56 protein-coding genes and 1 pseudogene (1 of these 57 running past the window's edge) are annotated in these 57671 nt (G+C 44.9%); 26 read left to right on the top strand and 31 right to left on the bottom strand.

The window, feature by feature from the left end; translation table 11 throughout:
• On the top strand, positions 1-420 hold the final stretch of the coding sequence (locus tag EHO57_RS03120) for a hypothetical protein (protein ID WP_135642799.1). The gene continues 729 nt to the left of window position 1, outside the view; the window shows 420 of its 1149 coding nt (coding positions 730-1149); its start codon lies beyond the left edge, outside the window; the stop codon is at positions 418-420.
• On the opposite strand, the gene EHO57_RS03115 is transcribed toward EHO57_RS03120, so the two are convergent.
• Both EHO57_RS03115 and EHO57_RS03110 read right to left on the bottom strand, forming a co-directional pair.
• Positions 318-1454 (bottom strand): aminotransferase class I/II-fold pyridoxal phosphate-dependent enzyme, encoded by a 1137-nt coding sequence (locus EHO57_RS03115; RefSeq protein ID WP_135642797.1) that lies wholly within the window; start codon positions 1452-1454, stop codon positions 318-320. The two genes, EHO57_RS03120 and EHO57_RS03115, sit on opposite strands and share 103 nt — an antisense overlap.
• 24 nt (positions 1455-1478) lie before the next feature.
• Positions 1479-1844, bottom strand: a complete 366-nt coding sequence (locus EHO57_RS03110) for a hypothetical protein (protein ID WP_135642795.1) — start codon at positions 1842-1844, stop codon at positions 1479-1481.
• Positions 1845-1926: 82 nt separating this feature from the next.
• On the opposite strand from EHO57_RS03110, the gene EHO57_RS03105 reads away from it, so the two are divergent.
• Genes EHO57_RS03105 through EHO57_RS03090 form a run of 4 tightly spaced genes read left to right on the top strand, consistent with a single transcriptional unit; the run spans position 1927 to position 6449 of the window.
• Complete coding sequence (locus EHO57_RS03105; RefSeq protein WP_135642793.1) at positions 1927-3696, top strand: phospho-sugar mutase; 1770 nt, start codon at positions 1927-1929, stop codon at positions 3694-3696.
• Positions 3693-4913, top strand: coding sequence for an acetylornithine transaminase (locus tag EHO57_RS03100; protein WP_135642791.1), 1221 nt, complete (start codon positions 3693-3695; stop codon positions 4911-4913). Before EHO57_RS03105 ends, EHO57_RS03100 begins: the two co-directional genes overlap by 4 nt.
• 21 nt (positions 4914-4934) lie before the next feature.
• Entirely contained in the window at positions 4935-6011 is a 1077-nt protein-coding gene (gene leuB, locus EHO57_RS03095; protein ID WP_135642789.1) for a 3-isopropylmalate dehydrogenase, read from the top strand.
• Positions 6012-6041: 30 nt separating this feature from the next.
• On the top strand, positions 6042-6449 hold the full coding sequence (locus EHO57_RS03090; protein ID WP_135642786.1) for a response regulator: 408 nt from the start codon (positions 6042-6044) through the stop codon (positions 6447-6449).
• Positions 6450-6473: 24 nt separating this feature from the next.
• On the opposite strand, the gene EHO57_RS03085 is transcribed toward EHO57_RS03090, so the two are convergent.
• Complete coding sequence (locus EHO57_RS03085; RefSeq protein WP_135642784.1) at positions 6474-7169, bottom strand: purine nucleoside phosphorylase YfiH/LACC1 family protein; 696 nt, start codon at positions 7167-7169, stop codon at positions 6474-6476.
• Positions 7170-7214: 45 nt separating this feature from the next.
• On the opposite strand from EHO57_RS03085, the gene EHO57_RS03080 reads away from it, so the two are divergent.
• Both EHO57_RS03080 and mutS read left to right on the top strand, forming a co-directional pair.
• The gene (locus tag EHO57_RS03080; protein WP_135642783.1) at positions 7215-7877 is read left to right on the top strand and encodes a phosphoribosylanthranilate isomerase; all 663 of its coding nucleotides are present in this window, start codon (positions 7215-7217) and stop codon (positions 7875-7877) included.
• A complete protein-coding gene (gene mutS / locus EHO57_RS03075; protein ID WP_135642781.1) occupies positions 7846-10407 on the top strand; it encodes a DNA mismatch repair protein MutS in 2562 nt (853 codons plus the stop codon). The genes EHO57_RS03080 and mutS overlap by 32 nt, the downstream gene beginning before the upstream one ends.
• A 109-nt stretch (positions 10408-10516) precedes the next feature.
• On the opposite strand, the gene serB is transcribed toward mutS, so the two are convergent.
• From serB to EHO57_RS03035, 8 genes are all read right to left on the bottom strand, one after another.
• Positions 10517-11380: a phosphoserine phosphatase SerB gene (gene serB, locus EHO57_RS03070; protein ID WP_135642779.1), complete on the bottom strand. Its 864-nt coding sequence runs from the start codon at positions 11378-11380 to the stop codon at positions 10517-10519.
• A 5-nt stretch (positions 11381-11385) separates the two neighbouring features.
• Positions 11386-12129, bottom strand: coding sequence for a GDSL-type esterase/lipase family protein (locus tag EHO57_RS03065; protein ID WP_135642777.1), 744 nt, complete (start codon positions 12127-12129; stop codon positions 11386-11388).
• Positions 12130-12467: 338 nt separating this feature from the next.
• Entirely contained in the window at positions 12468-13562 is a 1095-nt protein-coding gene (gene bioB / locus EHO57_RS03060; protein ID WP_135642775.1) for a biotin synthase BioB, read from the bottom strand.
• Between the two features lie 68 nt (positions 13563-13630).
• A complete protein-coding gene (gene bioA / locus EHO57_RS03055) occupies positions 13631-14935 on the bottom strand; it encodes an adenosylmethionine--8-amino-7-oxononanoate transaminase (protein WP_135642773.1) in 1305 nt (434 codons plus the stop codon).
• Positions 14932-15597, bottom strand: a complete 666-nt coding sequence (gene bioD / locus EHO57_RS03050) for a dethiobiotin synthase (RefSeq protein ID WP_135642771.1) — start codon at positions 15595-15597, stop codon at positions 14932-14934. Before bioD ends, bioA begins: the two co-directional genes overlap by 4 nt.
• Position 15598: 1 nt before the next feature.
• Positions 15599-16648, bottom strand: a complete 1050-nt coding sequence (locus EHO57_RS03045) for an aminotransferase class I/II-fold pyridoxal phosphate-dependent enzyme (RefSeq protein ID WP_246050516.1) — start codon at positions 16646-16648, stop codon at positions 15599-15601.
• A gap of 105 nt (positions 16649-16753) precedes the next feature.
• Positions 16754-17734 (bottom strand): malate dehydrogenase, encoded by a 981-nt coding sequence (locus EHO57_RS03040; protein WP_135642767.1) that lies wholly within the window; start codon positions 17732-17734, stop codon positions 16754-16756.
• 41 nt (positions 17735-17775) lie between these two features.
• Positions 17776-18837, bottom strand: coding sequence for a DsbA family protein (locus EHO57_RS03035; RefSeq protein ID WP_135642765.1), 1062 nt, complete (start codon positions 18835-18837; stop codon positions 17776-17778).
• 305 nt (positions 18838-19142) lie between these two features.
• Between EHO57_RS03035 and EHO57_RS03030 the strand changes: the two genes are divergently transcribed.
• Together EHO57_RS03030 and EHO57_RS03025 are read left to right on the top strand one after the other, a co-directional pair.
• The gene (locus tag EHO57_RS03030) at positions 19143-19466 is read left to right on the top strand and encodes a hypothetical protein (RefSeq protein WP_135642763.1); all 324 of its coding nucleotides are present in this window, start codon (positions 19143-19145) and stop codon (positions 19464-19466) included.
• A gap of 3 nt (positions 19467-19469) precedes the next feature.
• On the top strand, positions 19470-20123 hold the full coding sequence (locus EHO57_RS03025; protein ID WP_135642761.1) for a hypothetical protein: 654 nt from the start codon (positions 19470-19472) through the stop codon (positions 20121-20123).
• Positions 20124-20129: 6 nt separating this feature from the next.
• Here EHO57_RS03025 and thrB read toward each other — a convergent pair whose 3' ends face one another.
• Entirely contained in the window at positions 20130-21113 is a 984-nt protein-coding gene (gene thrB, locus EHO57_RS03020; RefSeq protein ID WP_135643326.1) for a homoserine kinase, read from the bottom strand.
• A 152-nt stretch (positions 21114-21265) separates the two neighbouring features.
• Between thrB and EHO57_RS03015 the strand changes: the two genes are divergently transcribed.
• Positions 21266-22714 carry a sodium:solute symporter family transporter gene (locus tag EHO57_RS03015; RefSeq protein WP_135642759.1) on the top strand — a complete coding sequence of 483 codons (1449 nt, stop codon included), beginning with the start codon at positions 21266-21268 and terminating at the stop codon, positions 22712-22714.
• On the opposite strand, the gene EHO57_RS03010 is transcribed toward EHO57_RS03015, so the two are convergent.
• From EHO57_RS03010 to EHO57_RS02990, 5 genes are all read right to left on the bottom strand, one after another.
• Positions 22704-23507, bottom strand: coding sequence for an alpha/beta fold hydrolase (locus tag EHO57_RS03010; RefSeq protein ID WP_135642757.1), 804 nt, complete (start codon positions 23505-23507; stop codon positions 22704-22706). The two genes, EHO57_RS03015 and EHO57_RS03010, sit on opposite strands and share 11 nt — an antisense overlap.
• On the bottom strand, positions 23492-24481 hold the full coding sequence (locus EHO57_RS03005) for an SH3 domain-containing protein (protein WP_135642755.1): 990 nt from the start codon (positions 24479-24481) through the stop codon (positions 23492-23494). Before EHO57_RS03005 ends, EHO57_RS03010 begins: the two co-directional genes overlap by 16 nt.
• 5 nt (positions 24482-24486) lie before the next feature.
• Complete coding sequence (locus tag EHO57_RS03000; RefSeq protein ID WP_135642754.1) at positions 24487-25704, bottom strand: pyridoxal phosphate-dependent aminotransferase; 1218 nt, start codon at positions 25702-25704, stop codon at positions 24487-24489.
• Positions 25705-25718: 14 nt separating this feature from the next.
• A complete protein-coding gene (locus EHO57_RS02995) occupies positions 25719-27416 on the bottom strand; it encodes a DNA repair helicase XPB (RefSeq protein WP_135642752.1) in 1698 nt (565 codons plus the stop codon).
• 78 nt (positions 27417-27494) lie between these two features.
• The gene (locus tag EHO57_RS02990; protein ID WP_135642750.1) at positions 27495-28400 is read right to left on the bottom strand and encodes an aldose epimerase family protein; all 906 of its coding nucleotides are present in this window, start codon (positions 28398-28400) and stop codon (positions 27495-27497) included.
• A 135-nt stretch (positions 28401-28535) separates the two neighbouring features.
• Between EHO57_RS02990 and sppA the strand changes: the two genes are divergently transcribed.
• The 6 genes from sppA to EHO57_RS02960 are packed head-to-tail and all read left to right on the top strand — an operon-like array spanning position 28536 to position 34361.
• On the top strand, positions 28536-29528 hold the full coding sequence (gene sppA / locus EHO57_RS02985) for a signal peptide peptidase SppA (protein ID WP_135642748.1): 993 nt from the start codon (positions 28536-28538) through the stop codon (positions 29526-29528).
• Between the two features lie 30 nt (positions 29529-29558).
• Entirely contained in the window at positions 29559-30974 is a 1416-nt protein-coding gene (locus tag EHO57_RS02980) for an MBOAT family O-acyltransferase (protein ID WP_135642746.1), read from the top strand.
• A 50-nt stretch (positions 30975-31024) separates the two neighbouring features.
• On the top strand, positions 31025-31702 hold the full coding sequence (locus tag EHO57_RS02975; RefSeq protein ID WP_246050497.1) for a hypothetical protein: 678 nt from the start codon (positions 31025-31027) through the stop codon (positions 31700-31702).
• Positions 31699-32679: a PP2C family protein-serine/threonine phosphatase gene (locus EHO57_RS02970; RefSeq protein ID WP_135642744.1), complete on the top strand. Its 981-nt coding sequence runs from the start codon at positions 31699-31701 to the stop codon at positions 32677-32679. The genes EHO57_RS02975 and EHO57_RS02970 overlap by 4 nt, the downstream gene beginning before the upstream one ends.
• Before the next feature lie 49 nt (positions 32680-32728).
• Positions 32729-33022: a hypothetical protein gene (locus EHO57_RS02965; RefSeq protein ID WP_135642742.1), complete on the top strand. Its 294-nt coding sequence runs from the start codon at positions 32729-32731 to the stop codon at positions 33020-33022.
• Between the two features lie 52 nt (positions 33023-33074).
• Positions 33075-34361, top strand: a complete 1287-nt coding sequence (locus tag EHO57_RS02960) for a hypothetical protein (protein WP_135642740.1) — start codon at positions 33075-33077, stop codon at positions 34359-34361.
• Here EHO57_RS02960 and glpK read toward each other — a convergent pair.
• Together glpK and EHO57_RS02950 are read right to left on the bottom strand one after the other, a co-directional pair.
• A complete protein-coding gene (gene glpK, locus EHO57_RS02955) occupies positions 34358-35851 on the bottom strand; it encodes a glycerol kinase GlpK (protein WP_135642738.1) in 1494 nt (497 codons plus the stop codon). The two genes, EHO57_RS02960 and glpK, sit on opposite strands and share 4 nt — an antisense overlap.
• A 29-nt stretch (positions 35852-35880) precedes the next feature.
• Positions 35881-36837, bottom strand: coding sequence for an MBL fold metallo-hydrolase (locus tag EHO57_RS02950; protein WP_135642736.1), 957 nt, complete (start codon positions 36835-36837; stop codon positions 35881-35883).
• 280 nt (positions 36838-37117) lie between these two features.
• Here EHO57_RS02950 and EHO57_RS02945 point away from each other — a divergent pair, with 280 nt between their 5' ends.
• The 9 genes from EHO57_RS02945 (at position 37118) to EHO57_RS02905 (ending at position 42581) form a co-directional block, all read left to right on the top strand.
• The gene (locus tag EHO57_RS02945; RefSeq protein ID WP_135589355.1) at positions 37118-37432 is read left to right on the top strand and encodes an STAS domain-containing protein; all 315 of its coding nucleotides are present in this window, start codon (positions 37118-37120) and stop codon (positions 37430-37432) included.
• Between the two features lie 32 nt (positions 37433-37464).
• Positions 37465-38280 carry a hydroxyacylglutathione hydrolase family protein gene (locus tag EHO57_RS02940; RefSeq protein WP_135642734.1) on the top strand — a complete coding sequence of 272 codons (816 nt, stop codon included), beginning with the start codon at positions 37465-37467 and terminating at the stop codon, positions 38278-38280.
• 6 nt (positions 38281-38286) lie between these two features.
• Positions 38287-39663: a dihydrolipoyl dehydrogenase gene (locus EHO57_RS02935; protein WP_135642732.1), complete on the top strand. Its 1377-nt coding sequence runs from the start codon at positions 38287-38289 to the stop codon at positions 39661-39663.
• A gap of 73 nt (positions 39664-39736) precedes the next feature.
• Entirely contained in the window at positions 39737-40654 is a 918-nt protein-coding gene (locus EHO57_RS02930) for an ABC transporter ATP-binding protein (RefSeq protein WP_135642730.1), read from the top strand.
• On the top strand, positions 40651-41424 hold the full coding sequence (locus EHO57_RS02925; RefSeq protein WP_135642728.1) for an ABC transporter permease: 774 nt from the start codon (positions 40651-40653) through the stop codon (positions 41422-41424). The genes EHO57_RS02930 and EHO57_RS02925 overlap by 4 nt, the downstream gene beginning before the upstream one ends.
• A complete protein-coding gene (locus tag EHO57_RS02920; RefSeq protein WP_135643322.1) occupies positions 41424-41696 on the top strand; it encodes a BolA family protein in 273 nt (90 codons plus the stop codon). The genes EHO57_RS02925 and EHO57_RS02920 overlap by 1 nt, the downstream gene beginning before the upstream one ends.
• Before the next feature lie 71 nt (positions 41697-41767).
• A complete protein-coding gene (locus EHO57_RS02915; protein WP_135642726.1) occupies positions 41768-41992 on the top strand; it encodes a BolA/IbaG family iron-sulfur metabolism protein in 225 nt (74 codons plus the stop codon).
• 21 nt (positions 41993-42013) lie between these two features.
• Entirely contained in the window at positions 42014-42325 is a 312-nt protein-coding gene (gene grxD, locus EHO57_RS02910; RefSeq protein WP_135642724.1) for a Grx4 family monothiol glutaredoxin, read from the top strand.
• A 4-nt stretch (positions 42326-42329) separates the two neighbouring features.
• A complete protein-coding gene (locus EHO57_RS02905) occupies positions 42330-42581 on the top strand; it encodes a glutathione S-transferase N-terminal domain-containing protein (RefSeq protein WP_210410008.1) in 252 nt (83 codons plus the stop codon).
• Here EHO57_RS02905 and gshAB read toward each other — a convergent pair.
• Genes gshAB through EHO57_RS02870 form a run of 7 tightly spaced genes read right to left on the bottom strand, consistent with a single transcriptional unit; the run spans position 42578 to position 51279 of the window.
• A complete protein-coding gene (gene gshAB, locus EHO57_RS02900; RefSeq protein ID WP_167882244.1) occupies positions 42578-43612 on the bottom strand; it encodes a bifunctional glutamate--cysteine ligase GshA/glutathione synthetase GshB in 1035 nt (344 codons plus the stop codon). The two genes, EHO57_RS02905 and gshAB, sit on opposite strands and share 4 nt — an antisense overlap.
• Positions 43600-45141 carry a glutamate--cysteine ligase gene (gshA, locus tag EHO57_RS02895; RefSeq protein ID WP_135642718.1) on the bottom strand — a complete coding sequence of 514 codons (1542 nt, stop codon included), beginning with the start codon at positions 45139-45141 and terminating at the stop codon, positions 43600-43602. Before gshA ends, gshAB begins: the two co-directional genes overlap by 13 nt.
• 33 nt (positions 45142-45174) lie before the next feature.
• Positions 45175-46905, bottom strand: coding sequence for a gamma-glutamyltransferase (gene ggt, locus EHO57_RS02890; protein ID WP_425460767.1), 1731 nt, complete (start codon positions 46903-46905; stop codon positions 45175-45177).
• A 56-nt stretch (positions 46906-46961) separates the two neighbouring features.
• Positions 46962-49199: an ATP-dependent Clp protease ATP-binding subunit ClpA gene (gene clpA / locus EHO57_RS02885; protein WP_135642714.1), complete on the bottom strand. Its 2238-nt coding sequence runs from the start codon at positions 49197-49199 to the stop codon at positions 46962-46964.
• The gene (clpS, locus tag EHO57_RS02880) at positions 49196-49522 is read right to left on the bottom strand and encodes an ATP-dependent Clp protease adapter ClpS (protein ID WP_135642712.1); all 327 of its coding nucleotides are present in this window, start codon (positions 49520-49522) and stop codon (positions 49196-49198) included. Before clpS ends, clpA begins: the two co-directional genes overlap by 4 nt.
• A complete protein-coding gene (locus tag EHO57_RS02875) occupies positions 49519-50688 on the bottom strand; it encodes a GNAT family N-acetyltransferase (RefSeq protein WP_135642710.1) in 1170 nt (389 codons plus the stop codon). Before EHO57_RS02875 ends, clpS begins: the two co-directional genes overlap by 4 nt.
• Before the next feature lie 3 nt (positions 50689-50691).
• On the bottom strand, positions 50692-51279 hold the full coding sequence (locus EHO57_RS02870) for an RNA polymerase sigma factor (RefSeq protein WP_135642707.1): 588 nt from the start codon (positions 51277-51279) through the stop codon (positions 50692-50694).
• A gap of 123 nt (positions 51280-51402) precedes the next feature.
• Between EHO57_RS02870 and EHO57_RS02865 the strand changes: the two genes are divergently transcribed.
• The gene (locus EHO57_RS02865; RefSeq protein WP_167882234.1) at positions 51403-52029 is read left to right on the top strand and encodes a DUF1109 domain-containing protein; all 627 of its coding nucleotides are present in this window, start codon (positions 51403-51405) and stop codon (positions 52027-52029) included.
• A gap of 85 nt (positions 52030-52114) precedes the next feature.
• Here the strand turns inward: EHO57_RS02865 and EHO57_RS02860 are convergent, their stop codons facing one another.
• The 5 genes and pseudogenes from EHO57_RS02860 to EHO57_RS02840 all read right to left on the bottom strand — a co-directional run.
• Positions 52115-53995 carry an AAA domain-containing protein gene (locus tag EHO57_RS02860; protein ID WP_135642705.1) on the bottom strand — a complete coding sequence of 627 codons (1881 nt, stop codon included), beginning with the start codon at positions 53993-53995 and terminating at the stop codon, positions 52115-52117.
• Positions 53996-54001: 6 nt separating this feature from the next.
• Positions 54002-55003: a PLP-dependent cysteine synthase family protein gene (locus tag EHO57_RS02855; RefSeq protein WP_135642703.1), complete on the bottom strand. Its 1002-nt coding sequence runs from the start codon at positions 55001-55003 to the stop codon at positions 54002-54004.
• A 32-nt stretch (positions 55004-55035) separates the two neighbouring features.
• Positions 55036-55662, bottom strand: coding sequence for a 3-isopropylmalate dehydratase small subunit (leuD, locus tag EHO57_RS02850; RefSeq protein ID WP_135642701.1), 627 nt, complete (start codon positions 55660-55662; stop codon positions 55036-55038).
• 14 nt (positions 55663-55676) lie between these two features.
• Positions 55677-57074, bottom strand: coding sequence for a 3-isopropylmalate dehydratase large subunit (leuC, locus tag EHO57_RS02845; RefSeq protein WP_135642699.1), 1398 nt, complete (start codon positions 57072-57074; stop codon positions 55677-55679).
• 164 nt (positions 57075-57238) lie between these two features.
• A pseudogene (locus EHO57_RS02840) lies at positions 57239-57604 on the bottom strand (FHA domain-containing protein); the annotation flags it as partial.
• Positions 57605-57671: the final 67 nt, after the last annotated feature.

Here is a 57671-nt window from a genome sequence, read left to right as displayed (position 1 = left end):
GTATACGGTCACAGAAAAGAAGAAGAGATCGATCCGGAGAATCCTCTGTTGTTTCCCTTGGGAGTTTGGATCTCCCCTGAATTCCTCCAAGAAGAAGGGCCCAGACTCAGATGTGGACTTCCCTTTCGTTCCGGAGAAACCGACTGGAAGATAGAAGGAGAAAGGTTAAGTATTCGCATCCGAGGGAAGGAATGGAATTGGGAACCTGCCAAAGAGAATTCCCAATTTCTACAAGCTTTAGAAAGTCCGCATGTGTTTCTAGGAAAATCCTATTATACTTTGCAATCCACTCACTTCGCCCAGGACAGGCAGATCGCTTACTTGTTCAAGAGGGCCATTATCTCGGATCCGATCTTACTCCAACGTTCTAGACCCAAAGAAAAACGTTCCGGAGTCTCTCCGAAGCCGACTCGAATATAACCTTCTACTTCGAAGTCATCCGAAGGAAGAACGAATACTCCCGCTTTTTCGTAGAGAATGTCCGCAAACTTTCTCGCGTCCAAGCCTTCTTGCAGTTTAGGAAATCCGACGACCCCACCTTTTGGTGCATGGAAAAAAGAGATCCCAGGAAGACTTCTCCAAGTACTCTCAAAAAGAGCTATATTCCTCTCTAGATTCTTCTTTATTTGAGCCTGGAGTATTTTCCGTTTCTTTAATAGTTCTAAGGTTAAAAACTCCGAGATTGGTGAGACAGTGTGAGTGAGATAGTCCTTCATGCTTCTTGCTTGCAAAAGAAAATCCTTAGGTCCAACTAACCAGCCGATCCGGAGTCCCATGACGCCGAAGCATTTCGTGATAGAACCAGTAGCGATCGATCTCTCAGAAACCCCGAAACCGCTCCAACCCAGATCTTCTTCTTCCGAAAGAAAACGATAATGCTCGTCGAATAGGATCCAACTGCGGAAATTCCGCCGTTGGGAAAGAATAGAGGTCCGATCTGATGCTTCTGCGATCATCCCTGTAGGATTGTGAGGATGATTGCAAATGATTAACTGAGGATTATTTGCAAATAGAGATCGTATATTTTCATTTCCGAACCCAGGACTTCCCGAAAGAAGTCTAGGCAACAGATCCACTTTTTGGATCCTGGCTCCGATCGATCTAGGAACCTCATACAATGCTTGGAAAGAAGGCCAGAACAGAGAGATGATGTCTTCTGCTTTCAGTAAACTATGAAATGCAATGAATAGAGCCTCTCCCGTTCCTGTTGTGATCAGAACTTCTTCCGGAGAAACATTCGGATAGAGAGAGGCAATCTCTTCTCTCAGATCCATTCTACCTGAATTGGGAGAATCTGCTAGAGATAGTTTTCCAAGTTCTCTTAGATCCAGGTCCAGAGAATCGGCAAGTTCTGCAAGAGTCAGATTTCGGATCCCGCTTTCTCCCAGATTACAAGGAGCGAGGGTCCTAAACCTCTCTAGTCTATCTTCTATAAAAAACTCTCTTAGGCTCACACCAAAGAGTCAGACTTCTTCCGATCAAGAAAGAAGCAAGGCGAAAGCGCCGAAAAAAGAAAGTAAGAACAGACCGAGTAGCACATAGGAGATCCAACTTAAGAAATATCGTAGGTCCTTCAAAGCATATAGGAACTGCTCCGGATCCCGATCGTCCAAGGCCAAGGACTTACGAAAGGAGATAGAGGCCCCATATCCTAGGATCCCCAAAATAAAGAACAAGAGTGCAGAGAGGGAGAAAAGGAGGATCTTCCCCGGATTCTCTCTAAAAAACGCTCCGAAGGCGAGAAGCCCAGAAAGTAAAAAGAGAAGAAAGGAAATATTTCTCAAAACGGCTCGAAGAGAGTCCAGTTCTCTATGTTGTTCGCGAGAAAGTTCGTTAGATTCCATACTTCTAGAATCGGCGAAAAAACGTCTTGAACCAGGAAGAACTAGAATTTTTATTCCAAGTAAGGGCGAACTAGAGAAACATATGGCTACAGAATCCAAATTAATCGAATCCTGGACTAAGGCCCCTTTCCCTCCGAAGGTGCAAGAAGAAGCGAAGTCCATCCTTGGCCGTTTTCAAAAGGGAGAAGTCTCCGGTTTGGAGATCGAGGCCTATACCGTTCCCTTAGAATTCGGGACCGGAGGAATGAGGGGAAGGATCGGAAATGGCATCGGTAGAATGAATGAATTCACCGTTGGCAAAGCTGCCTTAGGCTTTTCTCGGTATTTGGTAAAGAAATCCAAGAAACCCATCCTAGTCATTGCTTATGATTCCAGAAGAAGGTCCAAAGAATTTGCAGAGGTCACTGCGGGTGTTGCGGCGGCCCATGGGATCAAGGTCATCTTATTTTCAGAAGTAGCGCCCACTCCTCTACTCTCTTATGCAGTTCGTTATTATAAGGCAACCGGAGGAGTGGTCCTTACCGCTTCTCATAATCCTCCCGAGTACAATGGGTTCAAAGCCTATCTTGCAAAAGGAGAACAGCTTGCTCCTCCGGACGACAAGAAGATCATTTCACTCATCGAAAAGATCCAAGACTGGAATGAGATCCAATTCCTTTCTCCCAAGGAAGCGGCTTACAAAAAGCTAGTCGCAAAAGCGGGAGCCGATTGCTTTGCAAGTTATCTCAAGGATCTGAAGAAATCCGGGATCGTATCCGCCAAGGTTACAGCAAAAGAAAGATCCCAAATTCGTTTGGTATATTCCCCTCTACACGGTACAGGCGGATACTATATGAAGAAATTATTAAATGATTTCGGATATAAGAACGTAACACTCGTGCCGGAGCAAAAAGATCCGGACGGAGAATTCCCAACCGTAAAATTCCCGAATCCGGAAGAGCCAGAAGCCCTCGCTCTCAGCCAAAAGCTTTCCGAAAAGATCGGAGCGGACGCATTTATAGCCACCGATCCGGATGCGGACAGACTCGGAATTGGGGTAAAGAACAAGGAAGGTGGATACACTCTTCTGAACGGGAACCAGATCGGTTCCATTCTGGCAGCATATTTGGCTGAGAAGGTCTCAGCCAAACCTAAGAAGGGAAAAAAACCTGTATTAGTAAAGACAGTGGTCACCACGGATCTGCAAGCCGAGATCGCAAAGAAGAATAAACTGGCACTCAAGAATGTTCTGACCGGATTCAAGTTCATCGCAGAGGTAATGGGAAAACTCGACAAGAGTAAGACCCAGTATTTCCTATTCGGCGGGGAAGAATCCTATGGATACCTTCCTGTAAACTTCGTGAGAGATAAGGATAGCCTTTCTTCCGCGCTTCTACTCGTAGAAGTATTGGCGGAGAAAAAGGATCTTGTTTCGTATATGAACGAGATCTATCTGAAATATGGTCTCTACCAAGAAGGACTCAAGTCATTGACCCTAGAAGGTCTCGCAGGCAAGAAGAAGATCCAAGACTCCCTGCAATCCCTAAGAGAGAACGATCTGATAGGAAAGACATTAGGAAAACGAAAAGTCATCGGATTCTTGGATTTCAAGAGTAAGACCGTAAAAGGAAGCGCATCCAAATCCGCATTCTCCGGTCTTCCTGCTTCCGATGTGATCCAGCTGGAATTAGAAGGCTCTGCGAAACTTACCATTCGTCCCTCCGGGACGGAACCTAAGATCAAGATCTATTCTTCTTTCAAGAGTGGGAAATCTCCCAAGAAAGAATCGGAAATTCCAGAACTCACAAAAGAGTTATTAGAGGAATTGAAGGAAACAGAAACATTATTTTTACAATTGGCAGGTCTAAAATGAACGATACAGCTAGCGAATTCCAAGCAACCAAAGAACTTACAGACAAATACCTTTTAGATCTGTTCAATCGATATCCCGTGGCCTTCCGCTACGGAGTGAACGAATTACTATTCGATCAGAACAATAAGCAATACATCGATTTTCTATGCGGAGTTGCGGTAACCAATCTAGGTCATAGCGATCCGGATATTATTGAGGCCATCCGCACACAGATCGATAAACTCATGCATACTTCCAATTGGTTCTATTCGGAAGAAGCATCCAAACTTGCAGAACTTCTCATCCTGAATACATTTCCGGGAAAGGTATTCCTATGCAATTCCGGAACGGAGGCAACCGAGGCTGCATTCAAACTAGCAAGGGCGTATGCGGAACAAAAACAGATCCATGATCCGGTCATCCTCTCCTTGCACAAAAGCTTTCATGGAAGGTCGGTATCCGGGATCAGTTTGACCGGTCAAAAGAAATTGCATACAGGTTTCGGAAAGCTTCTAGACGGGATCGAATTCGTAACGGCAAACGACGAAGAAGAACTAGTCGCCGCATTCGAAAGATTTGCAGGAAGAGTGGTTGCATTTGTTGCGGAGCCTATCTTAGGAGAGAGCGGGATCATTCCGTTGACTCACGGCTACATGAACCTTGCAAGAGAGTTAACTCTAGAGAACGAAGCACTCCTTATTCTAGACGAGATACAAACAGGCTTCGGCAGAACAGGAACCATGTTCGCATTCGAAACATTTGGATTTTCTCCGGACGTGATGATGCTTGCGAAGGGTCTTGGGTCCGGATTTCCGATCGGAGCACTTATCATCGCCGAAAAATACCAAAGCGTTCTCGCAAAAGGAACTCATGGAACTACCTTCGGAGGAAATCATCTAGGAGCGGCAATCGCGTATGAAACCATTCGTATTATTCAGACGAGAGACGTTCTAGCGAATGTAAACTCCTGCTCCGAAATCGCATTCAGCCGTCTGCATCAGATCAAGGACAAACTAAAGATCGTAAAAGAGATCAGAGGAAAAGGACTGCATATAGGTGTGGAACTTAGCATTCCTTCTCGCCCCGTAGCCGAGCTTTGCCTAGAAAAAGGTCTGATCGTAAACGCAACTGGAGATACCGTCATTCGTATCATGCCTGCACTTACGATCTCCACTCAGTATTTAAACGAAGGACTGGATATCTTGGAATCCGTCCTAACCCATTTTCAAAACCAATAGAAAAACAAAGGAATCAACTCTATGAAAAAAGTAGCCGTATTAGCGGGAGACGGGATCGGACCGGAAGTCATGAAGGTGGCTTTATCCGTTCTTAAAAAAGCCCTCGGCTCAAAGGTCTCCGAGTTCCAATTTACGGAAAGCTTCGTAGGCGGGATCGCGATAGACAAAACAGGAGGACCGCTCCCTCCGGAAACACTCAAACTTTGCGAAGAATCGGATGCCATTCTATTCGGAAGTGTGGGAGGTCCTAAATGGGAATCCCTTCCTCCGGAAAAGCAACCCGAAAGAGGAGCCCTTCTTCCTTTAAGAAAACATTTCGATCTATTTGCGAATCTACGTCCTGCGATCATTTATCCGGAGCTTAGAAACGCTTCCCCTATCAAGGGAGAGATCATAGGAGAAGGATTAGATATTCTTATCCTGAGAGAACTAACCTCTGGGATCTATTTCGGTCAGCCAAAAGGCAGAGAGGGAAACGGCGCAGAAGAATTCGCATTCGATACCATGAGATATTCCCGCAGAGAGATAGAAAGAGCGGCAAGAGTAGCCTTCGAAGCGGCAAGAAAAAGAAACAATAAGGTCACAAGTATAGATAAGGCGAACGTATTAACCACTTCCGTTTTTTGGAAAGAAGTGGTGATCGATCTGCACAAACGTGAATTTTCCGACGTCCAATTATCCCATCTATATGTGGATAATGCTGCAATGCAATTGATCGTGAATCCGAAACAATTCGATGTGATCCTTTGTGAAAACATGTTCGGAGATATTCTTTCCGACGAAGCATCCATTATCACGGGTTCCATAGGAATGCTTCCTTCTGCGTCCCTTTCCGAATCCGGTTTCGGTCTGTATGAGCCTTCCGGCGGTTCCGCTCCCGACATCGCAGGAAAAGGGATAGCAAATCCGATCGCTCAGATCCTAAGTGCTGCGCTCATGCTACGTTATTCTTTCTCTATGGAAGAAGAAGCAGTCAAAATAGAAAGCGCAGTTAGAAAAGTGATTTCCGAAGGGAAACGGACCAGGGACATCGCCGAGAAAGGTGCTCAAATTTTGGGAACCGAAGAAATCGGAATAGAAATAGAAAAGGTTTTGTAAATTTCTTGAATAAACGGGGATGGTGACTAGATGAAAGGCGGAGTAGCTCCTTCCGGAAGACCGTATCAGGTAATCATTGCGGAAAATTCCAAATTCCAAGCCAAGCAATTGGCGCAGATCTTGGAATCCGAAGGTTACGAAGTAGTCGGATTTGCCGAAACTGGTAAAGAACTTCTGAACATGTATAAGGACAATCGCAAGGTAGATCTGATTACCTTGGATCTTCATCTTCCTGTCCTAGACGGATTTGCTGCATTCTATGAAATGAAGGATATGGGAGTTCTTCCAAGAGTGATCGTGATCACTGACGAGAACACTCCTGCAGTGATCAAGAACCTGACCGACGGTGGAGTCATGGATTATATCGTGAAGCCCATCAAACGAGAGAAGGTTTTAGAAAAAGCAAACGCTACCGTTCGCAAGGCAATTAAGGTATAAAACTCTTTGAGGTTGGGGTAGATATTACTCCAGCCAAATGCAATTCAGGTTTCGATTCGTATCCCCTCTTCTATGACTGAAGTAACCCGAATTCGCATTCATTGTACAAACCCCCGCCGTTTCCAAAAAAGGCTGTACTCCCAAACTTTTGATCCTATGGGTCAGAAATATTTTTTGTTCCAATAAGAACTTTCCGGGCTCGGTCGCCAGCTTCAGAGAATTAGGGACTTCTTTTCTAAAGAGAGAAGCAACATCTTCCCCTACTTCATAATTTTTTCCTGTGGCATACGGTCCCAAATAGAAATGCACGAGTTCCAGATCAATCCCATACTTTTTCTGTACGACGCCCAAGGTCTTTTCAGTAATCCCGGCAAGAGTCCCCTTCCACCCGGAATGAATGACCCCAACCACTGCCGGTCTTCCTGTCCAAAAGAAAATAGGAAGGCAATCTGCAGTCTTTACGACTAGGATCTTTTTGGGCTGGGTCGTGAATAAAGCATCTCCCGTAGGAACTCCGTCGGCAGTCCCCTCCGCTTCGATCACAGTAGTCCCATGTTCCTGGCCGATGAGAAAGATCTCACTTCCTGGGATTTGGGTCGCCTGAGAGACCTTGGATCGGATATATTCTGGATCCGTGGAATCACCTGAGATTTCTCGACTCCCTAAAACCAGGAGCCGGAGGCTTCTTTTATCTTCTAGAAAAAAGCGATGGGTGATCATACTTGACTTGAGGAAGTCCTGGTCTTGTATAGAAAATAGAACTGCATGTCCCAACTCCCGAAAGTAAAAATCTGCGGATTACGCCAAGTAGACGATCTCAAAGTTAGCATAGAAGAAGGAGCCGATCTCATCGGTCTCAACTTCGTGTCTTCCAGCCCCAGACTAGTCTCCCCGAAAGAAGCGGAAATTCTGGTAACTTACTTATATACATCGGTTCCGTCTTTTTTGCGACCTAAAATCGTATTCCTATTTTATAAATCGTCCGGTTCCTTCATAGAATCCATATTAAAAAATCTAGAGTACGATTATGTTCAATACGTTAGCGATGATTGTTTGGCGCCCGGAAATACTTCTCCATTGTACCAAGAGAGAGACGCCAGGATCATTTCTTATAGAGTAAAGGGTCCCGTAAGTGATGATTCCCTTTCTTTTTTAGATTCGAATTTATTAATACTAGATAGCTTTAATCCTGCGGCGGGAGGAGGAACCGGCGAACGCTTTCCTTGGGAATATGTAAGCGAGGTCAAACGTCCCTACTTGCTTGCAGGAGGCCTCAATCCTGAGAACGTTTCCGAGGCTCTAGCGCAGACGGGAGCGTACGGAGTTGACGTAGCAAGCGGAGTGGAATCTTCTCCTGGGGTCAAGGACCCAAATCTTATTCGGAAATTCATTCAAAATGCCAAAAGAAGCGCAAACAACGGAAAATAATACCCCGGATCTAACAGAGGCCTTGGATACTCCCATGATGCGTCAGTATCTGGAGATCAAGGCCAAGTTTCCGGATTCCATTCTATTCTTTCGGATGGGTGACTTTTACGAGATGTTCTTAGAAGACGCTAAGATCGCTTCTTCTATTCTGGACATTGCACTTACCAAGCGCCAGAACTCCGTGCCCATGTGCGGCATTCCATTTCATAGCAAGGACGGATATATCTCCAAACTTCTTTCTGCAGGAAAAAAGATAGCGGTTTGCGAACAGTCCAGACCGGAAGACGGAAATACGAAACTCATGACTAGAGATGTTGTGAGGATCATCACTCCCGGAACAGTGATCGAAGAACACTTACTCTCCGGCTTTCAGAACAATTATCTCTGTGCGATCGTTCCTAAGGCCGCTCTTATCTTCGTGGGAATGGCGGACGTTTCCACAGGAGAGGCTCTTCATTTCGCGGTTCCCATCTCCAAAACGGAGGTATTGGAAAGTGAATTAGTAAAATTTAGACCAAGCGAGATCTGCGTCTTTTCCAAGGACCTGGAAAAGATCCGTTCTTGGCAGAATTTCGGTGAGCGACCCCTTACCGTTCTAGACGAGGCCAAGCTGAATACGGATCAGGCAAAGGATCCCTTCCAGATCGTAACGAAATGTCTGGAATATTATATTAGAGAGAATTATAGGGACGGAACCCTAACACTTCGAGAACCTCGCATCTTGCAGACAGGTTCTTATTTAGAGATGGACAGAGAGACCATTCTAAATCTGGAACTGATCGAGAACGAGAAAGACGATAAGGGTCATACTCTATTCTCTGTTTTGAATTTCTGTAGTACCGCCAAAGGCAAACGAGTACTCAAACAAAGGATCCTATTTCCGGAAACCGATCCTGCGATCTTAAGATCCAGATGGGAAAAGCAAGATATTATCAAGAAGATCCCTCTTGTCCAATTAACCCAAGTGCTTCGGGACCTAGGAGATCTGGAAAGGATCCTGGGAAGATTCAGAGGGAATAAACCTTATCCGAGAGACTTCAAAACCATCCTCTCTTCTATAGAGACCTTGGATTCCCTGCAGTCTACACTTTCCCCATTAGGATATCCGATTACTAAACCAGAAAAACTGGATTCTCTAAAAGATTATATTGAAAGCAGGATCCATACGGACGAACTGCCTGTAATCCTCGGAAATGGAAAATTTTTGAAGGATGGGTTCGATCCTTCTTTGGATAAGGCAAGAGAAGCTGGCACCAAGGGAACAGATTGGATCTTGGAATTAGAAACGGAAGAGAAGAAGAAAACAGGACTCTCTACTCTCAAGATCAAATACAACAAGATCGTAGGTTATTTCATAGAGATCTCCCGAGTCCAAGCAGAACAAGCCCCTAAAGAATATCTTAAAAAACAAACCCTGGTTACTTCCGAAAGATTCACTACGAGTCGCTTAGAAGAGATCGAAAGAACCATCTTAGAAGCGGACGAGATCATCCAAAAAGTGGAACGGATCGAATTCGAGAAGATGGTCCAAACAGTTTTGGAATATTCTTCGGAACTGCTTTTGGTCTCAGAAGAATTCGGCGACCTAGACTTTCAGATCTCTCTATTGAAGGCAGAAGAGAACTTCGGCTGGATCCGAGCAGAGCTCAGCGATGATTCCTCTTTAGAAATGAGGTCTTCTCGTCATCCCGTCGTAGAAGCGAGTCTTCCGGTAGGAGCCAAGTTCACTCCCAATGATGTGACCTTGGACAGTCAGGAAAATGCAGTGGCCATCCTCACTGGACCGAATATGGCGGGTAAGTCCACGTTCATGAGACAGATCGCTTTAAACCAGATCCTTTTCCAGATCGGAGCGAGTGTAGCCGCCGAGAAAGCAAGACTTCCTATTTTGGATCGACTGTTCACAAGGATCGGTGCAGGAGATAATCTGAACGCGGGAGAATCCACCTTCTATGTGGAAATGAAAGAGACCGCGAATATACTCAAGAATTGCACTCCTCAGTCCCTTCTTCTTTTTGATGAAGTGGGAAGAGGGACATCCACATACGACGGAATGAGTATAGCCTGGGCCATCTTGGAGTGCCTTTCCGAAATGCATCCAAGGCCAAAGACAGTCTTTGCAACTCACTATCATGAATTGACGGAGCTCTCTCGCCTTCCTGGAGTATGGAATATCCATATGGAAACAGTGGAGAAGGATGATAAGGTCATTTTCCTCCGAAGAGTGAAACCGGGTAAGGCAAAGAAATCCTTCGGGATTTATGTGGCGCAGCTCGCCGGAGTTCCTGATTCTGTAGTAAAGCGCGCCTCCGAGATCCTAGTAGACATGGAATCCAGAAAGAAGGAGATCCGCATCCAAACTAGGGAACCTTCCCTTTTCCAAGATCTTCCTGCTCCGGGTTCGGAAGGTCAATTCTGGCAGGACTTTAAGAAAGAGATCGCAGATCTTCCGATCGAGTCCATGACCCCACTGGAAGCTTTACGTTTATTGGATGATTGGAAGAAGAGGATTTCTGCCAGAGGGAACTGAAACGCTTTTGTTCCTGCGAATCGCTTCATTCGAAGGAAAGTAAAAAGACCAATCAGGTTTTGGGATTCGTGGTCCACACAGTGATTACAACTATCTAAAGAAAGCGATCTCAATCGAATAAATAAAGTAATACGTCCATAGGAGCGAAATCGATCCAATTGCTGATCTTGGACTTCAGTCCCTCTTTTGCGTGAAAGCCAATCCCAAGGCCAGCCTCTTCTAACATAAGCTGATCGTTTGCGCCGTCACCGACTGCAACAATATTCGATTTTGGGATCTTGAATTCGGACCCTAATTCCAGAAGAGAATCCCTCTTCACATTCTTATCGACCACTCTTCCGGAAACAGTGCCGACGAGCTTCCCGTCTTTTCGATCCAGATAGTTAGCTCGGATCTCATCGATTCCATATTTAGATTTAAATTTCTCTAATATATCCGTAAAGCCGCCGCTAAACACAGCAGTCTTGGAATTCCTTTCCTTTAGGCCTATAAGTAATTCGGGCACTCCATGATTTACTCTGATCTTGGAATACAGATCGTCGAAAACGCTCAAAGGGAGATCTTTCAAATAGGTGCAACGTTTTCGCAGAGCCTCTATAAAATTCAGATTCCCTTCCATTGCCTCTTTTGTGACGGATGCCACCTCATCGTAGACTCCTGCGAATCGAGCAAGCTCGTCTATGACTTCCTCTTGGATCAGAGTAGAATCCATATCGAAGCAGAATAGAGTGCGTCCTTGGAGAAACTGGGGGATCTGTATCAGGTCTATCTGTCCTGATTTATGCAGCTCTTGTCTGAGATCGACCAACTCCTCTCTAGAAAGAGAGAGATCTGTTCTCCAAACATCGCATACATACTCTTGGGAGACTTGCTTCCTTCTTTCTAAAAGGACAGGCTGCTTCCTTTGATGGGAAAGTTGATTGGATAGATTTTCGGGATCCGAATCGTTTTTAGGTCTGAAGAATAAGATCACTAGGATTATCGAACGATGGATTTCATTTTACGAAGCCAGATAATATAGGCGTCCCTATTGATATGGATCGGGTCCTTTTTGCCGTTATAAGAAAGAGCCAATTCCTCTCGAATGAAAGGGATCTCTTTTTGTCTGAACTCTGGCCAGATATCCAAGAACTGAACGTTTTGGTTCTCGTTTGCGATCCGCAAAAGCCATGCGTTTACGATCGGAGAAATAGAATTCACATTTCGACTTAGGACCGGAGGGATTCCCAGGATCAAGATCTTGGTATTCGGAAGCCCTTTCCGGATCTTTTGGATCAACTTTCTATGGATCCCTTCAATATAGTCCAAGCATTTTCCGTCTCGGATATCGTTTCCGCCGATCTCTAGAATAACTGTGGAAGGTTTTAGATTGAGTACGGTCGTATCGAGGCGGTCCAGGAGTAGTTCCGTCATATCTCCCGCGATCCCACGGTTCACGGCACCAGGAAAATTCGCCTGAGTCAGATCCGCAGGAATACCTGCAATCAGGCTATTTCCAACGAAGACTATATTCGCTTTTTTTAATTTTTCGTTCTCTTTAGTATATGCGAGAACCGCTGCCAGATACAATTTTTGGTAGGCTTCCCATTCTTCTGAATCTCGAATACCTACCTTATCCACACATTTGAAAGCCGGGTTATAATAGTCGTATACTGTCCTGGGTTGAAAAACAGAACAAGATATTAGGGAAAGAAGAAAAAAACAAATCCCTAACGCTTTCATTTGATCTTTAGTCCCTTTAAGATTCTTAGTTCTCAGATTCTTTCATATGGAATCTTTTATGCCAGTCGGCAATCTGAGCCTGTAAGTATTCCTCAGTGTCGCAAATTCTAAATTCAATTGGGTTATTGGAAACTGTATCGATCAATTTGGCTTCAATATAGCCATTTTTTAGTTTATTGATCTCTATTTTGTATTTCATCCGACAATCTCCGATATATCCAGGATTTTCATCCCTACTAGAGTTTCAATCCAAACGCTACCTTAGGATCGGAAAACCCTAGAAACGTAAACTCCCGTCGTGTAAGAAACGCTAAACGATATCGATTCGCAACCCAAAACTAATTCTTAGATTTTTTATATTTATAGAGGCCTGGAAAATTCTCGGGAGCATAGGGATGATCTTTTCCCAGGGCAGATTCCCAATCGATTTCCTCTCCCAGTCCGGAAGAAAATTCAGGATAGAATCCTGCATCCAATATAGTTCGAATTGTTTCCGCAGCATCCGAACCTTTCACGTTCAAGTATCCGCTCGCAAACAAGGAATTGGCGGCATACAATGCCATGCCTTGTAGCCCTCTCAAATGGCCCTCTCTCCCTGCAGCGATCCTTACTTCAGAATCAGGATTCACCAGACGGAATGCGATCAGGGTTCTTAAACAAAATTCGGGGCTTAAGGCTTGAGGATTTTTGATTGCATGCCCAGCGATAGGCAGGAAGAAATTGACCGGAATGGAGATCACTCTCAGATTCTTGATCTCAAAAATTACATCGACTAGATCGTGAAGGGATTCTCCCATTCCTACGATCACTCCGGAACACATTCCCACTCCTGCTTTCATCAAGTGGGTAATGGTCTCCACCCTTTGTTCGTAAGTATGAGTATCGCAGATCTCCGGATAATGTGCCTTGGAAGTGTTTAGGTTATGATTGTATCGGTCCAGACCCGCAGCCCTTAAACGCTCCGCCTTTTCTTGGTCCAAAAGTCCGGCAGAAAGGCATACTTTCAGTCCTAATTCCTTGCTGATCTTTTCGATAGTCAGTGCGAGCTTTTCAGTCGTAGGAGCGTTCGGTCCGGTCCCTGCAGTCACCATACAGAAACGATAGGCTCCATTTTCTTTTGCCTGTACAGCATCCTCGAAGATCTCTTCCGGGCTTTTTATGGAGTATTCTTGGATACCTGAGCTTGCATTCTTTCTTTGTGCACAGTATCCGCAGTCTTCTGGGCAATGCCCATTCTTAATATTATCTAATACGTGAATTCGAACCGTTTTACCGAAGTATTTTTCCCGAACCTTGTACGCCATATCCAGAGCCGTAGTCAGAGGAGTCTCTCCGCTTAGGATAGCATACGCTTCTTCTCTAGTGATTACGCTAGGAACCTCGGATAGGCTTTTCTCTTCCGAGGAGATCGGGGTTTCGAGAGTCGATTTCATTCTGCCGTTATTATTCGCGGCCCTAGGCTCTTTGGCAATCGTTAATTCAGGTAAAAAACAGCCGTTCTTTAATTCGGGACTTTGTAGTAAGCAAGCGCTTCTCGGATCGCCATGAAAACTTTCTGTAAGGAGGCCTTAGAGATATTATAGGGAGGCGTGATATAAATCACATTCCCAAGCGGTCTTAAGACTACTCCCTTATCCAAACAAAGTCTTCTGAATTCCCTTGCAAAAGTATTAATATACCCAGGCTCTTCTTTTCCTGTGTATAGTTCCCCTACTCCTACGGCACCTAACACTCTTACGTTCTTGATCTTGTCCGGAAATTCAGACCTGAGCTTCGCCCAACCTTCTTCCATATAGGATTCGAGGTTCTTTACGTCTCTCAGTCTGTTTTCGTCCTTGAATATTCGCAAAGATGCAAGTGCTGCCGCACATCCGCCCGGATAACCTGTCATGGTATGTCCGTGAAAGAATGCCTTCAAAGGATCGGCGGATACAAATTCTCGATAGATCTCTTCTCTCACTAATGTGGCGGCAAGAGGAAGAGCTCCTGCAGTTAGTCCCTTTGCCAAAGCGATCATATCGGGCTGAATGCCGGCGGACTGGAATGCAAAATTATAACCGGTTCTCCCGAAACCGGTAAATACCTCGTCCAAAAGAAGAAGCACCCCATAACGTTTCGTGATCTCTCTTAACCGAGTAAGTACAGACGGCTTGTGGAAAAGCATTCCTCCTGCACCGGCGATGAGAGGCTCCAAGACCACGGCTACGACCTCTTCGGAATGACCGGAGAGATAGGCTTCTATTTCATCCAAACAATCTTCCATGCAAGAATGAGGGATCTTTCCGACTGGGCATTCATGGCAGGCAGGAGAAGGAAAATGACGGGTCGGGAACAGTAAGGATTGGAAGACCCGATTGAAAACGGATTCTCCGCCCACACTCATGGCCCCTATGGTATCCCCATGGTAGGAGCCGGAGAAGGTTAAGAATGTCTTCTTCTTTTCCAATCCTTGGTTCCTAAAGAATTGCAGCGCGATCTTGAGCATGATCTCTAAGGCGGTGGAACCGTTATCCGAATAGACCACCTTATGGAAATTCCAGCCCGCAAACTCTAGTAGCTCATGCGCTAGCTCCAGAGCGGGGGGATGAGTGAACCCGGCAAGAAGCACATGGTCCAAGATTTGAGCCTGCTCTTGGACAGCGGCCACCATCTGAGGATGGTTGTGACCGTGAATGCTCACCCACCAAGAAGAGATCGCATCAATGTATTCCTTTCCATTCTCATCGTACAAGAATTCTTCCTTCGCAGAAACAATCTTTAAAGGAGGGTCGGAATCTAGCTGGACTGTATAAGGATGCCAAATCAAGGGAAAAGAATATCCGGTAGAATTCTGTCTGGATCGAACTCTTCTACAACCTTATCTAAGAATTCCTGTCTAGACAACTTTCTTTCTTCCAAGAGAAAGGTCCCAAGTAGCCCGATCTCGGCGGCTTCTATGATGGTACGAATATTATCCGAACGTAAAGGATTTTCGGGTCCGATGAAATAAACTCCGAGCAAGCGAATATCCCTCTTTCGGATCGCTTCGATCGACAATAAGGTATGATTGATTGTGCCTAATTCTGTGGAAGCCACAAGTACCAGCGGAAGCTTGGATTGTTCCACGAGATCCATTGTGAAGAAGTAGCGATTGAGAGGCACATAGACTCCTCCTGCTCCTTCTACCAGGATCTTCTCTCCCTTGATGCTGAATAGATGCCTGGACAATTCACCCGTGTCCACAGTCAGGTTTTCCATTTCGGATGCCAGATGAGGAGAAGCAGGAAGTTCGAATGTATAATAATTCTTTAGAAAATGAGATTCGTTCAGACCGGTTAAATTCATAACCTTGACACGATCCGAATCGGACCCGGTCTGGATGGGTTTGAAATATTTCAAGCCTAGGGATTTTGCATACTTGGCCATGACCAAAGAACAAAATAAGGTCTTACCTACATCAGTACCGGTCCCTGAAACGAATACGGACAAATTAATTCTCCTGAATAATGCGGATGAACCGATCCAAGTCATTTTTCTCGACCTTGGCGTTGATCGAGACCCGGATCCTAGATACATCCACCGTAGGCGGACGTATCGCCTTGGCCTGGAAACCTTCTCCAGCTAATTTATCAGCCAGATCCAAGGCATGTGCTTCCGAACCAAGTAATATAGGAACGATCTGAGAAGAAGAATTGCCTGTATCCTTTCCGATCGCTTGCAGAGAAGAACGCAGATGCTCAGCAAGAGCTAGGACCTTCTTTCTTTCCTCATTCATTTCTTGTACGAGTTGCACGGAGGTCAGTCCAGCATGAGCGATCGCAGGCATAGGAGCGGTAGAGAATACGAAGGTCCTTGCAGAATGGAGCAAGTATTTTCTTGCATCCGCAGAAGTAGAGACCATCGCTCCTTCCAGACCCAATGCCTTTCCAAAAGAAGACATCCTAAAATCGATATTCGAAATTTCCGAAGGGACCTGCGCAGAAGAAAGTCCCGCTCCCTTCTCCCCGAAAACTCCTATAGAATGAGCCTCGTCCAGATAGAGGAGACATCCGTATTTTTCCTTCAAGGAAAGAAGAGCGGGAAGATCGCTCGCATCCCCATCCATACTGAAGATAGATTCTGTAACGATCATCTTATTCGCATGACCGGAATACTTTTTAAGCAGATCTTCCAGATGCTCCATATCGCAATGTCTATAATAGATCTTCTTTCCGCCGGAAAGTCTTACCCCATCCATCAAAGAAGCATGGTTCTTCCGATCGCAAAAGATCATATAAGAAGGATCTGCCACGCAGGAAATCGTCCCTACATTCGCGGCATACCCATTCGCGAGAAAAAGAGAAGATTCGGAATGAACCCAATTCGAGAACTCAGATTCAAGTTCTTCGAAAACAGTACGATGTCCTCGGACCAGACGACTTGCAGTAGAACCTGCGCCGTAGAGATCGATCCCTTCTTTTAAAGCTTCTTGTAATTTAAGATTTTGTGATAGGCCCAGGTAATCGTTGGAACAAAGGTCCAGGCCGGAAGGAGGGTCCAGGGAGCGGACCCTCTTTTGAGATTCTAACCTAGAGAAATAGGCAGGAAGCTCCGAAAAGAAAGGAAGATTCTTTGGTTTCGTTTCCTGCACTTTTCTCAATGGGAATTAGAGCATCCCTTTGACTTCGTCCCTTTCTGCTTTCAGTTCGTCGTGAGTGATATTGAACTTCTCTTTTGCAAAGTCGTTCAATTCCAGACCTTTGATGATCTCTACCTTGTTTCCGTCGGATTTGACTGGGTATCCGAAGATGAGTCCCTTGTCCGCACCATAAGAACCGTCGGAAGTCACCGCAACGCTGAACCAGTCTCCAGTAGGAGTAGGAGTAATGATCTGACGAACAGTATCCACTACACCGTTTGCAGCGGACGCAGCAGAAGAAGCTCCTCTCGCCTTGATGATCTCCGCTCCTCTTTGCTGAACGTTCTTAATGAAATCCCCTTTCAACCAATCATGGTCTTTGACCACATCGGTTGCAGGTTTTCCGCCGATCTTAGCGTTATAGAAGTCAGGATATTGAGTAGAAGAATGGTTTCCCCAGATGGCAACATTGGTTACATCTTTCACCAAAGCACCGCCTTTGATCGCTAATTGGGATTTAGCACGGTTCTCATCTAGTTTAGTCATCGCAAACCAACGATCCGTAGGAACTCCTTTCGCGTTATTCATTGCGATGAGGCAATTTGTATTGCATGGGTTTCCTACAACCAGGACCCTTACGTCGGAAGAAGCGTTCTTCTCGATCGCCTTTCCTTGGTTCACGAAGATCCCTCCGTTGATTTTAAGAAGGTCGCTTCTTTCCATTCCTGCTTTTCTAGGAACGGAACCTACTAGGAGCGCCCAGTTGATATCTTTGAATGCGGTGTCTAAGTCGGCGGAGACTGTAACCTTTTGCAAAAGTGGAAAAGCGCAGTCTTCCAATTCCATAATAACGCCTTTAGCAGCCGGTAATGCGGCTTCTAATTCCAACATTTGGATCTCGACAGGGGTATCCGCACCGAACATTTGCCCGGAAGCGATCCTAAACAGAAGGGAATACCCGATTTGTCCTGCGGCGCCTGTGACTGCAACCTTAACCGTTTTTGCCATTTGATTTGTAACTCCTAACTCAGTAAGTATATATTGATCGACTAGTTCTTCTTCAGTTCTTCATCGATGATCTTTGTAAAATTTTGGATCGGCATATTGCCTTCCACTAAGATACCGTTGATGAAGAAAGCGGGTGTTCCATTCACACCGTATTTCTGTCCGGCAACCATATCGGACTCGATCTCTTTTTTGATCGCAGCTTCGTCGGCGATGCAACGATTAAAAGCGTTCATGTCCAGTCCGGCCTGTTTAGCAAGTGCAATCACATTCTGTTTTTCTAATTTTCTTCCGTTTTGGAAGAGAAGGCTATTCAACTGCCAGTATTTTCCCTGAGGAATGGAACAGTTCGCCGCGACATGCGCAAACATCGCATTCTTATGGAAGGACATAGGGAAATCGCGGAAGACCCACTTGATCTTATCCTTGTATTGTTGTCTCAAGGAATTGGTAGTGGTCTGACTCATCGCGCAATATGGACATTCGAAATCGGAGAATTCCACGATGGTAACCTTTGCATCGTTCGGCCCAAGGGTCGGGTTCTCGCTCGGCTCGATCGCGATACGAGAAGGAGGAGGAAGTTCCGGTCCTTTAATCTCGGTTACGTACTTGTCTCGAAGACCTTGGTAGAATGCTTGCTTCTCTCTGTCTTCTTGGACCGCTTTCAGATAATTTACGATATCGGAGCGGACCTCGTTTAAGGACTTCCCTTTTAATTCTTGGTCCTTGAATTGATTGTACGCTTGAGTGATCTCTTGCGGACTAGGCTCATATCCGGATCCGAATTTGGTCAGTTCTTCTACAGGAACTCCTCTAGAAGCTGCTTCTCTTTTTAGGATCTCCGAAGAAGCCAATTGGGAGAAGAGTCTGTACATCTGCTGGTTGTTTTCCTGCAGGTATCTGCGATAAGCGGAAGGGTTATCCTTCTCGACATCGCCGATCGTATAGAGTCTGTAACCGATCCACATGTAATGGTCGGGAAGGAAGAATTTTACGATCGGATAAATGGATAATAGAACGTATACCAAAAAGACCCAAGGAAGAGCGATCTGGATTTTGGACCAAGGAATGCGGTCCCAAAAGCGGGAAGGATTTTCTTCTGACATAATCTCCGAACCGGGGAAAATCTTTCCCCTAGCTGCCAATTTAGAAAGCTGACTATTAGACGCAAACGAATAATTCCGCGGATTTACGGAGCTAAAACCGAGAGTAAAATTACCGAAAACCGGCACTCTTTTGGAATTCTTTCGAAAAAAAATTAAGCAAACATCTCTATTTCCGATAGGAATACATAGGGGAATCCTTCCTCAGAACCGAGGGGTTTTAGCTTAGAAGGAATTCTCATGGAGAACTGCTCTCCCCTCGGGCGCTGCAGTTTGGAAGGTAGGCCTAAAAACGGAGGTTTGGGTTTATGAATGTAAACGGAATACAGCCGGGCTCTTACCCGACAGTCGCTTGGTCTCCGCCTGCAAAGGAGCCTAAGCTAGAGATCGAACCGATTGCAGTGGATACATTGGCAATCCAAAGTTTGGAAAAGAAATTGGAGAAGACCGGCAAGAATCCGAGTCCGGACGACCTAGTCATGAGACCTTCTCCCGTTTCTGCGGAAGAAAGAATGAGCCAGGTCATTAGCCCTGAACAGATGAAGGACCTTCTTTCTATGATAGTAAGTTCAAGATTCAGCTCTTCCCCAAAAGGAAAGATGGAAAGCAAAAAAATAGATCTCAAAGGCTAGGACTTGTATTATATCTTAGCCTTAATCTTTTCTCCTAAGCTGGACTTAGCACTCGGTCTCCTAAGCGCAATCGCGTTCTTGGGAATGGGATTCTTTGTCTATTGGGAGATCCTACGTCCGTATGCGGCAAAAACAAGACCAGGACAGCTTCTTCCTCCGGATGAAGGAGATACTTTCGAAGTGGTAGTCCCGGAAAGCACTCGTATTTATAGATTCTCAGTGGGACAGAAGTTCGGGAATATCTCCACATTCTCCAAGGCAATACAGGACGATCATATCGTATTCGTGATCAAGAAAGGAAAGGACTCGGAAGATTACGATATCCTGATCAATCGCTCCGGTCCTGTGCTCATGAAGCCTCCCCGCATGCAATACTTCGCTAAGATGGAATCCAACGAAAAGTTAGAGAGCCATGAGATCATAGGACAGACCGCTTCCTTCAGGATATCCGATAAGATCACTAAAGATAGAATGACCCAATATTTCGAGATTGGACTTACTTCGAACTTCTTTATGAACAAGATGGGAAAGGAAAGAATGAGATTCGTCTTTAGCGTACAAAAGATCCATCCTGGGATCGCTCTTAGCTCTAAGGATAAGAAAGGACTCTATTCTTTCGGCAAGGAAAGATCATCGTACGAAGAAGAAGCAGAGTGATGGATTTCAGGAAATCTTGCGAGAAGAGATCCTAGCTCCCACAGTGTCGGTTCCCAAGCGGATCAGTTTGCATTTGATCCCCTTCTCCTTAGAAAAGGAATTCGTTAATTCCAAGAGTTTCCTTTCTAATCTCTTAGAATCCTTCCTTCGAACATAAGCAACGACCGTTGGTCCGCTTCCGGAAAGAGAGACTCCGATGGAAAGGTCCTTGATCTCTCTCACTAGAGGAAGAAGCGGAAATTCCTCATTCATCCTGTAGGGAGTGTGGATCCTGTCTTCTAAGGCTCTTTCGAGTAAACCTGGTTTTCCGGAATCCAAGAATTCCCACCAGGTGGCCATCCGGCTCATATTAAAGATCACATCCGCTGTGGAATATGTATCCGGCAAACATTTACGGGAATGATTGGTCGCGATCTCAAGCTCCGGGATCAAGAAGAAGCAATGGATATTCTTTGGGAATTTGCGTTTGAAATAATATAGTCTTTCTTCTGCGAAGTAGGAGAATACGAATCCACCTAAATAGGCAGGAGTCGTATTGTCCGGATGACCTTCTAAAAGTGCAAGTCTGTACAAGAACTCAGACTCACTCGGAAGTTTCGTGTCCGGAAAATATTTCTCCTGAGCAAACCTAGCCGCACAAAATCCGGCGACTACTGCACTCGCACTGGAGCCAAGCCCTCCCTTTAAAGGAAGATCCAGGTCCATGACCACTGAATAAGGAGTGGGCTCTACATGTGCTTGGACCTGGCCACTTACGAATTGGGAAAAATATTCTCTGTAAGATTGTAGTACAAGATCTTCGTCGTCAGTAAAGGGAGATTCCCCTTCTTCTCTACCTTTGATCTTACGCTGGAATTGGTTAGTCTTTCCGAATTCGAATGTGAATTCATTATAGATCTGAAATGCCATTCCCAAAAGGTCGAAGCCAGGACCTAAGTTGGCGGAAGTGCCCGGAACCTTGATCTGGAATTTATATTTCGGACCGTTCATGGAAGAAGATTCTAATTGTCTGGATGACTTCTGCCATTCTCTGGATCTTTCTCGGACAGTCATTAGCTTTTCAGAGGGCTTGAAACAAGAAAGAGAAACGAATTTGAATTCTGATTTGCAGCGGACGAGCATTCTCTCCAAGATGCTCGCGTATGCATTTTGCCTGGTCCGACGCTTTTGTTGTATTTCTATATTTTGGAATCGTTTTGTATTCCGGTTATAAGACCGGAAAAAAAAGCTCGGAATCGAACGAGTTCTTCCTTGCGGGTCGCTCTCTTTCCTGGATCCCACTTTCCCTTTCCATAGTCGCTACGGAAACCTCGGCACTTACCTTCCTATCCGTTCCTGGGATTGCCTACTCCGGCAATTTCACTTTCTTGCAAGTGATCTTGGGTTATATTCTGGGCAGAGTGGTCGTAGCGACTTTACTTCTTCCGCTCACCTATCATGGAAATTTTCTCTCCGTCTACGAATGGGTAGGAACTCGTTTCGGAAGAAGGTCCCAAAAAACAATGTCGGGGCTCTTCTCTGTGACCAGGGTCTTAGGGGATGGAGTTCGTCTGTATGCTTCCACTCTTCCTGTTGCTATGCTCTTAGAGGTAGGGATCAATCGGATCGCTCCAAGTCCTGTCTCTCAATATTCAATCGGCGTTTGGACCCTTGTGCTAGTCACCTTCGTGACCCTACTCTACACGATGCAAGGAGGTTTTAGATCCGTAGTTTGGGTGGACACACTCCAATACTTCGTATATATTTTCGGAGGAGTGTTTGCACTCGTTCTACTCTACCGATCATTTCCGGATCCTGCCGGAATATTACACCAAGCATTAGAAACACATAAATTAAAATTGGTCGAACTTTCCGACCAACATGCGACCTATTTCCTTCCTTGGGCAATTCTGGGAGGCGCCTTGCTGAGCTTAGGCACTCATGGAGCCGACCAAATGTTCGTGCAAAGATGCTTAGCCGCTCGAAACCTAAAGGATGCAAAGAAAGCGATGATCGGATCCGGTATTGCAGTCTTCTTGCAGATGATCCTATTCCTAGCGATCGGAACCTTTCTTTATTATAAATTTGCCGGACAGACCTTGAACCAGGACAAAGTATTTTCCAAATTCCTGATCGAAGAAGTGCCTGCTCCTTTCTTGGGACTTCTACTTTCCGGGATCCTGGCTTCGACCATGTCTACTTTATCCAGTTCCATCAATTCACTTTCCTTGACTGCAAAAGCGGATTTCGGCTGGACCTTGGGAGGACAGAAGACTTCCTCCGTATTCTTTGCGGCACTGTTATTCTGCAGCTCCTTCTTTTTCTTTTCTTTGCCCGAACAATATACAAAAGGACTTCTGGAACTTGGGCTAAAGATCTCTTCCTTCACAGTTGGTTCCATGGTAGCCGTTTTCCTAAGCGAAGTGATCCCATTTTTACGAAAAAGGATCACGACTTCGGATCTTGGGTTGGCCCTTTCCCTTGCTAGCGCGATTCTTTGCACTGCCCTTTTAGGAACATTCAAGAATTATAATTTTACGATCTTGGTCCCGACGGGAATGGTCTTATTCTGGACCTTTGCCTGGTCGAGCAGCTTCTTGTCTAAGAAGTAGGAAGAGAATCCAAGAAACCAGTTAGTATCTTTTGGTATTCTAGCGCCTTAGTGAAATGGATATAATGATCCCCGCCGGGGATTGTTTGAAAACTTGCGTTCGGAAAATAAGACAAAGAGATCTCTCGATCCCCTTCTATGAAATACTCGGAACTTCCTCCAAGTATAAACAATACTCTACCTAGATATTTCTTTTCATTTCCAGGAAATTGGGATTGGAACATTCTGCGAGAAGAAGAGATGCCATCTACATTCAGTTTCCATTTATAGCCGCTTTCTGTTCTTTCTAAGTTCATCAATAGGAAGTTCCGAATGAAAGGATTCGGTAGCAAAGGTGCAGTAACCTGATCGATCTCCTGTCTATTCTTGTATTTGGATACATCCGTTCCTAGGACGGCAAGCTCCGCATCGTAATCAAAAGGATAATCCCTGGGTGCTATGTCCTGGATGATCAAAGTATCCACCTTCTCTGGATGCTCCAAAGCAAATGTCATTGCCACGAGTCCTCCCATAGAATGTCCTAAGACGATTGCCTTGGGAATGGAATGATCCTCTAAAAATCCTAAAATGTCCGCCGACATAGAATGCAAGGTATGATCCGAAGAATGAGGCGAATCCCCATGATTACGCAGATCCAAACTGAATACTGTAGAGTATTCACTTAGATAATCCGCTACGCTCATCCAGTTCTTAGAAGAACCGAAAAGCCCATGGAGAATAAGGATGGGACAAGAAAATTTAGGAGTTCCGTTGAGCGGATGTTCCTTAAAAGCGAGCTTCACTTTTTCAGACATTCCTCTTCGATGATCCTTAGCTTCGGATGGAATTTCTTTCCATATCGAAAAGGCAGTTCTTGCACTTTGGTCTTAAAAGAACGGATCTGGTTCTCTTTTTGCAATTTAGTATCGCAAAGAAGAGTTTCTCTATCTTTCGTATAAGAGACGAGTCTCTTCTCCAAATGAGAAGCGAAGATCACTGAATAGTTCCCATTCGGTTGTAAAAGTAGGTATTTCAGTCTGCGATTCTCTTCATCCTGCAAGACACAGATCGGGTCCTTGCCGCATTTGATCTCAGGGGTGTTCTTTACCGCCAAGTAGGCCGCAAAATCTCCTGGCTTGGAATTCGGGTAGGCCTCCGCTGTCTTCCAGAAGCTTTCCGGTCTGACCTTCAATCTTGCAGATTCAGATACATTCGTGAAGGTATCGGACCACATGCCATTTTTAGAATATACTCCAACCTCGGTCGGAAAATTCTTGAGGATCTCTTCCAACTTCGGTCTGGATTTGGATCTGTATTCGATGGATTGCAATACATCCAAATATTTTTGGAGGACGACCAGTCTTCGGATCTTTAAGAATAGGAACTCATTTCCCTGAAAGAGGGGTCCTTCTTCTACCCTTGTTAAATAGCTGAATACGGATTCCAATTCGCTCGGACCAGAATCCTCATACAGAAGTCTTTCGATGGCTTTCGTGATGACTGTGTAAGTGCCCTTATTCCCTATCTTAAAGAGGGATTTAGCGTCTACCCAGCCGGTCAAACCGTCTTTATCTGTCAGCAGTTGGTATTTCGACTCGGAACTTTTTTGGTTCTCCGAGGAAAGTATTTCCCCAAAGGAAAGTTTACGCAAGACCTCCGACTTTCTCTCCGGAAAGAGAGAAAGTTCTGTTCCAGGTTCCAATACAAGATACTGCCTTTTCTCCTGTCCGAAAACCGGATGGATCAAAAAACCGATCAGTATGAGAAATACTAGCCGGTGTACAGGCATCTGTATTAGTGGGAAAGGTCCCGCACCATATCGGAGATTCTAGAAACACCTTTCTTAATGTCCTCTTCTCCCATTGCATAGGAGAGCCTGAGAGCATTATCATCCCCGAAAGCGATCCCGGGAACTGCGGCTACTTTATATTTCTCTAATAAATGAGCACAGAATATCTTACTCTTGCTCTTTTCCGAACTGGAAGCGGCCAGTTTCTTAAAGCCTTCGGTCTCATAAACCCCGGAGAGATATGGAAATACATAGAATGCGCCTTGAGGGACATTTACTTCCACTCCCGGAATTGCATTCAACAGTCCTATGATCAGGTCCCTTCTCTTTTGGAATGCCTTTGCCATTTCCGCAACGCAAGCCTGGTCTCCGGTCAATGCAGCTTCTGCTGCCGCTTGGGAGATGGAGGAAGGATTAGAAGTGGACTGGCTCTGGATCGTATCCATATTTCGAATGATATCAACAGGACCAGCTCCGTATCCGATCCTCCAACCTGTCATGGAATATGCCTTAGAGACCCCGTTCGTCACGAAGGTAAGTTCCTTCAATTCGGGAGAGATCATGGCTATATTAGAAAATTGGAATCCATCGAAATTGATGCACTCATAGATATCGTCGCTGAGTACCATGATCTTATGCTTTAAGATCACTTTTCCTAAAGCTTCCAACTGACTGCGAGTATAAGCGGAGCCTGTAGGATTCGAAGGGGAATTCAGGATCACCACCTTGGTCTTAGGAGTGATCGCCTTCTCCAATTGCTCGGGAGAAAGTAGGAACCCTTCTTCTTTTTTGGTAGGAAGGATAACGGCTTTCCCTTCCGCCAAGCGAACTATATCCGCATAGCTCACCCAATACGGAGCGGGAATGATTACTTCGTCTCCTGGATTTAGTGTTGCCAGAAAGAAATTGTATATGACCTGCTTTCCGCCGGTTCCCACGATGATCTGGTTTGTAGAATATTCCAAACCGTTGTCTCGTTTGAATTTGGTTATGATTGCGTTCTTCAGCTCCACTGTTCCGGAAACAGCAGTGTATCTGGTTTGGCCCTTATCAATTGCCTTCTTTGCAGCTTCTTTGATATGAACCGGGGTTTCGAAATCCGGTTCTCCGGCTCCGAAGCTGACGATATCCTCGCCTTTCTTTTTTAATTCTGCCGCTTTAGCACTGATGGCTAGAGTGGGTGAAGGCTCGATTACATCCAGCCTCCTAGCGTTCCATTCCATTTGGTCCTCTCTTTTTAGTTGGCCCCGACTTTTTCTTCCAGAGATTCTCTGAATTGGTCGAGAGTGTAAATTTCGTATTCGTATCCCTGCTCGGTAAGGAACAGTTGTCTATTCTGCCCGAATCTCTCTTCGTTTGTATCTCTCGAGATCAAAGAATAGAATACTGCAGTATTATCCTCACCCTTAGGTCTTAGGATACGTCCCAGACGCTGTGCCTCTTCCTGGCGAGAACCAAAAGTTCCCGAAACCTGGATCGCGATATTCGCATCCGGTAAGTCGATGGAGAAGTTCGCCACCTTACTCACTACTAGAGACTTGATGCGTCCCGATCTAAAGGCATCGTACAATTCCTGTCTTTCTCCCAAAGGAGTTTTTCCTGTGATCAATGGAATTTTGAACTTTTTAGAGATCTCTTCCAACTGATTGATGTACTGTCCGATCACAAGAAGATGAGACTCGGAGTGTTTCTTCATGATCAGATCGATTGCCTTTAGTTTCTCCGGATTCTCGGAAGCCAGACGGAATTTCTCCCTGTCGTCTGCGATCGAATATCTCATACGAAGATCGTCTTCCATAGAAACACGGATCTCTTTACATTTTGCTTCCGCGATCCAGGACTTGCTTTCCAACTCTTTCCAAGGCACATCATATTTCTTAGGCCCGATCAAGCTGAACACGTCTTCTTCCAGACCATCTTCTCGAACGAGAGTTGCGGTCAGTCCGAGTCTTCTCTTTGCCTGCAATTCCGAGGTCATACGGAAAACAGGAGCCGGAAGAAGGTGCACCTCGTCATACACGATGAGCCCCCAGTTATTCGCGCTAAACAGATGGAAGTGGGTAAAATCTCCCCCCTTCTTCTTTCTATGAGTAAGAATATTGTATGTTGCGATGGTGATCGGTTTGATCTCCTTCACTTCTCCGGAGTATTCTCCGATATCCGATTCTGGAATGTCGGTCTTGTCCAAGATCTCATTCTTCCATTGGCGGATAGAAAGCGTGTTCGTGACCAGAATAAGAGTCTCTGCGCCAACGATCTGCATAACTCCGATCCCTACGATCGTCTTTCCAGCACCGCAAGGAAGTACTACTACTCCGGAACCACCTTCGTTGCCTCCTCCTGCGTGGAATACTTCCACAGAGGCTCTTTGGTAGTCTCTCATTCCGAATTTTCTTCCGGACTTGGTAGTAGGTCTTAGATTGAATCCGTATTTGTTTCCTTCGTCGTAACCGGCGAGATCTTCGACAGGAAAACCGATCTTGATCAAGGCTTGCTTGATATGACCTCTGAATTCCTTTTTAATATAGATCTTATCGCCTTCTGTCTTCTCTATATAAGGCTGGACGGCTCTGTGATTGGAAATTTCTTGCAGGAAGCCTTTTTCGTTGGAGATAATACAAAGATCCCCGTTCTCTTCCTTGACTAGTTTTACTTTTCCGTATCGACCGATCTGCTCTCTGATCTCATTGATCACGTTCTTAGGTACGGAATATCTGGAGTATTGCTCTAAGCATTGAACGATCTCGTCCGCGCTCATCTTGATAGAAGCGGCGTTCCAAAGGGAAAGCGGAGAGATCCTATATGTATGCAAGTATTCGGGACTTTTTTCCAATTCCGCGAACTTGGATACGACTAGCTGACAGGCTTCAAATTCAGGATTATCCACCTCCAAAAGCATAGTTTTATCACTTTGTACGATTAACGGTTTACTCATTTGGATGCGGAACTCCCCTAAAACTTAGACTGAAAATGACCCCTTCCTTGTCAAGAAGAATACAAATAGAAGGCCGAATCATGCCGTCCTCACTAAAATTCTGAATTCTCCGAACGTTTCTGAATAACCTTTTAACTCTTTCAGATCCTGTCCGGAGAGTAAGGCATTGCCAGGAGCACTGCAAGGTTCTATAGCGATCGCTGTCTTGTCCGGTTTCGTATAGATTTGATAGTAATTCAATGGGATTTGTCCGTCTTCTGGATGCGGACTGAATATGGTGATGGAATATTTTAATTTCGAATTTTCTAAAATAACTCTGGGTTCTCTTCCGTAGAATAGATGATCTAGTTCCGGAATACTTCCGTCACTCACGATGCTATTCACCGGATTCGAAATAAACGGTTGGATCGGGACCAGATTCTCATTCAACTCTATGTTCTTGTCCAAAGTGAGTTTCAGATTCCAGTCGGCAATATCGCCTACCAAAGAAAAATAAGGATGATATCCGTATGCGAAGCGAACTGAATCCGATCTTAGGTTATTGAATCTAGTTTTAATACTTAGTAATGTACCTGCGGCAGTCTCTTCTAAGGAATATTCTTCGCGGATTGCCACGCAGGAAAGAGGAGAATCCTTCCATTCTTCCGGAAATAAGACCCTGAACTCCCCTCCCTTACCGTCAGGTCGGATCTTGAGAGCTTTTCTTTCTAGGGAATGCACTGCTCCGTGAACCGGATAGCCACCGTTATCTCGAACGATCCTCTCGTCACGGATACTTCTCCCATTTAAAATGAAATCGGAAGATGCATGTCGATTCACCCAAGGGAACATGAGAAAGCTTCCCGACTCGAATATAGGTCTTTTCGGATCGTACGGGAAGATGATTGGGACTGTTTCCTTTCCAGAACTCGGAGTCCATTCCCAAGCAAACCATTGTTTACCGTCGGTTTGGAAGCTAGACTTCTCAGTCCGAAATTCGTACATTGCGGGAAGGAGGTTGAGAAAACGCTTCCATAGGGAAAGTAAAAAACGGATCCCAGACTTTTTTTTGAGAATTCCAAGTTTCGGAAAGGAATTGAAGCGATACGCAGTCTTCTCAGAATGGGTCCCAAGGCTCGCATGAATTTCCGTACCAAAGGATTCCTTCTTTTACTGCTCGGAATTCTTCCTTTTACTCATTGCATTACAATTCCGTTGACTCCCCAACCTTTAGCCATTCCCCAAGAGAAACTCGTGGAAGGCTTTCCCGAGGGTGGAAAGGATAAGATCCTAGTCATTCCTATAGAAGGAGAGATCTTCGAAAGAAAGATCTCTGGAAATGCGCTTACAAAGGATAAAGCAAGTCTAGTAAGCCTTGTTAAGATACAGCTTGCCTTGGCCCTCAAGGACCCGGATATTAAGGCGGTGATCTTAAAGGTGGATTCTCCTGGCGGATCAGTAACTGCAAGCGACCTGATCTATCATGAAATCCTAGAATTCAAAAGGAAGAAGGGAATTCCAGTACTCGCTCTATTCATGGATGTAGCTGCCTCCGGAGCCTATTATCTAAGTATGGCTACGGATCATATCCAAGCACTTCCTACTACCACTACCGGCTCCATCGGAGTGATCATGTTCAATATCAATGCAAAAGAAGCCTTAGACAAACTAGGGATCAAGAGCATGACCATTCGTTCCGGTCCGAATAAGGCCACCGGAAATCCATTGGAAGAATTCACTTCGGAACAAAGAAAGATCTACCAGGATCTGATCACAGAGAATTACGAACGCTTCCTTCAGATCGTAAAGAAGGGAAGACCTAAATTGAAGGAATCGGATATACGCAGACTTGCGGATGGAAGGATCTATTCGACCAACCAAGCATTGCGAGAAGGTCTTGTGGACTCGGTCGGTTATTTTGAGGATGCGGTAACTACTACTACCAAATTACCAGGTTATCGTTCTTCTAGTCCGGGCCTTCCTCCAACGGTAGTTTTCTATTCCTACCAAAAATCCGTTCCAGAGAATTTTTATCAGATAGAAAGCAATTCTGCCGAGAAGAATTTACTGGAAAATATCCTTCCTTTCAAAACATCTCCGGACTATAGACTTCATTATTTATTTTCTCCCTGAATTAGGATAGCAACCGGATAAAAATATAAGATGCTCTTTAACTCTCTGCCGTTTATCGGCTTATTCAGTATTACATTCCTGATCTACTGGTCCATTCCCCAGAAAGGCAGAAAGCCATTGCTTCTTCTGTCTTCCTTGATCTTTTATTTCTATTCCGGATTCGCATTCTCGATCCATTTCCTTTTAGTCATCGCGGTGAACTTCTTCTTCTCCTTAAAACTTTGGGAGAAGAAGAGAGAAGGACAGGCCACCTCCAAATTACTCTTCTGGATCATTCTTCTAAATTTCCTGAACTTGGCCTTCTTTAAGTATTTCTATTTCTTCTTGGATACTTTGGATTTCTTTTCGGGTTCTTCCGCATTTTCTCAGTTTGGCACGACCATACATATCCCTCTACCCTTAGCGATCAGTTTCTATACATTCCAGTTAATAGCCTTGCAGGTGGATATTCATAGGGATCATGTTCCGGAGAAGATCCCGGCCTTAGATTACTTTTTGTTTATATTATTCTTTCCGCAACTGATCGCGGGTCCGATCATGAGGACTACGGATTTCCTTCCTAAGCTGGACAAACCTGCTATCGATTTCGATCGGGTAAAATGGGGAATCTTTCTGATCCTCTCCGGTTTATTTAAGAAGGTGGTGATGGCGGATAATATTTCCGGGATCATTTCTCCTGTGTATTCCAATCCGGAAAGTTATAATTCCCTAGCGTTGTACGTTACTACTTTCGGTTTCGCTTGCCAGGTGTATTGCGATTTCAGTGGTTACACGGATATAGCGAGAGGTTCAGCATACCTGCTCGGTTATGAGATCCCGGAAAACTTCAGAGGACCTTTCCTATCTCCTACATTCAGGGAGTTCTGGGGTCGTTGGCATGTCACCTTATCCACTTGGCTAAAGGACTATCTCTATATTCCTCTCGGAGGAAGCAGAGGTGGTTTTTGGAGAACCCAGCTCAACTCTCTTATCACAATGACCTTAGGCGGGCTCTGGCATGGAGCGAATTTCGGCTATGTGATCTGGGGAGCCTATCTCGGACTCATCCTAGGTTTAGAAAGACTATTCTCTCCGGATCCGAAGAAAGAGGTAGATCCAAAAGGTTGGAAACGTTTCTGGAAGATCACATTGATCGTACATCTATTTGCGGTTTCCGGGATATTCTTTAGGACTGCTTCCGTAGGCAAAAGCTCTCTTTCTTTGGCGGGTGAGTACTTTAAGGGTTTCTTAAATATACTCGGCGGAAAGGCGTTGGTCCGCTGGGAGGAGTTGGTCCTCTTCATCCTTCTGGCATTCTTCTGGAATGCAGTTCAATACTATCCAAATCTGAAAGAAAGGATCAGTCGTAGATTCGTTTGGCTACTTCCTACGTTTTCGATTATTATGCTTTTGTTATTAGGCATTTTTGGGGATGGAGGAGGAGAATTTATCTACTTCCAATTTTAAAAATATTTCCGTTTGCCTTCCCAAAGCCGATCCCGAAAATTGGAGGGGCTTTGGGCACGGAAAAATCGGTGGTGGCAAATGGTCCTCTCAGGCACTTCTCTCCTTTTCTCTCTTTGAAATCGTATTCTATTATAGGGATCATCTTCTCTTCTTTCTATCTCTTAAATTGCTATCCTCCTTCTTGGATCAGGGAACTTCCCACTTCCGAGCAGACTGTGGCAGATGTGCAGCTACAAGGTCTCTATGAGAAGAGACTTCCTCCCTACTCTCCTTACACTTCTGTACTTTATCGGGAAAACCATTCCGAGAACCTGAGATTCGATAAGGCTACAAAATCTTTCCGAAAGTTTTACACTCGGGAGATAGAAGAAAAAGGCCTTGTGCAAAAATTCAGAGTGGTTGGTGAAGGAAAATACAGATCCAAAGGGAATTGGGTGCTACTCACAACGGAGAAAATAGAATCAGAGGAATCCGTTTGGAAAAACGGACAACAAATCTCCGGAACCGGAGTAAATACCGTAGCATCTTCTCATAAACTATTGTATCATTATGATGCATCTTCCGACTCCCTCATTCCGATGATCAACGAAACAGGATACAGAGAAAAAGCGTTTGGCGTAGTGGACGGAACCCAAACACCGTACGCGGAGGATGAGCTGTTTCGTCTATCGCGTAGAAATTATACCTTGAAAGAATACCAGGGCCATGCCTACTTCAGATCAAAATGAGAAGTTCGACTACCATCAAAAAGTATCTGAAGGAAGCCTGGCCGATCATTATCGTGCTCAATCTTTCCATACTGGGTTGTCTCAGCCTTGGATTGAGATTCTATACTCCACCGGTCCACGCTCCGATCGTATTTCTCTTAGTCGCTAGCTTTACCATTTTTGTTAATTTCTCCGCATTCGTTCTATTCCTTACCGAAAAGATCCTGCCCAAGGAGCAAGAATTCGGAAAGATCATCAAAAGATTCAGAAGAGGAGACAGTAGGATGCAGAACTACGTCTTCCCTTTGGACTATGTGGATGAGAATTATGAGATCAGAGGACGTTGTCTCACTTATAATCCGATCGGAGGCGACTTCTATAATTTCCTGAAAGACAAGGAAGGGAATTATTGGTTCGGGATCGGCGACACTTCCGGTCATGGCTATGTCGCAGGGCTCTTCAGCATGATGATCATGAACCAGATGAGCCATTTGATCCATAAGAATGAACATCCTCATGAGATCATAGACCAGATCATAGAACATCTCGAGGAACGGACAAATACCTATCCTCATATCCATCGAAGCCTCTACGCTACCTTTCTTCTGATGAAAGCGGATGCGAAGGGAAATTTCTTGCATTCCGGGATCCATCCTAGTTTAGTTTTATATAAAAGTAGAGAAGATAGTATAGAGATAGTCGGAACAGATGGTAAATTCCTCTCCACAGTCATGAATTCCCCTTTAAAAAAGCCGAAACCTTCTCAGCATTTTAAGATGGAAAGGGACGATATCCTTTTCTGTTTTACGGACGGTCTATTTGAACAGAAGAACAAGAGTATAGGTGGATACTATGGAGAGAATCTATATAAGTTCCTGGAAACCGCTCCTAAAAAGAATATTCGCAAACTGATAGACAACTTGTTTACGGATATAGTCAAGCATACTGGGGGAAGGATCCAAGACGATATGAGCCTCCTCGTCGTTCGAAAGTTCTAAGCACTTAATTTCCGGATTGAAGGATCGGGATCGAATAGGAATCTAAGCCATGGACCATGAATATTGGGTAGTAAGATTGAGCGGAGTTCTCGTTTGGAACGAAAGAGATATTCGCAAAGTCTTGAGAGTTGTATCCGACAGCAGCCATTTCACTGGACTGACAATAGAGGAAACTTTAGACTTCCTACAACATGGCTGCGAAGAGGAAATAGAACTGCTCAAGCAGACCTATGACTGGACCCTTTTCAAGAAACAGCTGATCTCCAAGCTAACCAAGAGGGAGATCAAAGCACCCGGGCTCTCGATACTACATCCTGATCTTGTGGAAGAAGATTATTCCTGATCCATTTTCTGTTTTTAGACCTTTCTCGTTCTATAATCCTTAACATAATACTATGATCCACTTAGAAGGAGAAAACTATCATTTCTTTTTCTGCAATCCTGACTCGGTTGCCAGGGTACAGTCCAAGATCTCTCCTTTTTACGATCATCCTCTCTCCTCGATAGAAGAACTTCCCTATCTCTATTCCCAACCTTCTCTCGTCCCTAAATTCCTGTACGAGATCGAATATGATAGGAGGAGCTATCCTTCTTCTCCCATGAAAACTCCCAGTTACATGAAATATGAGAACGGTTTGCTTTCCTCGGAAGACTCTAAGTTTGGGGCAGAATGTTACGAACTGGCTCAAGGAAATACTTATCCGATCAAAACCAATCCGTATAGGATCTTAGGCAGTCCTCCTATCTTCGTCACAAGAGACGGGGTCCGGACCCAAATCGGGATCTCTAAACCAGGAAATTTCAGTTTATCCAGACTCATACGTAAAAGGATGTTCTCCACTCGCTATCTATCTCTTCGCGATATAGTGAATCCGGAATTGGATGAAGACTCGGTCATTCGTAAGATAGAGGAATTGTATTTCGATAAGGAGAGTAAAACCTTCCTATTTCGTTTGGTGAAGATACTCTATGCGGGAACTCCTGCAGCCGAGCAGGAGTTAGTGTCCAATCTATTCACATATGAAATCGAATTTGCGAAATTCCTAAGAGATAGGATCTTTTCGATAGAGATACTTCCTCTGATCCACGGACCCTTTCTGAATTCTATATTAAATAAACTAGATGAACGGATCCTGAAGTATTCCATTCCAAATCTCTCCCCTCCTGTTCGGAAAATGGTGGAGAAAAACGTATCCAAGAATAGATGGAAGCAGATCCTGGACGGTCCGAGTAAGAAGCCAGAGCTCGGAGAATCCTTTCCGGAGATCGTGGAGAAGGAGATCTTCAAGAGATTCTCTAGGCGCATCTATTATGAGGAAGGGAATTTTTCCGTATACCAAGAATCTGTCGACCCGGAACAACTAGAGATCGGTGCAAGAGCCACGATAGAATTCCAAGCAATTGCAGGAGATAGATATAATTTGAATTCAAATAGAGAAGGAATCCTACTCTATTCCGTTACCAAGGAAAAGATCCTTTTTCAGATCCAAACATATATGGAGATCGTTCGCTTCGATCTATTCCTTTCTAAGAAAGAAAGGGATTCCTTGGAATTTTTCCGAATACCTTCCGGATCCATACTTGAAATCCCCCGTTATGACCAAACTAAGATGATCGTAGGAGCAGCTATCTCTAACGAGAAGAAACCCCTGGAGTTCAGCCTTCTTTCTTTTGATTATTAGGATTCCGTAGTTAGTATCCGTTTTACGGATTCTTTCCAAACTCGGATCTCTTTTTCTCTCTGAGCGGCACCAAGCTTAGGTACAAATTCCTTGTTCGTCTTTTGGTTCTTTTTTAGATCTGCTACGGAAGAATAAAACCCTCTTTCCAAACCGGCAAGATATGCGGCTCCTAAAACGGTAGTATCCAAATTAGAAGGTCGAACGATTTTCTTACCTAAGATATCCGCTTGGTATTGCATAAGCCAATTGTTTGCTGTCGCTCCCCCATCCACTTTCAGAACCTTGAGCTTAGAACCGGTATCATTTTCCATGGCTTCTACTAGTTCGTAAGATTGTAATGCAATAGATTTGAGAGCCGCACGAGTGATCTGTTCTTGAGTTGTATCCCTGGTCAAACCTAGGATGGCGCCTCGAGCATTCATGTCCCAATAGGGAGCGCCCAAACCGGAAAATGCAGGCACGAATACTACTTCGTCCTCTTTGGTAACGGATGCGGCCATCTTCTCCGAGAGCTTGGATTCTTTAAAGAATCTCATATTGTCCCTCAGATATTGGATCACCGCTCCTCCTATAAAGATAGAACCTTCTAAACAATACACCGTCTTTCCTTCCGGTCCGCAGGCAAGCGTCGTGATCAGATTGTTCTTAGAGATCTGCAGTTTATTTCCGGTATTGAAAAGTAAGAAGCAGCCCGTTCCATAGGTGTTCTTTGCTTCACCCGGTTCCGTACAAAGTTGTCCGAACAAGGCTCCTTGTTGGTCTCCCACGAGAGAAGAGATCGGGATCCCATCCGGAAGTCCTTTCACTCCTTCTGTTCTTCCGAATAAGTTGCTGGAATTATGTGCTTCCGGAAGGATCGCTTCCGGGATATTTAGGATCTTTAGAAGTTCCTTATCCCATTCCTTTTTTTCTATATTGAAGATAAGAGTCCTACTCGCATTCGTATGATCCGTTTTATGGGATTTTCCGTTCGTGAGTCTGTATAGAAGATAGGTATCGATCGTCCCGAATAGCACCTTTCCTTTTTCTGCGCGGGCACGGACTCCCTTCACATTATCCAGGATCCAGCGGATCTTGGTGCCGCTGAAGTACGCATCTACTACGAGTCCTGTCTTTCTTCTAAAGATCGGTTCCAAGCCTTCTTTCTTCAGGCCCGCACAGAAATCGGATGTCCTACGGCATTGCCATACGATGGCATTGTACACAGGAGCTCCCGTTTCCTTATCAAAAAGAACTGTGGTCTCTCTTTGGTTTGTGATCCCGATCGCGATTGCCTTTTCCGGTTTGAGCTTCCCATTGCGAATGGCTTTTAAGATAAGCTTCTCTGTCTTTGCCCAAATCTCTTCGGGATCATGCTCCACCCAACCCGGTTTAGGAAAATGTTGTTTGAATTCGGAATAAGCGCTGGAAATCACATTCCCAGATTTATTAAAACAAAAGGTGCGTATACCGGTGGTCCCAGCGTCGATTCCGATGATGTATTCACTCATCCGATTTTCTCCCAGTTTGGTGTAAAGATTTAGATTTGGATCTCGAGGCCTTCTCTAGCCATGATGATCTCTAGTTGGTTCTGAGGATCAAACATTTCCTTGTATTTGATCGCTCTTAAATACACTGCGTCTAGCTTTTCGTCGTCATACGAAGGATCATGATGGAACATTACTAATTTCTTAACATTCGCCCTGAGCGCAATATCCGTCGCCATAGAAGCGGTGCTATGACCCCAATCGATCTTTTGTAGGGATTCCTCAAAAGTATATTGCGTATCAAAGACCAAAACATCCGCACCCCTGAAATAATTCAGATAGTCCTCTATATTTTCCATCTCATCCAGATTGAATTCTGCATCGGAAGCAAAGATGAATGCCTTACCATCTTCTTCGAATCTATAAGAGAAGCTTCCGCCCGGGTGACGCACCGCCTTGGAAATGGCAGTGACCGAATCGGTAACTCGGAAAGCCCTTCCCTCAGGAACGTGTTTGAATGTCTTTTCCGCATGGAAGCCATCGAACGGAACTGGAAAATGCGTGAATGTATGTTGGTAACGAAGTCTTTCTTCTAGATTCTCTACGGAACTTACGAATTCGAATTTATTTCCGGGAGTGTATAAGGGAACGAAGAATGGAATTCCTTGGATATGGTCCCAGTGAGTATGAGTAAAGATCCAGATCGCCTTTCCCTTTCCGGCGCCGTATCCTTCGTGTAAGATGGAGTTCCCGAGCTCGCGTAGTCCTGTTCCACCGTCTATGATAACGAGTTTATCTTCTTTGTCTCGGACCTCGATGCAGGTAGTATTCCCGCCATACGTGCTCCAGTTGGAAAGAGCAAGAGAATCCAAGAAGTCCTCGATTGCCTCAGGACTTTGCAGGTCAGAAGGAGAAGCGAGACTCAAGATCCTAAGGATCTTGGACCGGATCAGATCGCCTTGGACGGGAGAAGAAATGGAGCCCCGTACTCCCCAAAATTTTATCCGCATACTGAAATTATTATCGTCCGAACCCCGGAGTTTCGCTATAAAATCGAGCACTCAGTTTTTAGGAATTCGTGCATTTTGCCAGTCATTTCTTATTCGATTCGGAATAGATTTCGATCAAATTTTGGTTTAAAAAAGAGTTTACCTCCTCTTTGCCACAATTTAATCTAATTGTTCGGGTTCCCTCCCGGTTTAGATCTTCTTTTCCCCTTTTTTTAAGTGGATCGTTGTTTTCTTAACCCGAGGACAGTCAGAGAAATAGAGAATTCGGAGCCGTTTTTCATTGGAAGGTTTTCAGACAGATGTGTCTTTAGAGAACGGAGCTTGCATAGTCAAGATCCAGGGGAATGTCAGTCTCAAAAACGCATTCGCCTTAAAAGAACTCATCATCCGACAGTTCGACGAGGGGCATAAGGATATCATCCTTGATTTCGAAGGCGACGTATATCTGGATTCTTCCGGTATCGGGGCCATCTTCAATACCCAAAAGTATGTGATGGAAAGACATGGTCATCTCAAACTGAGAAATCTAAGTAGGGATGTAATGACCATTTTAAGGATCGCTAATCTGGACAAGCATCTGGATATTATCCAGTAAGTTCGATCCTCTAGATCGGGTCTTCTTCTCCTATGTTAGAAGTCGTTAGGATCTATACGAGTAGCCCTCTTCGGAATTTTTCCTATCTAGTCCATCAATCGGACACCCAAGAAACTCTCTGCATCGATCCCTTTGAATCATCTCAAATCTCTCATGCCCTTTCCGCTAAAGGCTGGGACTTACAGTACATCCTAAATACTCATGAACACCATGATCATATTTCGGGAAATGAGGGTCTCATTCGTGAGTTCGGAGCAGAAGTGCTCGCCCACCCGAATGCAATGTCTAGGATCCCGGGCGCCACTCGATCCTTACAGGAGAAGGAAAGACTTTTGAGCAACCTGGACTCTTCTTCTTATTTAGAGATCTTTTATACACCGGGACATACATTTGCTCACCTTTGCCTTCTACAAATGGAAAAAGAAATTCCGCATGCGGTCTTTACGGGAGACACTGTATTCAATTCAGGTGTGGGCAACTGCAAGAACGGAGGGGATCCGGAGACTCTATACAATACGATCCGAGAGAGATTCGAAACTCTTCCCGGTTCCGTTAGACTGTATCCGGGCCATGATTATTTTAAGAACAATCTTCGCTTTAGTTTGCATATCGACCCAGCAAATCAGGCCGCCAAAACCGCTCTCTCTAGAGTCGAATCTCTGAAAGAGAACGAAGAATTTTGGACCACTTCCTTTTCGGAAGAAAGAACATTCAGTCCCTTCTTCTTAGCGTTCCATCCAGAAGAAGATCTTGTGCGAGGAATTAAAAAATCGATCGGGAATGAGTCCATTCCCTCCGATCCGAAATCACTCTTTCTTGCACTCAGATCTCTTCGAGATAAATGGTAATTATCCATGAAAAAATACGATATGCTCGTCATCGGTTCCGGTGGCGGGACCAAACTTGTCACTCCTCCTTCTAAGCTAGGGTATAAGGTTGCCATCCTAGAAAAAGAAAGCTTAGGAGGGACCTGCCTGAATCGAGGTTGCATTCCTTCTAAGATGGTCATCTATCCTGCAGAGATCCTGGCTCTCGCAAAGGAAGCCTCTCGATTTCAATTGGATATCCCTGGTCCTCGCACTGTGGATTTCAAAGCTCTGATCGAAAGAGTCTCTGCTACCGTAGATGCGGATTCTGCTAGTATCCTTCCCGCGTATGAGAAAAATCCGAATATAGATCTGTATCCGTACGAAGGTAGATTTCTAGAAGATAAGGTAGTCCAAGTAAACGGGGAACGACTCACAGCGGATCGTATCTTTATCGCCGCAGGTTGTAGACCGAGTATTCCGGAGATTCCCGGTCTTGCCGGAACTCCTTATATGACAAGCAGAGAGGCCTTAAGAAGAACCGATCTTCCCAATCGACTTCTTGTGATCGGTGGTGGTTATATCGGATTAGAACTCGGTTTTGCCTATTCGGCTTTCGGCTCTAAGACAACTTTCCTAGTTCGAAATAGGATGCTTTCTCATGAAGATAAGGATATCGTAGATGGTTTTGAAAAAGCATTCTCCAAGAGAGAGGATGTAAGGCTCGGTACGATTGTAAAGAAAGTAGAATATAAGAACGGTATCTTCACTCTAGACTGTTCGGATGCAAATGGCAATTTTACGATCGAAGGAGATGCTCTCTTAGTCGCCACTGGGATCAAACCGAATACGGATTGGCTGGACCTGCAAAACACAAGTATCCAAACCGATGAGAAAGGATATATCAAGACGAACGAATATTTGGAAACGACCGCTCCCGGAGTGTACGCATTAGGAGATATTATTGGAAGATACTTCTTCAGACATTCTGTGAATTTTGAAGGAGAGTTCTTATTTCAGTCCCTCTACGTGGACAAGGTTAGAACTCCGGTCGAATATCCTCCTGTACCTCACGCAGTATTCACACATCCCCAGGTGGCTGCCGTGGGAAAAACAGAACAGGAATTGATCCGAGAAGGAACCCAATATATTTCCGCAATCAATCCGTATTCGAGTAGTGCCACAGGAATGGCGAGACTCTCCGAGGATCAGTTCGTAAAGATCCTAGTCAGTCCGAAGACTAGAAAGATCCTAGGAGCGCATATCATTGGGGACGAGGCTTCCAATTTAATCCATCTTTTTATACTCCTAATGACCATGGGTGGGACTCTAGAGGACTTGCTTAAGATGATATATGTTCATCCTGCATTGCCGGAAATCGCAAGAAATGCGGCAAGAAAGGCGAGAGAAATCTTAAGTGTCTAATATCCTAAGAAGCCAAAGGATTGCCGAAAACAGCAAGGCTTCGAATTGTATTCTTGGAGCCGTTTTTTCGGGGATGAATAAAGCATTAGAGATAAAGAATTTGGTGAAGACCTACGCTGGGGGAGTGCAGGCCTTAAAGGGAATAGATCTGACCGTGGACGAGGGGGATTTCTTCGCTCTACTAGGTCCGAACGGGGCGGGAAAATCGACTACGATCGGTATCCTAAGCTCCTTGGTAAACAAGACCTCGGGTTCCGTGAAGATCTTCGACGCAGATATAGATACCCAAGTTACATTAGCAAAATCTTATATAGGTGTGGTTCCCCAGGAATTTAATTTCAACATCTTCGAAAAGGTGGAGCATATCGTAGTTAACCAAGGCGGTTACTATGGACTACCTCGAAAGGTTGCACTGGAGAGAGCTCATAATTATCTAAGCCAACTTGGTCTCTACGAAAAACGTCTAGAAGGAGCAGGTAGACTCTCCGGAGGAATGAAACGTAGGCTTATGATCGCAAGAGCCCTGGTTCATAATCCGAGGATTCTCATCTTAGATGAGCCTACTGCGGGAGTAGATATCGAATTCAGACGTTCTCTTTGGGATTTTCTAGTCAAACTGAATGAGTCCGGGATCACGATCATTCTAACGACGCATTATCTGGAAGAAGCGGAAAATCTCTGCAAGAAAATAGCCATCATAGACCAAGGAAAGATCGTGGAGAATACTTCGATGAAGGAACTCTTGGTCAAATTAGATACTCAGATCTTCATACTGGATCTGAAGGATCCTATCTCTGTTCCTCTCAATCTGAACGGTTTTCGCTTGAACCGGATCGACGATCTCACATTAGAAGTGGAAGTAAATAAGCATAATTCCTTAAACGAGCTCTTCCAGTTATTGGATAAGAGCGGAATACAGATCTCCAGTATGAGAAACAAATCCAACCGTTTAGAGGAACTGTTCCTGAAACTTGTGGAGAAGAAACTATGACCTTCGAAGAAAAGTACAATGCATTTTCCACGATAGTTCGAAAGGAAACCGTTCGTATCCTTAGGATTTGGATCCAAACGCTGATCCCTCCTGGCATCACGATCTCTCTGTATTTTCTCATCTTCGGGAAATTGATCGGCTCCCAGATCGGGGACGTGGGTGGACATACTTATATCCAATTTATCGTTCCAGGACTCGTAATGATGTCCGTGATCTTGAATGCATACAATAATGTGGTCTCTTCCTTCTTCGGAGCTAAGTTCGGAAAGAATATTGAGGAACTCTTGGTTTCCCCTACTCCTGCTTATTTGATCGTGCTCGGTTATTCTATCGGAGGAGTGATCCGGGGAGTCTTAGTCGGAGCCATCGTAACAGTGGTATCCCTATTCTTTACGGAGCTCAGACTTTACAGCGTAACAATAGTTGTGATCACAGTGGCGCTTTCCGCTCTTATGTTTTCCATGGGGGGATTCTTGAACGCACTTTATGCCAAGAAGTTCGACGATGTGACCATCATTCCTACTTTCATACTGACACCTCTCACCTATTTGGGCGGGATCTTCTATTCCATCAAGATGCTCCCGGAAAGCTGGCAGATCGTTTCTAAATTCAACCCGATCCTCTACATGGTGAATGCCTTTCGCTACGGATTTTTAGGGGTGAGCGATATAGATCCCGTGGAAGCGATCGGACTTCTTATCCTCGGAACGATCCTACTCTATTCTATCTCCGTCTATTTATTAAGTAAGGGCTTTGGTACTAGAACATGATGCCGGATGCAAGTATTGAGATCGAATCCATTTTAAGAAGGGAACTTTCTCCCACAGTTTTGGAAGTAGTGGATTTTTCCGCAGAGCATGCGGGACATTCCGGCAATCCTACGAGTTCCAAACGAGGAACTCATATACGAGTTCGGATCGCATGCTCTTCCTTCCAGGGAAAATCACTCTTGGAACAACATAGGTCCGTATATTCTCTCTTGGATCCTTTTTTAAAGAAGAAGGGAATCCATGCACTGGAATTGAAGACGGAAGAAGCTTAAGGAAAAAAGATTGTTTTAAGGGCCTTCTCGTAAGGTGCTGATATTAGATTGTCTAACCGAAGGATCGACATATGACCGTCCAAGAAATCAAAGAAAAGATCCAGACCGGACTCCCCGGCTCGGAGGTAGAGATCCTAGATCCTTACAAGGACGGTGTCCATATCAAGGCCATCGTAAAATTCTCCGGATTCTCCGGAAAATCGATTTTGGAACAACATAGAATGGTGTACGCCACTCTAAAAGATGAACTCAAAGAAGAAGTTCATGCATTGGGATTAGAAACGAGAGTATCATAAATCTTACCAAGGAAATAGATAATGGAAAAAACACTACATGACAAGATCGAAGGATTGATCGGATCTGAAAAAGTATACTTATTCATGAAAGGAACGCCTGACGCTCCTATGTGCGGCTTCTCCGCCGGAGTAACTAACGTTTTAAGAAGTCTGGGAGTCAAGTATGGTTCTTTCAATGTTCTTGCCGACCAAACTGTCCGAGAAGGGATCAAGGAATTCGCAAGCTGGCCGACCATTCCTCAGCTTTATGTGGATGGAGAGTTCATCGGAGGTCACGATATCGTGGTCGAGATGGCAAGAAGCGGAGAACTCCAAAAGAAACTAGGCAACTAATATGATGAAGCTCTACCATTATTACGGCTGTCCTTATTGTGCGTATGTAAGAGAAGAATTCTCTGAAATGGGCTTATTAGAAGGAAAAGACTATGAATTGGTGGAAGCAAGCAGAGGAACCCCTGGGAGAGACGAAGTCGTTCGACTAGGGGGACTGAGCCAGGTTCCTTTTTTAGTGGATGGGAATATCCGGATGTACGAATCCAGAGATATAGTGGATTACGTTCGCTCCCGCAAGAAAACCGAACTAGTTTAGAATCCCAGAAGATCCAGGATCTTCTCCCCAACCTTTCTATTCTTTCCGGAGTAGGGATAATTATGAATATATAATACAGGATTGAAATTCAATTCCAAGATCTTGTATTTTCCTGCCGTTCTCAGATCTTCTACGATAATATCCACGCCGCAGATCTTCGCGTCCACCGCCTTGGCCGCTTCGACCGCCAATCTCTTGTACGATTCGTGGGCAAGATCAGTTACATCCACTGAGTCCCCTCCAGTGCTGATATTCGAATTCCTTCGAACGAAAACGATCTCCTCCGAATTAGGGATGGTATCCGGACTTTTTCCCGCCTGGATTAAGACGGAAAGTTCCGTTTCGCCGAGCTGGATCTTTTCTAATGGGGTTACATGCCCCACTCCTCTTCTGGGATCCCGGTTCTTTTCTTCTATCAGCTCTCGGATCGTCTTCTTCCCATCACCTTTTACGTTTGCGGGGATCCGATTACAAACCGCCACACATTCCTCTCCGATCACTAAGAACCTATATTCGTTACCGGGAGCGAATTCTTCTATGATCGCAGTTTCAGAAAGGCTAAGGGCAAGTTCCAAAGCCTTTCTCTGTTCGGAAATATCCGAATTCATAGGCAGAATGGTGATCCCTATCCCGAAATTTGTGGTCACTGGTTTGACCACCATGATCCGATCCTCGATATTCTGCAAAAATTCCAGACCGGAAAGAATATCGGGAACACTAGTACCTTTCGGAACTTCTATATTTGATTCTTCTAATATTCTTTTGGTAACTGTCTTATTCTCCATAACCAAAAAAGTCATATAAGAATCCAATTCAGTTTTAGAGGCTTCCTTTATGAGCCGGACTTTTCCATTACCGCTTAAGCGGATAAAATGGCTCTTTCTCTCTAAGATCTCCACTTCCAGACCGCGATTGAGCGCGTCCCGGATCATGATCTGCGTGGAAATTTCCAGATCCTCGAATCCTTTGAGTAAAAACTCATTCGGGTCCAGGAACTCCCCTTTTTCTAATTTATACTTCAATGATTGCAGATCCTTGCGGTTGGGTTTTTCTTAACCTTCTCTGCTTCTTCGATCTTTGTCTCTTCCGCTATGGATTTCTGGACTTCTTTCACAAACATATTCCATTTACCGGGAGTGAGTTCCATCTGGGATTGGTTCCTAAAATTCTCTTTGGCAAGATGGATGCCCAGATCCCTAAACTCCCAACCCTCATTCTCGATCCGGTCGATCATTTTTCCAGAAGGGGTCAATTTCGGATCCTCGAATCTGGCGTTCATTAACTTTAAGGTTTCTTGATAGAACATCCTTCCAGTATGACGATCTAGTTCTTCCGCAATAGGAAGAAGGGATTGCGTATATTCTTTCGCTCTTGAAATGAAATCCACTTCTTCTCCGGAATCTCCAAGCACCGTGAGCCCCGGTTTTCTTCCTTCCCAAAGGACTCTTCTCGTATTTTCTCTCTGTCGGACCTTCTCTGTCTGATGAATAGCCGGGCTATCTTTCAAGAGTCCATCGAGCAGGATCATCTGGATATAACCTAGACTGGGTTTATATACTCCGGTAGGTGATTCCGGCACAAGATCCAAACATCGGATCTCCAAGTATTGGATCCCTCTTGCCTTTAGAGCATCCAGAGGCCTCTCATCGTTTTTAGGAACTTGTTTAGGACGGATCGGAGAATAGAATTCATTCTCTATCTGTAGGAAATAGTCGTTGAGCTGATTCGGTATCCCACCGTGTTTTTCGTAGGGACCGTACGGAGTGCTTACAGCATAACACATCCCATTCATGTATTCCTTCAATGAATTATAATTGATAGGAAGCTCGTCCTGGACCTTACTCGTGTATCCGATCTCACTCATACGCAAGGAAGTCGCATAAGGGGCATAGTACGTATGCTGTTTATGTTTAATGAACGGGAAATCGCTAGGCACAGGCAAGAAGGTCTCATCGAAAGCAGGAGTGGCTCCCGTGAGATACATAACTTCCGGAACTCTACGAAGGAAATTCCGGGTCACGGCAAGATATAGCTCGGAGATCTCCTCTTTGGTAAAAGCGGAGATCTCCTTTCCTAAGAATTGCTTTAAGAACAGGTTTGAGAAGGAAAAATTATAATGCACACCGGAGATGGTCTGCATCCTTCTTCCATACCGTAATCCAAGGCCGTTCCTATAGATGGTCTTCCATTCTCCCGAAAAAGAATGTCCATACTGCCCGAGTGGTATGTCCTTGTCTTCCTTAGGTAAAATAGGAGGCATACTAAAAGGCCAGATCCATTCTTCCTTTAAATGTCTGGTAGTGAATATATGCAAATCTTGTAATTCTCTTACGATCGCCTCGATCCTGGGTCTTGGATTGGTCGCAAACTCCAACTGAGGCTCGGAAAAATCCGTCTTAATAAAATGATTCGTAAGACTCGAACCCAATCCTTCCGGATGGGGAGTCGTCGCAATCCTTCCGTCGTGGAATATGCGCATGCTTTCCTTTTCCAATCCGTGCTTTGCCTTTACAGCATGGCGGAGATTTGGACAGACAGAAGGAGAGATACTGCGTTTCATAAATAATCCTATTATAAATCTTGAATATGGGAGCTATTCCCCTAAAGGAATTCCATCCCCTCTTGGGTCAGCGGCTCCGTATAGAACGCCGTTTTCACGTTTTACCGAGAATAATTTTGCGTAATTGTTCCCAAGCCGAATATCATGCTTTTTGGCCTTGAGTTGATTGAATGTAGCCGTGTCAGTAGCAGGCCCTTCCATTGAAAGCGCATCCGGAAAGAACTGATGATGTATCCTTCCCCTAGCCACAGACTCATACAAGGTAAGATGCAGATCAACGTTGAATAGAATGGATTGGAGCACGGCGTTTACGATATAAGAACCACCGGGAGCGCCGGTTACTAAAAACACCTCTCCATTCTTTAGAACGATTGTTGGAGACATGGAACTCAAAGGAGTCTTGCCCGGTTGGATAGAATTTGCTTCCGCACCGATAAGACCATACACATTCGGTTCTCCCGGAGAACGACTGAAATCATCCATAGTATCGTTCAGAACGAAACCGTATCCGTCCAAGATGACTGCCGCTCCAAACCTATAGTTTACGGATTGAGTCGTAGAGACAGCGTTTCCCTCCGCATCCACGACGGAAATATGAGTGGTTTGAGGAGATTCGGCCTTTAGATTCAATCTGCTTAAGTACGTAGAACTAGGAGTCGCCTTTTCCGGATTAAAATCTCCAATCTTCTCCTTTGCATACTCGGAAGTGAGAAGAGTGGAAACCGGGATCTTTGTAAAACCCGGATCTCCACCCAGAACTGCCCGGTCCGAATATCCTCTTCTCATAACCTCAGCTAGAAAATGATAATAATCGCTTTGGGAGAAATCATACAGAGAGTGGAGTTCCTTTGTCTCGAGCATTTTCAGCATGGTAAGCAGATGAACTCCGGAAGAAGGAGGGAACATCGTTCGGATCGTATGTCCTCTATATTCTATCTCTAAAGGCTGTCCTTCTTTTACTTTATACTTTTGCAGGTCCTGGAGATGGATGGCTCCTCCCCGAGAACTTACCTCTTCGGCTAATGCCTTTGCGATCTTTCCTTGGTAGAATTCGGTATCTCCCGTCTCGGAGATCATTCGTAGGGTCTTTCCTAAATCTTTCTGGACTAAGATCTCCCCCGCTTCCGGGATCTTTCCTTTAGGAAGAAAGATCTTTTTCATTCCGGGACTCATGTCCTCTTCTGATTCTTGGATCGCTTCCGCGAGATCCGGATAGATAGGGAACCCTTCCTCTGCAAGTTTAATGGAGGGAAGGATAACTTCCTTAAGGGGAAGTTTACCGAACTTCCTTTGGATAAGAACAAGACCCGCAACGGTTCCGGGAACTCCTACGGATTTATAGCCGAGTAGGGATTCTTCCTTAGGCTTTCCTTTGTACATATTCCGACTCGCGGAGAAGGGAGCCCTTTCCCTGAAATCGAATGCATACGACTTGCCAGTCTTTCCATTATGAAAGACTAAGAATCCTCCGCCTCCAATCCCGGTAGATTGAGGACGAGTAACGGAGACTGCAAAGGAAGAAGCGATTGCCACATCTACCGCATTCCCCCCTTTCTTATAGATTTCTAATCCGATCTTAGACGCTTCCCTGGAATCGGTAGAGATCATGATCTTCTTGGATTCTGCAAAGAGTGAATTCGGATCCTTTCCGAATTTGGGAGCGACCAGATTCTGAGTAGAAACTTCCCTCCCTTCGATGAGAAGAACATTCTTCTTACAAGAACCTAGGAATAGAAGGAAGAAAATAGAAAAGGAAAGAAGGATCCCCGAAGCTAGTCTACGATTCAAATTTGGTTCCATAGTCCTTGCGAAATCCGTTCTCAGTGTTTAGGATGAAAAACCAATTTGAGTTCTTCTTCCACAATTTCCAAGGAAGCGAGTCCGCCGGATTTCAATTCCCCAAATAAGATCTCTTCCGAGAGTTTCTTGGAAATATTGGCATCTATCCATCTTTGCACTGGTCTTGCTCCGAAGAGAGGATCGTAGGATTTCTTTGCGATCCAACGTAATACTTCTTCCCCATACTGCAAATGGATATTCTTTTCTTTTAGTCTGGTTTCTAGGAGTTCCAACTGTTTGCGGACCACTTTAGAGACCACATCTTCTTCTAAGCTATTGAATTCGATGACTGCGGTGAGCCTATTTCGGAATTCGGGAGAAAATTGTCTTTCAATCGCTTTTAGGCCACGGTCCAGAAGAGCAGTATTATCGAAACCTAATGGATTCGTCGCTCTTTCCCTTGCACCAGTATTCGTGGTCATGATCAATATGACCTGCTTAAAGTCTGCCTTTCTTCCGTTATTGTCAGTAAGAGTGGCATGATCCATGATCTGGAGGAGAATATTATAAATATCCTCATGAGCTTTTTCTATCTCATCCAGAAGAAGAACACAATGAGGAGTCCTCACGATCGCATCTGTAAGCTGCCCTCCTTGTTCGAAACCTACATAACCCGGAGGAGAACCGATCAAACGGGAAACGGTATGTTTCTCCATATATTCGCTCATATCGAAGCGAATGAATTCCACTCCCAGAATAGCGGCAAGTTGTTTGGAAAGTTCCGTCTTACCCACTCCTGTAGGTCCCGCGAATAGGAAAGAGCCCACAGGTTTTCCCGGCTCGGAAAGCCCACTCCTGGAAAGTCGGATCGCTTGTACAAGCTCAGTGACTGCCTTGTCCTGTCCGTAGATCTTACGTTTTAGTTCCTCATCCAGTATTTTAAGTTTTTCTCTATCGTCTGCCTTAACAGTACGAGGAGGGATCTTGGAGATCTTAGAGACCAATTCCTCTATCTCTTTCACGCTTACGATCTTAGTCTTGGAAGAGGCTCTTAGTTTTACCTTGGCCCCAGCCTCGTCTATCAGATCGATCGCTTTGTCCGGAAGTTTGCGATCCAAGATATATCGATCCGCAAGTCTCGCCGCCTCTTCTACCGCTTGCGAAGAATATTTCACGGAATGGAACTCTTCGTATTTAGGAAGCAGTCCCTTCAAGATCAAAATGGTCTCATCTACGGAAGGCTCTCCCACTTCCAATTTCTGAAAGCGTCTAGAGAGTGCATGATCTTTTTCGAATATTGCCTTGTATTCCTTGTATGTAGTCGTCCCGATGCAACGTAACTCTCCGTTAGAAAGAGCCGGCTTCAATAGATTGGAAGCGTCCAAGGATCCTCCGGAAACGGCTCCCGCCCCGATAATCGTATGGATCTCATCCACGAAGAGAACATTATTTGGATCAGCCGTAATCGACTGTACTACATTCTTCAGTCTCTCTTCAAATTCCCCTCGGAACTTTGTACCGGCAAGAAGAAGTCCCATATCCAAGGAGAACAGTTTTGTATTCCTTAATATATCAGGGACCTGTCCGTTTACGATCTTGAGTGCGAGACCTTCTACGATTGCTGTCTTACCTACTCCCGCATCGCCAACGAAAATAGGATTATTCTTTCTACGTCTGGCGAGGATATGTACGGTTCTTTCGATCTCTTCTTCTCTACCAACGAGAGGATCTAGCTTTCCGTTCTTAGCCTTTTCGGTTAAGTTTACGCAGAAGTCCTTGAGTGCGTCCCCGGTTTGGCTCTTAGAGGATTCTTCGTTGCCAGCGCCTTCCCCTACTTTTTCACCCTTCTTGATCCCATGAGAAATATAACGGACCACATCGAATCGAGAGATGTCCTGTCTTCCCAAAAAGAAGACGGCATGGGATTGATCTTCTCTAAAGATAGAGGCAAGCACATAACCTCCGTCTAAGGTTTTCTTTTGAGTGGATTGCACATGGAATGCGGCTAACTGTAGGACTCTTTGAGCCGCTATGGTATAATCGGGTTCGATCTCGCCGAAATTCTCCGGGACCGATTCCATCTCCGTGTCTAAAAATTCTTTCAGCTCACTTCGAAGCTGTTCTAGATCGGCACCGCAGGCGAGCAATACTTCTTGAGCTACAGGATCATAGGTTAAGGAAAGAAGAATATGCTCCAGAGTAATGTATTCGTTCCTTCGTCGCAAGGCTTCGGCTCTTGCTTTGTTTAGGGATTTTTCTAATTCTTCGGATAATGTCATGATTCTTCCTCACCATCCTCTATTTCCATTTGGCAATGCAAAGGATGTCCATGTTCTTCGGCCAATAAATGCGTCTCTTTCACTTTGGTCTGGGCGACTTCCTGAGTATAAACTCCGCAGAGCGCCTTGCCGGTCGTATGAGCCTTTAGCATGATCTGCTCGCTCTCCACCTGACTTCTATAGAATACGACTCTCAGGATCCAGACTACGAACTCCATCGGAGTATAATCGTCATTCAGGATCACGACTCTATATTTGGAAGGCCTCTTTAATTTCAGCTTTTCCTTAGTAAGGACCTGCTCTTCCGTCTTTAGATCGCTCATAACTCTGAACCTTTTAGACCCGGCTGCTCTTTTAAAGGAGAATGAAGATTCGTCTCTAATATCATTTCCTGCATATTCATTCTTTCGTTTTCTAAAAAACGTTCAATCGCATTTCTCGCTCCCTCATGGAAAATAAAATGGGAGCTATACGTGGGTACGGCAGGAAATCCTCTTAAAAACTTTTGCTCTCCTTGAGCCCCCGCCTCGAAGATCGTTAGACCGTTTTGGATGGAATACTCGATTGGAGAATAATAACAACATTCGAAATGCAAGAAGGGAAAATGACCTATAGATCCCCAATACCTTCCGTACAATTTCTTTCCCTTTCTTAAATTAAAAGTCCCGGCAATCCTCTCTCCGTGTTTCTCCGCTAGGAAAAGTACGATCTTTTCTGCGAATTTTTCTCGGATCAATCGGAAGAATTTTCGGTTGAGATAAGGAGATCCCCATTTGCGGGAATATGTATCCGTATAGAAGGAATAGATGCTGTCCATATCTTCTTCTGTGATCTCGCTTCCTTGCTTGATCAGGATCTTGATCTCGTCTGAACGGATCGCCTCTCTCTCCCTTCGGATCTGCATTCTTTTCTTGGATTTAAAATCTCCTAAGAAGTGCTCGAAGCTCTCGTACGACCGATTGCTCCAATGGAACTGATGAGTGATCCGAGTGGCAAATCCTCTCTTCTCTAAGGCCTTGGACTCTTCTTCTTCCAGGAATAGGAAATGAATACTAGAAAGGCCTTGTCGTTTGGATTCCTTGAGAAGGACCGGGAGAAGAACATCCAAGGCAGCATCTACAGAGACGTCTTCCCTTCTAAATATCTTTCTACCGTTTACCGGAGTGAACGGATACGCAATCAGTCCCTTTGGATAATAAGAGAGACCATTCTGAGAGAAGAAATTGGCCCAAGCATGGTCGAAAATATATTCTCCGTACGAATCGTATTTATGATAGAAGGCTAAAGCGGAATGCAAACCCTTCTCATCCTCGGCCAAAAGATATCCAGGCTGCCAAGAAGTTCTGGAACCGACGCAAGAAGAAAGTTCTAAAGAGTATAAGAACTCATGATCCGAGAAAGGATTCTCCGGATCCGCTAAGCGATTCCAATCTTCGGAAGAAATTTCACTTAGAGAATCGATCCAACGAGTCTTGGTTTGGGAAGGCATTTTCTACTTCTTGGACGTATTCGGGTCCTCTCCCGTTCTCCCGGATTCGGAAAAAAAGCGTCTCATCTTCTCTATAGATCTATGAACGATCACTTTTACATTGGATTCGGAAAGTCCAGTGCTCTGAGAGATCTCTCTCACGGATTTTCCTTCTAACTTTGCCATGGTCAGGATCTGTTTCTGCCTCGGGTCTAGAACGCTTAACCAGGATTCTAGGCCTTGTGCAAGCGCCCATTCATCCTCGGGAGAAGTCGTTTCTTCTTGAGGAAACTCCTCCATCTCAGCGAATACGAATCGATCTCTGGTCCCTGTCTTACGAATATAATCGATGGTTTTGTATCTAGCAATAGAGAAGAACCATGGGGCGAACGGGCGATCCGGCCTGTACGTGATCTTGGCCTTATGCATTCCGATCAGAATGTCCTGGATCAGATCCTCTCTATCTTCCCAATCCTTTACCTTTTGGCTTAAATAATTGCTCAGGATCTCCCTACATTTGGTCAGAAGAAGTTCATATTCCCTTGCATCCCCTTCTTGGGCACGGCGCATTCTTTCCGAAAGGACTTCCCAGATTTCTTGCTTTCCGACCATGTAACCTTGAACCGTTCTCTCCGAAGTATAGTACGAATTCTGATAAGAAAGCTATTCGACTGGATTTTTTATGGATGTCCAATCTTTCTTACTTTAAAGCGGAAAATCTAAAAAGGAGGACCGATGTTGAACCCCAAAAACGATAAGACGGATGAGCTGATACGCAGTTTAAGCGCGGATCTGCAGAGAGGAAATTTGAATTTTAATATTCTTTTCTTATCTTGGCTTGGGCTCTTAGCTTCCGGTCTATTGCTCGGTTGGAGCATATCCCTCTTAGCAAACCGCCCTCCCGCTTTTCCCGGCTGGTGGCCGGAACCCACTTTAATTATTATCTGGGGAGTGATCGCCGGATACTTATTAAGTAAGACCGCGTACCCGGAAGAAAGTTCGGTCTGGATTTTCTGGGGAGCGGGTGCTTCCATCTTTTTATGGATGGGCTTTAATCTGTTTCAATTCGCTAGCGCCTTTGAGTTAGAGCATGTGCATATCGGTCCTTGTCCCCTAATTGTTGCAGGCTCTTCTTTGATCTTAGGTGGCATCGGTTGGATCTGGATCCGAAAAATGGCGAGTTCTCGTCCTGGGCTGTCCGCTTTCCTATTCTTGAGCGTGATTTTCGCGGCATCCAATCTTTCTTTGAAATTCATCTGTCCAGTACAGGAGCCTTCTCATCTATTTTTGGCTCATGTTTTAGCAAGCTTTGCATGGATCATACTCTTCTGGCTCCCTCTTAAGAAGAAATTCGTTTGGTAAGGATTTCCTATTTCTGAAGGGATCGGATACAATAGGAAGGAATCAGAAAACCAAAAAAGAAAAGAAGAAGGATCCGGACTTTCTTTCAGTCCATAAACTCCCAGGCAGTCTTTACTTCTCCTTCTATCTCCACGGATTGTATTAGATCTTGGAAAAATTCATTCTGTCCCAAAGTGGAACCGTCTCCGATCATCACTAAAAGTTTCTTAGCCCGAGTCATTCCGACGTTCCATCTTCTGGTCTCGGAAAGAAAGCCGACCTGACCTTCCGGATTGGAACGGACCAAGCTAAATACGACTGCACCGATCTCTCTTCCTTGGAAGGAATCCACGGTCTCAACCTCTATTTTCTTTGCGAGTTCCGGATCCGTCTCTTCTAGCTTTTGGAGAAGGAGATACCTTTGGAACCTGTACGGAGAAAGAATAGAAAGCTCTTCCGGTTTCCATCCCGCCTCCACTAGCTTGTTCACGATAGAGATCGTAAACTCCGCTTCCCAAGAATTTCCGAGACTTCCTTCCAAATTCTCTTCGGCAGTGTCTGTTCCGGAAGTATCTAAGAACACCAAACTAGAAGAAAAGGGATACTCGTCGGCAAAAGGAGAAGGATTCCTTTGTTCTTCCGGAAAACCTGACCTCAATTTTCCCTCATAGAACTTATGATTCGGAAAACTCATGATCGGATCCGTCATTCTATACTGGGTATCCAATAAGAAGATCCTTTCCTTATCCGGAAATAGAGCAATCAGCCTTTCCATTAGAGAAACTTTAAGTAGTGCATCATCGGAGATCACTGTCGGCGGAAGCTGAAACGGATCCCCCGCAATCACAACCTTCTCCGCTTTTAAAATAGGAAGCCAAGAAGAAGGTTCTATTGCCTGACTTCCCTCGTCCAGGATCGCATAATCAAAGCTCTTGTTTTCCAAAAGATAAGAAGAAGCACCCGTATGAGTGCAAACGATGACCGGATGCGAATCGAGTAGATATTGTACGAGTATCTTTTGCCTGGACTTGATCCCCTTTCTGAGTTGGTCCGCTTCCTTGTAGAGTGCCTTTCGTTCTTCCGCTTCTTGCTTGCCGAAGCTTCGCTTGAATTTACGAGCCTTCTTTAGTAGTTCTTGTACTTCTTTTCTATCCCTTTCGATCAGTTTTGCTTCCGGATGAGCGGAAAGCTTGAACTCCAAGGAGTTATGGATAATCTCTTGGCTGATCCGAGCCGGATGTCCCAGCCGAAGTACAGAGATCCCTAACTCTACCAGACATTCTACCAAAAGATCCGAAGCGGAATTCGTGGGAGCGGATGCTAGAACCTTCTTATCTTGGGCAACCAGCAGACGAATTGCCTCTACTAGGGTTTTGGTTTTTCCCGTTCCAGGGGGACCATGGACTAAAACGAAGTCCTCCGTTTGCAGAATAGCGGAAACAGCCGTCTTTTGGGATTCATTCAGTTTTTCTGAAATACCAGATTGAGTCTTGAAATGAGGAGAAGAGATCCGTATCTGGTTTGAGAATAGATCTGCAAAGAATTTCGCTCTAGAACCTTTTTCCGCAGACAGTACCTTCTCCAAAGCCCTATCCCATTCTTTGAAGCTAGTCTCATCCGGAAGGATTTCCAGAGCGAGTTTTCCTTCTTCTACCCATTCCGGCACCTCGTCCATATAGACGATATAGGAGTCTTCGTTTGCCTTCAACAGAACGGTCGGATATTCTTCGGTATCCTTTAAGATGCGGACAGGAGTTCCTGTCTTGAACAGTTCCGGTATATTCTTTTCTTTGGTGGGTTTTAGGACAACTTTCCAGTTTCCATCCGGACTGAGTTCCGCATCTTCGAAAACAAGAGGATATACGGTAAGTCCGCTTTGGATCCTCTGGTTGAGGTCCGAATTAGAAAGTTCGGCCTTATATCGATCTAACTCTGCCTTTCTTTCTTTTTTGAGAGACTCTCGTAAGGCCTCGTAATGGGAAGCCATCTGGACTTAGAGACGATCGGGAGATAAGACCACGATCTTGTAGCTAGGAGTTTTTTGGTCTTCTCTTGTAGGAAGGCTCTCTGCATAATGAATGGCGGAAGCAAGAGTAGTTCCTGTGGTAAGTCCCGCAAAGACTCCTTCTTTCTGATAGAGCTCGGATTGGTATCTAAGAGCTTCTTCTCGATCCACTCCGATGTACTGGTCTGTGACCTTAGGATCGAAAGACTCCGGCAGACGAATACTGGAATCGCCCTGCACCATCTTACGGATAAATCTGGAGTTTTTGCTCACTCCCATAATGACACGAAGAGATGGTTTCTTACTTTTTAAGAAACGACCTACACCGGAAAGAGTTCCTCCGGAACCGCCACCCGCAACGAATGCATCCACATTGCCTGCCAAGTCTCTCCAGATCTCAGGACCGGTAAATAGGAAATGAGCATTGGTATTGGCCATATCCTTGAACTCATTTAGAATGACTGCATTCTTATCTTTCTCTTTGGCCGCTCTTGCAGTTTCTAAAAGGGAATCGTCCCAATTCCCTTTTGCCAGTTGGACCACTTCTACAGAAGCCCCATAGGTCTTGAGTTCCTTGATCTTTTCCTGTTCCGTGTCCGGAGCTAAATAGACCTTGAACTTGTACTGACGAACGGCTGCGATCCAAGCCAAAGAAATCGCGGTAGTATTATAGCCTGCTTGGAAGATATATCCTCCCGGTTTGAGTTCCCCTCTTCTTTCTGCGGCGAGTACCATGGAAAGTGCTGTCCTGTCCTTTACGCTGCCTGTTGGATTGCAGAACTCCGCCTTAAGATAGATCTCCACATTCGGAATATGAGAACCGATCTGGTTCAAACGGATGAGAGGAGTATTCCCAATCATCTGCAAAACATTCTCTTTGATCGGCTTGGCTACACTCAGCTCTCTTCCGAATGCATTTTGGACATTATTGAGGGCACCGAGCAGGCTATTACCGAACTCGTCGATGGAACGGGAAATCTCGTCAAACATAGTCTCTTCTGTGCCCTTCTATCCAAGGATCTTTATTTTTTGGAAGCGTACAACCAAGGAAGGTCTTTGCGGTTCTGATCTTCGTACGACTTGATCTTCGCTTCGTGTTGAAGTGTTAAACCGATATCGTCCAACCCATTATACAAACAATATTTCCGAAAAGAATCCACTTCGAAAGTATAGACGTTCCCGGAAGGACTGATCACGTTCTGCTTGTCCAGGTCGATCTTGATCTTTGCACCGGGAGTCTTTTCCACGATCTTAAAGATCTCTTCCACTTCCTCTGCCTTTAATACAACAGGCAGCATTCCGTTTTTGAAACAATTATTATAAAAGATATCCGCATACGAAGGAGCGATAATAGCCCTAAAGCCGTAGTCCTCCAGAGCCCAAGGAGCATGCTCTCTAGAAGAACCGCAACCGAAATTGTCCCTGGTAACTAAAACGGAGGCTCCCTTATAGCGATCCTGGTTTAAGCTGAATTCAGGATTTGGCTGAGTGCCTTGGTCGTCCAAGTATCTCCAGTCATGGAATAGGTGGATCCCGAATCCTGTTCGTTCGATCTTCTTTAAGAATTGCTTGGGAATGATCTGATCCGTATCAATATTTGGACGATCGATCAGAACTGCCAGACCTTCGTGTTGGGTAAATGCTTTCATTCTTCTCTATCTCCTTATTTCCAAGAACGGATATCTACGAAATGGCCTTCGATCGCTGCAGCAGCTGCCATAGCTGGACCGACTAAATGGGTTCTTCCCCCTTTACCCTGTCTTCCTTCGAAGTTACGATTGGAAGTAGAAGCACATCTGTCTCCCGGAGAAAGAACGTCGTCATTCATAGCAAGACACATGGAGCAGCCTGGTTCTCTCCATTCGAAGCCAGCTTCTACAAAGATCTTGTCCAGACCTTCCGACTCAGCTTGGCGTTTTACCCTTCCGGAACCAGGGACCACAATTGCCTGCACTTTAGAAGAAACCTTTTTGCCCTTTACGGTAGAAGCAGCTACTCTTAGGTCTTCAATCCTTGAGTTCGTGCAAGAACCGATGAACACCTTGTTCACGGTTACATCTTCCAGTTTCTGTCCTGGTTTCAGGTCCATATATTTGAGTGCGTTTTCGATACTCGTTTTTTCCACAGCATCAGGAGCGTCCTTCGGATCCGGGACCACTCCGGTCACAGGGACTACTTGTCCTGGAGAAGTTCCCCAGGTAACTTGAGGAGCGATGTCTTCTGCCTTCAGTACGATACTAATGTCAAACTTAGCGCCTTCGTCGGTTACATAGCGTTTCCATTTTTGAAGAGCCAATTCCCATTCTGCGCCTTTAGGAGCGAAGTCTCTATCTTTCAAATAATCGAAAGTAACTTGGTCCGGAGCAATCAATCCCGCACGAGCTCCTGCTTCGATGGACATATTACATACGGTCATACGAGCTTCCATGCTGAGGGAAGAGATCGCAGAACCTCTGTACTCGATCACATAACCGGTCGCCCCACCTGTGCCTATTTTTCCGATGATTGCAAGAACGATATCCTTCGCAGTGACATGAGGAGATAATTTTCCATCGACTCGGATCTCCATTGTCTTCGCTCTTCTTTGCAAGAGAGTCTGAGTGGCAAGCACATGCTCTACTTCCGAAGTCCCGATCCCGAAAGCAAGCGCGCCGAACGCACCATGAGTAGAAGTATGGGAGTCCCCGCAAACAATCGTCATTCCAGGATGAGTCAGTCCCATCTCCGGAGCAATCACGTGAATGATCCCTTGGTCTGGATGATTCAGATCGTATAATTTGATCCCATTCTCATCACAATTCTTCATGAGGGTCTTCATTTGATTTGCAGAGATCGGATCGGCTAATTCTAAATTACGAATGCGAGTGGAAACGTTATGGTCCATGGTCGCGAAAGTAGCTTCCGGACGACGCACCTTTCTATGTGCCATACGAATACCGTCAAAAGCCTGGGGACTTGTTACCTCATGTATGAGGTGGCGATCTATATAGAGAAGGTAGGAACCGCCTTCTAATTCGCCGACCAGATGGTCTTCCCAGATTTTCTCGAACATCGTTTTCATGGTATGTAGATCCCCCAGGGGATAATAAAAGATAAAGATTAGACCGGAGCCGATTCGTAGGAAGGGTTGAAATTTCCAGAGATCCGGAAGAGTCTCCCTTCCATGCTAAAAAGAAGCAGTTTTTCGTAAAGAAGGTTCCGAAAGATGGGCTTGGATTTGCTCTTCTACTTTCCGCGAAAGACAAGAAGGGCCTTACCTATCCCGATCTCGTCGAAATCATACAGGATACGAGGCCTCAAAACCTTTTTCCCATTCAAGAAGGTGCCTGCTTCGGAAACCAGATCGTAGAGTATGTACCGATTCCTGACCTTTCGGATCCTTGCATGACTTTTACTTACCGATTGTTCATACAAAACCAGATCGCATAGATCCGAATTTCCGATGGTAGTTTCCGCTCTTCCTAACGAATATTGTTTGCCGGGATTTCTTCCCTCTTTCAGGACCAGGGTGGCTTTTTCGTAAGCCTCTCCCTCTTCAAATTCTTTGAGGGCGATCGGATGAGAACGTTCCGTTTCGATCCTTTCTTCTTCTCGTTTGGAAAAAGGGAAGGAGATTGCCGGAAGGTTCTCTCAGTCCGGAAGAAAGATTGCATACCAT

Source organism: Leptospira langatensis, assembly GCF_004770615.1.
Lineage (GTDB): Bacteria > Spirochaetota > Leptospiria > Leptospirales > Leptospiraceae > Leptospira_B > Leptospira_B langatensis.
Note: the sequence above shows the minus strand (reverse complement) of the source record. Positions and strands in the feature narration are given on the sequence as shown.

What these genes read in the sequence shown, in the direction of transcription:
- EHO57_RS03110 (WP_135642795.1), bottom strand. Translation starts at nt 1,844, where the DNA reads ATGGAATCTAACGAACTTTCTCGCGAACAACATAGAGAACTGGACTCT.
- EHO57_RS03105 (WP_135642793.1), top strand. Translation starts at nt 1,927, where the DNA reads ATGGCTACAGAATCCAAATTAATCGAATCCTGGACTAAGGCCCCTTTC.
- EHO57_RS03100 (WP_135642791.1), top strand. Translation starts at nt 3,693, where the DNA reads ATGAACGATACAGCTAGCGAATTCCAAGCAACCAAAGAACTTACAGAC.
- leuB (WP_135642789.1), top strand. Translation starts at nt 4,935, where the DNA reads ATGAAAAAAGTAGCCGTATTAGCGGGAGACGGGATCGGACCGGAAGTC.
- EHO57_RS03090 (WP_135642786.1), top strand. Translation starts at nt 6,042, where the DNA reads ATGAAAGGCGGAGTAGCTCCTTCCGGAAGACCGTATCAGGTAATCATT.
- EHO57_RS03085 (WP_135642784.1), bottom strand. Translation starts at nt 7,169, where the DNA reads ATGATCACCCATCGCTTTTTTCTAGAAGATAAAAGAAGCCTCCGGCTC.
- EHO57_RS03080 (WP_135642783.1), top strand. Translation starts at nt 7,215, where the DNA reads ATGTCCCAACTCCCGAAAGTAAAAATCTGCGGATTACGCCAAGTAGAC.
- mutS (WP_135642781.1), top strand. Translation starts at nt 7,846, where the DNA reads ATGCCAAAAGAAGCGCAAACAACGGAAAATAATACCCCGGATCTAACA.
- EHO57_RS03065 (WP_135642777.1), bottom strand. Translation starts at nt 12,129, where the DNA reads ATGAAAGCGTTAGGGATTTGTTTTTTTCTTCTTTCCCTAATATCTTGT.
- bioB (WP_135642775.1), bottom strand. Translation starts at nt 13,562, where the DNA reads ATGAAATCGACTCTCGAAACCCCGATCTCCTCGGAAGAGAAAAGCCTA.
- EHO57_RS03040 (WP_135642767.1), bottom strand. Translation starts at nt 17,734, where the DNA reads ATGGCAAAAACGGTTAAGGTTGCAGTCACAGGCGCCGCAGGACAAATC.
- EHO57_RS03035 (WP_135642765.1), bottom strand. Translation starts at nt 18,837, where the DNA reads ATGTCAGAAGAAAATCCTTCCCGCTTTTGGGACCGCATTCCTTGGTCC.
- EHO57_RS03030 (WP_135642763.1), top strand. Translation starts at nt 19,143, where the DNA reads ATGAATGTAAACGGAATACAGCCGGGCTCTTACCCGACAGTCGCTTGG.
- thrB (WP_135643326.1), bottom strand. Translation starts at nt 21,113, where the DNA reads ATGAACGGTCCGAAATATAAATTCCAGATCAAGGTTCCGGGCACTTCC.
- EHO57_RS03015 (WP_135642759.1), top strand. Translation starts at nt 21,266, where the DNA reads ATGCATTTTGCCTGGTCCGACGCTTTTGTTGTATTTCTATATTTTGGA.
- EHO57_RS03010 (WP_135642757.1), bottom strand. Translation starts at nt 23,507, where the DNA reads ATGTCTGAAAAAGTGAAGCTCGCTTTTAAGGAACATCCGCTCAACGGA.
- EHO57_RS03005 (WP_135642755.1), bottom strand. Translation starts at nt 24,481, where the DNA reads ATGCCTGTACACCGGCTAGTATTTCTCATACTGATCGGTTTTTTGATC.
- EHO57_RS03000 (WP_135642754.1), bottom strand. Translation starts at nt 25,704, where the DNA reads ATGGAATGGAACGCTAGGAGGCTGGATGTAATCGAGCCTTCACCCACT.
- EHO57_RS02995 (WP_135642752.1), bottom strand. Translation starts at nt 27,416, where the DNA reads ATGAGTAAACCGTTAATCGTACAAAGTGATAAAACTATGCTTTTGGAG.
- EHO57_RS02990 (WP_135642750.1), bottom strand. Translation starts at nt 28,400, where the DNA reads ATGTACGAATTTCGGACTGAGAAGTCTAGCTTCCAAACCGACGGTAAA.
- sppA (WP_135642748.1), top strand. Translation starts at nt 28,536, where the DNA reads ATGAATTTCCGTACCAAAGGATTCCTTCTTTTACTGCTCGGAATTCTT.
- EHO57_RS02980 (WP_135642746.1), top strand. Translation starts at nt 29,559, where the DNA reads ATGCTCTTTAACTCTCTGCCGTTTATCGGCTTATTCAGTATTACATTC.
- EHO57_RS02970 (WP_135642744.1), top strand. Translation starts at nt 31,699, where the DNA reads ATGAGAAGTTCGACTACCATCAAAAAGTATCTGAAGGAAGCCTGGCCG.
- EHO57_RS02965 (WP_135642742.1), top strand. Translation starts at nt 32,729, where the DNA reads ATGGACCATGAATATTGGGTAGTAAGATTGAGCGGAGTTCTCGTTTGG.
- EHO57_RS02960 (WP_135642740.1), top strand. Translation starts at nt 33,075, where the DNA reads ATGATCCACTTAGAAGGAGAAAACTATCATTTCTTTTTCTGCAATCCT.
- glpK (WP_135642738.1), bottom strand. Translation starts at nt 35,851, where the DNA reads ATGAGTGAATACATCATCGGAATCGACGCTGGGACCACCGGTATACGC.
- EHO57_RS02950 (WP_135642736.1), bottom strand. Translation starts at nt 36,837, where the DNA reads ATGCGGATAAAATTTTGGGGAGTACGGGGCTCCATTTCTTCTCCCGTC.
- EHO57_RS02940 (WP_135642734.1), top strand. Translation starts at nt 37,465, where the DNA reads ATGTTAGAAGTCGTTAGGATCTATACGAGTAGCCCTCTTCGGAATTTT.
- EHO57_RS02935 (WP_135642732.1), top strand. Translation starts at nt 38,287, where the DNA reads ATGAAAAAATACGATATGCTCGTCATCGGTTCCGGTGGCGGGACCAAA.
- EHO57_RS02930 (WP_135642730.1), top strand. Translation starts at nt 39,737, where the DNA reads ATGAATAAAGCATTAGAGATAAAGAATTTGGTGAAGACCTACGCTGGG.
- EHO57_RS02925 (WP_135642728.1), top strand. Translation starts at nt 40,651, where the DNA reads ATGACCTTCGAAGAAAAGTACAATGCATTTTCCACGATAGTTCGAAAG.
- EHO57_RS02920 (WP_135643322.1), top strand. Translation starts at nt 41,424, where the DNA reads ATGCCGGATGCAAGTATTGAGATCGAATCCATTTTAAGAAGGGAACTT.
- EHO57_RS02915 (WP_135642726.1), top strand. Translation starts at nt 41,768, where the DNA reads ATGACCGTCCAAGAAATCAAAGAAAAGATCCAGACCGGACTCCCCGGC.
- grxD (WP_135642724.1), top strand. Translation starts at nt 42,014, where the DNA reads ATGGAAAAAACACTACATGACAAGATCGAAGGATTGATCGGATCTGAA.
- EHO57_RS02905 (WP_210410008.1), top strand. Translation starts at nt 42,330, where the DNA reads ATGAAGCTCTACCATTATTACGGCTGTCCTTATTGTGCGTATGTAAGA.
- gshA (WP_135642718.1), bottom strand. Translation starts at nt 45,141, where the DNA reads ATGAAACGCAGTATCTCTCCTTCTGTCTGTCCAAATCTCCGCCATGCT.
- clpA (WP_135642714.1), bottom strand. Translation starts at nt 49,199, where the DNA reads ATGACATTATCCGAAGAATTAGAAAAATCCCTAAACAAAGCAAGAGCC.
- clpS (WP_135642712.1), bottom strand. Translation starts at nt 49,522, where the DNA reads ATGAGCGATCTAAAGACGGAAGAGCAGGTCCTTACTAAGGAAAAGCTG.
- EHO57_RS02875 (WP_135642710.1), bottom strand. Translation starts at nt 50,688, where the DNA reads ATGCCTTCCCAAACCAAGACTCGTTGGATCGATTCTCTAAGTGAAATT.
- EHO57_RS02870 (WP_135642707.1), bottom strand. Translation starts at nt 51,279, where the DNA reads ATGGTCGGAAAGCAAGAAATCTGGGAAGTCCTTTCGGAAAGAATGCGC.
- EHO57_RS02865 (WP_167882234.1), top strand. Translation starts at nt 51,403, where the DNA reads ATGTTGAACCCCAAAAACGATAAGACGGATGAGCTGATACGCAGTTTA.
- EHO57_RS02860 (WP_135642705.1), bottom strand. Translation starts at nt 53,995, where the DNA reads ATGGCTTCCCATTACGAGGCCTTACGAGAGTCTCTCAAAAAAGAAAGA.
- EHO57_RS02855 (WP_135642703.1), bottom strand. Translation starts at nt 55,003, where the DNA reads ATGTTTGACGAGATTTCCCGTTCCATCGACGAGTTCGGTAATAGCCTG.
- leuD (WP_135642701.1), bottom strand. Translation starts at nt 55,662, where the DNA reads ATGAAAGCATTTACCCAACACGAAGGTCTGGCAGTTCTGATCGATCGT.
- leuC (WP_135642699.1), bottom strand. Translation starts at nt 57,074, where the DNA reads ATGAAAACGATGTTCGAGAAAATCTGGGAAGACCATCTGGTCGGCGAA.